This window comes from Sinorhizobium sojae CCBAU 05684, from assembly GCF_002288525.1.
Lineage (GTDB): Bacteria > Pseudomonadota > Alphaproteobacteria > Rhizobiales > Rhizobiaceae > Sinorhizobium > Sinorhizobium sojae.
The window spans coordinates 1607248-1664136 of sequence record NZ_CP023068.1 but is presented as its reverse complement, the minus strand read 5'-3'; the positions used below and the strand labels follow the sequence as shown (position 1 = coordinate 1664136).

At 62.2% G+C, this 56889-nt stretch carries 50 protein-coding genes and 2 pseudogenes (2 of these 52 cut by a window edge); 24 read left to right on the top strand and 28 right to left on the bottom strand.

Going from position 1 to position 56889, the window contains the following annotated elements; all coding sequences use genetic code 11:
* On the top strand, positions 1-454 hold the 3' portion of the coding sequence (locus SJ05684_RS25450) for a FadR/GntR family transcriptional regulator (RefSeq protein WP_034856735.1). 269 nt of this gene lie to the left of the window's left edge; the window shows 454 of its 723 coding nt (coding positions 270-723); its start codon lies beyond the left edge, outside the window; the stop codon is at positions 452-454.
* A gap of 46 nt (positions 455-500) precedes the next feature.
* On the opposite strand, the gene SJ05684_RS25445 is transcribed toward SJ05684_RS25450, so the two are convergent.
* The gene (locus SJ05684_RS25445) at positions 501-1457 is read right to left on the bottom strand and encodes a dihydrodipicolinate synthase family protein (protein ID WP_034856733.1); all 957 of its coding nucleotides are present in this window, start codon (positions 1455-1457) and stop codon (positions 501-503) included.
* Between the two features lie 152 nt (positions 1458-1609).
* Here SJ05684_RS25445 and SJ05684_RS25440 point away from each other — a divergent pair, with 152 nt between their 5' ends.
* Entirely contained in the window at positions 1610-2497 is an 888-nt protein-coding gene (locus SJ05684_RS25440; protein ID WP_034856731.1) for an SMP-30/gluconolactonase/LRE family protein, read from the top strand.
* Positions 2498-2553: 56 nt separating this feature from the next.
* Here SJ05684_RS25440 and SJ05684_RS25435 read toward each other — a convergent pair whose 3' ends face one another.
* From SJ05684_RS25435 to SJ05684_RS25420, 4 genes are all read right to left on the bottom strand, one after another.
* Positions 2554-3354: a class I SAM-dependent methyltransferase gene (locus SJ05684_RS25435; RefSeq protein WP_034856729.1), complete on the bottom strand. Its 801-nt coding sequence runs from the start codon at positions 3352-3354 to the stop codon at positions 2554-2556.
* Positions 3355-3481: 127 nt separating this feature from the next.
* The gene (locus SJ05684_RS25430) at positions 3482-4339 is read right to left on the bottom strand and encodes a sigma-70 family RNA polymerase sigma factor (RefSeq protein ID WP_034856727.1); all 858 of its coding nucleotides are present in this window, start codon (positions 4337-4339) and stop codon (positions 3482-3484) included.
* On the bottom strand, positions 4339-4812 hold the full coding sequence (locus SJ05684_RS25425) for a carboxymuconolactone decarboxylase family protein (RefSeq protein ID WP_034856725.1): 474 nt from the start codon (positions 4810-4812) through the stop codon (positions 4339-4341). The genes SJ05684_RS25430 and SJ05684_RS25425 overlap by 1 nt, the downstream gene beginning before the upstream one ends.
* A 288-nt stretch (positions 4813-5100) precedes the next feature.
* Positions 5101-5808 (bottom strand): glutathione S-transferase family protein, encoded by a 708-nt coding sequence (locus SJ05684_RS25420; protein WP_034856723.1) that lies wholly within the window; start codon positions 5806-5808, stop codon positions 5101-5103.
* 128 nt (positions 5809-5936) lie between these two features.
* Here SJ05684_RS25420 and SJ05684_RS25415 point away from each other — a divergent pair, with 128 nt between their 5' ends.
* A complete protein-coding gene (locus SJ05684_RS25415; RefSeq protein WP_034856721.1) occupies positions 5937-6815 on the top strand; it encodes a LysR family transcriptional regulator in 879 nt (292 codons plus the stop codon).
* A 110-nt stretch (positions 6816-6925) separates the two neighbouring features.
* On the opposite strand, the gene SJ05684_RS25410 is transcribed toward SJ05684_RS25415, so the two are convergent.
* The 6 genes from SJ05684_RS25410 to SJ05684_RS25385 all read right to left on the bottom strand — a co-directional run bounded on the left by SJ05684_RS25410 (position 6926) and on the right by SJ05684_RS25385 (position 13315).
* The gene (locus SJ05684_RS25410; RefSeq protein WP_034856719.1) at positions 6926-8002 is read right to left on the bottom strand and encodes an ABC transporter ATP-binding protein; all 1077 of its coding nucleotides are present in this window, start codon (positions 8000-8002) and stop codon (positions 6926-6928) included.
* A gap of 74 nt (positions 8003-8076) precedes the next feature.
* On the bottom strand, positions 8077-9150 hold the full coding sequence (locus SJ05684_RS25405; protein ID WP_034856717.1) for a Gfo/Idh/MocA family protein: 1074 nt from the start codon (positions 9148-9150) through the stop codon (positions 8077-8079).
* A 1-nt stretch (position 9151) separates the two neighbouring features.
* Positions 9152-10168, bottom strand: coding sequence for a Gfo/Idh/MocA family protein (locus tag SJ05684_RS25400; protein ID WP_034856715.1), 1017 nt, complete (start codon positions 10166-10168; stop codon positions 9152-9154).
* An 18-nt stretch (positions 10169-10186) separates the two neighbouring features.
* A complete protein-coding gene (locus tag SJ05684_RS25395; protein WP_034856713.1) occupies positions 10187-11074 on the bottom strand; it encodes a carbohydrate ABC transporter permease in 888 nt (295 codons plus the stop codon).
* Entirely contained in the window at positions 11067-12023 is a 957-nt protein-coding gene (locus SJ05684_RS25390; protein ID WP_095694383.1) for a carbohydrate ABC transporter permease, read from the bottom strand. Before SJ05684_RS25390 ends, SJ05684_RS25395 begins: the two co-directional genes overlap by 8 nt.
* Positions 12024-12028: 5 nt before the next feature.
* Positions 12029-13315 (bottom strand): ABC transporter substrate-binding protein, encoded by a 1287-nt coding sequence (locus SJ05684_RS25385; protein WP_034856710.1) that lies wholly within the window; start codon positions 13313-13315, stop codon positions 12029-12031.
* Between the two features lie 206 nt (positions 13316-13521).
* On the opposite strand from SJ05684_RS25385, the gene SJ05684_RS25380 reads away from it, so the two are divergent.
* From SJ05684_RS25380 to SJ05684_RS25350, 7 genes are all read left to right on the top strand, one after another.
* The gene (locus SJ05684_RS25380) at positions 13522-14202 is read left to right on the top strand and encodes a TetR/AcrR family transcriptional regulator (protein ID WP_034856708.1); all 681 of its coding nucleotides are present in this window, start codon (positions 13522-13524) and stop codon (positions 14200-14202) included.
* Positions 14203-14325: 123 nt separating this feature from the next.
* Complete coding sequence (locus SJ05684_RS25375) at positions 14326-15474, top strand: Gfo/Idh/MocA family protein (RefSeq protein ID WP_034856706.1); 1149 nt, start codon at positions 14326-14328, stop codon at positions 15472-15474.
* Positions 15475-15478: 4 nt separating this feature from the next.
* Positions 15479-16642, top strand: a complete 1164-nt coding sequence (locus SJ05684_RS25370; RefSeq protein ID WP_034856704.1) for a dihydrodipicolinate synthase family protein — start codon at positions 15479-15481, stop codon at positions 16640-16642.
* A 9-nt stretch (positions 16643-16651) separates the two neighbouring features.
* On the top strand, positions 16652-18073 hold the full coding sequence (locus tag SJ05684_RS25365; protein ID WP_034856702.1) for an enolase C-terminal domain-like protein: 1422 nt from the start codon (positions 16652-16654) through the stop codon (positions 18071-18073).
* A gap of 18 nt (positions 18074-18091) precedes the next feature.
* Entirely contained in the window at positions 18092-18916 is an 825-nt protein-coding gene (locus SJ05684_RS25360; RefSeq protein ID WP_034856701.1) for a sugar phosphate isomerase/epimerase family protein, read from the top strand.
* 78 nt (positions 18917-18994) lie between these two features.
* On the top strand, positions 18995-20299 hold the full coding sequence (locus SJ05684_RS25355; protein ID WP_034856699.1) for a Gfo/Idh/MocA family protein: 1305 nt from the start codon (positions 18995-18997) through the stop codon (positions 20297-20299).
* 566 nt (positions 20300-20865) lie between these two features.
* Positions 20866-21648 carry an intradiol ring-cleavage dioxygenase gene (locus SJ05684_RS25350; RefSeq protein ID WP_085939110.1) on the top strand — a complete coding sequence of 261 codons (783 nt, stop codon included), beginning with the start codon at positions 20866-20868 and terminating at the stop codon, positions 21646-21648.
* Positions 21649-21701: 53 nt separating this feature from the next.
* On the opposite strand, the pseudogene SJ05684_RS25345 reads toward SJ05684_RS25350, so the two are convergent.
* From SJ05684_RS25345 to SJ05684_RS25330, 4 genes and pseudogenes are all read right to left on the bottom strand, one after another.
* A pseudogene (locus SJ05684_RS25345) lies at positions 21702-22017 on the bottom strand (cellulose synthase); the annotation flags it as partial.
* Between the two features lie 27 nt (positions 22018-22044).
* Positions 22045-22434 carry a TadE family protein gene (locus SJ05684_RS25340; RefSeq protein ID WP_244426666.1) on the bottom strand — a complete coding sequence of 130 codons (390 nt, stop codon included), beginning with the start codon at positions 22432-22434 and terminating at the stop codon, positions 22045-22047.
* A gap of 56 nt (positions 22435-22490) precedes the next feature.
* Positions 22491-23087, bottom strand: coding sequence for a TadE/TadG family type IV pilus assembly protein (locus SJ05684_RS25335; protein ID WP_050980086.1), 597 nt, complete (start codon positions 23085-23087; stop codon positions 22491-22493).
* Positions 23084-25030: a pilus assembly protein TadG-related protein gene (locus SJ05684_RS25330; protein ID WP_244426665.1), complete on the bottom strand. Its 1947-nt coding sequence runs from the start codon at positions 25028-25030 to the stop codon at positions 23084-23086. Before SJ05684_RS25330 ends, SJ05684_RS25335 begins: the two co-directional genes overlap by 4 nt.
* Before the next feature lie 335 nt (positions 25031-25365).
* On the opposite strand from SJ05684_RS25330, the gene SJ05684_RS25325 reads away from it, so the two are divergent.
* Positions 25366-26823 carry a TrkH family potassium uptake protein gene (locus SJ05684_RS25325; protein ID WP_034856693.1) on the top strand — a complete coding sequence of 486 codons (1458 nt, stop codon included), beginning with the start codon at positions 25366-25368 and terminating at the stop codon, positions 26821-26823.
* Between the two features lie 173 nt (positions 26824-26996).
* Here the strand turns inward: SJ05684_RS25325 and SJ05684_RS25315 are convergent, their stop codons facing one another.
* Positions 26997-27956, bottom strand: a complete 960-nt coding sequence (locus SJ05684_RS25315; protein WP_244426664.1) for an NAD-dependent epimerase/dehydratase family protein — start codon at positions 27954-27956, stop codon at positions 26997-26999.
* A 442-nt stretch (positions 27957-28398) separates the two neighbouring features.
* Here SJ05684_RS25315 and SJ05684_RS25310 point away from each other — a divergent pair, with 442 nt between their 5' ends.
* The gene (locus SJ05684_RS25310) at positions 28399-29550 is read left to right on the top strand and encodes an AraC family transcriptional regulator (protein WP_034856689.1); all 1152 of its coding nucleotides are present in this window, start codon (positions 28399-28401) and stop codon (positions 29548-29550) included.
* Between the two features lie 272 nt (positions 29551-29822).
* Here SJ05684_RS25310 and SJ05684_RS25305 read toward each other — a convergent pair whose 3' ends face one another.
* The 6 genes from SJ05684_RS25305 to SJ05684_RS25280 are packed head-to-tail and all read right to left on the bottom strand — an operon-like array spanning position 29823 to position 36550.
* Positions 29823-30161, bottom strand: a complete 339-nt coding sequence (locus SJ05684_RS25305) for a slr1659 superfamily regulator (RefSeq protein WP_034856687.1) — start codon at positions 30159-30161, stop codon at positions 29823-29825.
* A 14-nt stretch (positions 30162-30175) separates the two neighbouring features.
* Positions 30176-30733 (bottom strand): slr1658 superfamily regulator, encoded by a 558-nt coding sequence (locus tag SJ05684_RS25300; protein WP_034856685.1) that lies wholly within the window; start codon positions 30731-30733, stop codon positions 30176-30178.
* A 3-nt stretch (positions 30734-30736) separates the two neighbouring features.
* Entirely contained in the window at positions 30737-33097 is a 2361-nt protein-coding gene (locus SJ05684_RS25295) for a SpoIIE family protein phosphatase (protein ID WP_034856683.1), read from the bottom strand.
* A complete protein-coding gene (locus tag SJ05684_RS25290) occupies positions 33094-34272 on the bottom strand; it encodes a class I SAM-dependent methyltransferase (protein WP_034856675.1) in 1179 nt (392 codons plus the stop codon). The genes SJ05684_RS25295 and SJ05684_RS25290 overlap by 4 nt, the downstream gene beginning before the upstream one ends.
* Positions 34269-34778 carry a hypothetical protein gene (locus tag SJ05684_RS25285; RefSeq protein WP_034856673.1) on the bottom strand — a complete coding sequence of 170 codons (510 nt, stop codon included), beginning with the start codon at positions 34776-34778 and terminating at the stop codon, positions 34269-34271. The genes SJ05684_RS25290 and SJ05684_RS25285 overlap by 4 nt, the downstream gene beginning before the upstream one ends.
* 50 nt (positions 34779-34828) lie before the next feature.
* Positions 34829-36550: a putative bifunctional diguanylate cyclase/phosphodiesterase gene (locus SJ05684_RS25280; protein WP_050980084.1), complete on the bottom strand. Its 1722-nt coding sequence runs from the start codon at positions 36548-36550 to the stop codon at positions 34829-34831.
* Positions 36551-37269: 719 nt separating this feature from the next.
* Between SJ05684_RS25280 and SJ05684_RS25275 the strand changes: the two genes are divergently transcribed.
* Positions 37270-38502 carry an HlyD family secretion protein gene (locus tag SJ05684_RS25275; RefSeq protein ID WP_034856671.1) on the top strand — a complete coding sequence of 411 codons (1233 nt, stop codon included), beginning with the start codon at positions 37270-37272 and terminating at the stop codon, positions 38500-38502.
* Positions 38484-40478 carry a glycosyltransferase gene (locus SJ05684_RS25270; protein WP_034856669.1) on the top strand — a complete coding sequence of 665 codons (1995 nt, stop codon included), beginning with the start codon at positions 38484-38486 and terminating at the stop codon, positions 40476-40478. Before SJ05684_RS25275 ends, SJ05684_RS25270 begins: the two co-directional genes overlap by 19 nt.
* A gap of 178 nt (positions 40479-40656) precedes the next feature.
* Here SJ05684_RS25270 and SJ05684_RS25265 read toward each other — a convergent pair whose 3' ends face one another.
* Positions 40657-42669 carry a HAMP domain-containing methyl-accepting chemotaxis protein gene (locus tag SJ05684_RS25265; protein ID WP_095694382.1) on the bottom strand — a complete coding sequence of 671 codons (2013 nt, stop codon included), beginning with the start codon at positions 42667-42669 and terminating at the stop codon, positions 40657-40659.
* A 575-nt stretch (positions 42670-43244) separates the two neighbouring features.
* On the opposite strand from SJ05684_RS25265, the gene SJ05684_RS25260 reads away from it, so the two are divergent.
* A complete protein-coding gene (locus SJ05684_RS25260) occupies positions 43245-44516 on the top strand; it encodes an MFS transporter (protein ID WP_034857849.1) in 1272 nt (423 codons plus the stop codon).
* Positions 44517-44676: 160 nt separating this feature from the next.
* On the opposite strand, the gene SJ05684_RS25255 is transcribed toward SJ05684_RS25260, so the two are convergent.
* The 3 genes from SJ05684_RS25255 to SJ05684_RS25245 all read right to left on the bottom strand — a co-directional run bounded on the left by SJ05684_RS25255 (position 44677) and on the right by SJ05684_RS25245 (position 47504).
* On the bottom strand, positions 44677-44877 hold the full coding sequence (locus SJ05684_RS25255) for a hypothetical protein (protein ID WP_034857851.1): 201 nt from the start codon (positions 44875-44877) through the stop codon (positions 44677-44679).
* A 204-nt stretch (positions 44878-45081) separates the two neighbouring features.
* Positions 45082-46383: an amidohydrolase family protein gene (locus SJ05684_RS25250; RefSeq protein WP_034857853.1), complete on the bottom strand. Its 1302-nt coding sequence runs from the start codon at positions 46381-46383 to the stop codon at positions 45082-45084.
* Positions 46384-46472: 89 nt separating this feature from the next.
* Positions 46473-47504 carry a LacI family DNA-binding transcriptional regulator gene (locus SJ05684_RS25245; protein ID WP_034857856.1) on the bottom strand — a complete coding sequence of 344 codons (1032 nt, stop codon included), beginning with the start codon at positions 47502-47504 and terminating at the stop codon, positions 46473-46475.
* A 157-nt stretch (positions 47505-47661) separates the two neighbouring features.
* On the opposite strand from SJ05684_RS25245, the gene SJ05684_RS25240 reads away from it, so the two are divergent.
* The 5 genes from SJ05684_RS25240 (at position 47662) to purU (ending at position 52438) form a co-directional block, all read left to right on the top strand.
* On the top strand, positions 47662-48750 hold the full coding sequence (locus tag SJ05684_RS25240) for a fatty acid desaturase family protein (protein WP_034857858.1): 1089 nt from the start codon (positions 47662-47664) through the stop codon (positions 48748-48750).
* 44 nt (positions 48751-48794) lie between these two features.
* A complete protein-coding gene (locus SJ05684_RS25235) occupies positions 48795-49112 on the top strand; it encodes a MocE family 2Fe-2S type ferredoxin (protein ID WP_034857860.1) in 318 nt (105 codons plus the stop codon).
* 39 nt (positions 49113-49151) lie between these two features.
* The gene (locus tag SJ05684_RS25230; protein ID WP_095694381.1) at positions 49152-50375 is read left to right on the top strand and encodes an NAD(P)/FAD-dependent oxidoreductase; all 1224 of its coding nucleotides are present in this window, start codon (positions 49152-49154) and stop codon (positions 50373-50375) included.
* A gap of 158 nt (positions 50376-50533) precedes the next feature.
* Positions 50534-51325, top strand: a complete 792-nt coding sequence (locus SJ05684_RS25225) for a 3-methyl-2-oxobutanoate hydroxymethyltransferase (RefSeq protein ID WP_034857873.1) — start codon at positions 50534-50536, stop codon at positions 51323-51325.
* Between the two features lie 228 nt (positions 51326-51553).
* Positions 51554-52438, top strand: a complete 885-nt coding sequence (gene purU / locus SJ05684_RS25220; RefSeq protein WP_034857875.1) for a formyltetrahydrofolate deformylase — start codon at positions 51554-51556, stop codon at positions 52436-52438.
* Between the two features lie 312 nt (positions 52439-52750).
* Here the strand turns inward: purU and SJ05684_RS30690 are convergent.
* Positions 52751-52870, bottom strand: a pseudogene (locus tag SJ05684_RS30690) (AEC family transporter); the annotation flags it as partial.
* Between the two features lie 29 nt (positions 52871-52899).
* Positions 52900-53574, bottom strand: coding sequence for a GntR family transcriptional regulator (locus SJ05684_RS25210; RefSeq protein WP_034857876.1), 675 nt, complete (start codon positions 53572-53574; stop codon positions 52900-52902).
* Positions 53575-53930: 356 nt separating this feature from the next.
* Between SJ05684_RS25210 and SJ05684_RS25205 the strand changes: the two genes are divergently transcribed.
* The 4 genes in view from SJ05684_RS25205 to SJ05684_RS25190 are tightly spaced (at most 19 nt apart) and all read left to right on the top strand, a layout consistent with a single transcriptional unit that may run on beyond the window.
* A complete protein-coding gene (locus SJ05684_RS25205; RefSeq protein ID WP_083846240.1) occupies positions 53931-55142 on the top strand; it encodes an NRAMP family divalent metal transporter in 1212 nt (403 codons plus the stop codon).
* 11 nt (positions 55143-55153) lie between these two features.
* On the top strand, positions 55154-55918 hold the full coding sequence (locus SJ05684_RS25200; RefSeq protein WP_034857883.1) for a LamB/YcsF family protein: 765 nt from the start codon (positions 55154-55156) through the stop codon (positions 55916-55918).
* A gap of 19 nt (positions 55919-55937) precedes the next feature.
* Positions 55938-56744, top strand: coding sequence for a putative hydro-lyase (locus SJ05684_RS25195; RefSeq protein ID WP_034857885.1), 807 nt, complete (start codon positions 55938-55940; stop codon positions 56742-56744).
* A gap of 7 nt (positions 56745-56751) precedes the next feature.
* Positions 56752-56889 carry the start of a 5-oxoprolinase subunit B/C family protein gene (locus SJ05684_RS25190; RefSeq protein ID WP_034857886.1) on the top strand. It continues 1464 nt past the right edge of the window, so only the first 138 of its 1602 coding nucleotides appear in the window; it begins with the start codon at positions 56752-56754; its stop codon lies beyond the right edge, outside the window.

Below are 56889 nucleotides of genomic sequence, written 5' to 3'. Positions count from 1 at the left end.
TGCCGTTTCGGCGGAGATCGCAAGCTACCTCAGAGCCTTCGAGCCACGGCTCGCGCTCGAGACCGAAAGCGCCGGGCTTGCCGCAATGCGGCGCACCAGGGCCCAACTCAATCAGATCGGCCATGCGCTGTCGGCGCTTGAAAGCGCCTTTTCCCGCGGCGAGACGGGCTGGGAGGAGGATTTCGCCTTCCATCTCGCCGTGGCCGAAGCCGCGGGAAACGAGCTCTTTCCGCGCCTGCTTGAGGAATTGCAGGACATCCTCGCCGGTTCGATGCGCATGGCGCTGAGCCTTACGCAACAGGGCTCGGATGAACGGCGCCGCCGTGTGCTTGAGGAACACCGCAAGATCTTCGCGGCAATCTCGAGCCAGAACGCCGATCTCGCGCGGCTCTACATGCGCCATCATTTGACAGAGTCGCGCGCCCGGATCACGGGAACCCACGGCGATCTCTAGGTCGTATGGCCACGTCTTGGTCGCGGGGGGTGAGCCTAGGGTCATTTCAGCCATTCACCGCGAGCGCTCCGGCTGTGCCGGTCGCCGCTTCGCTCCTCGCCTTCAGGGCCCGCGCTGCTTTGGCGATGGCGTCGAGCCGTTCGGGGCCGTCAAGGTTGGAAAGGAATTCGCCGATCGGTCCCGTTTCGCAGATTCCGGCAAGCCGGACCGCTTCATGCAGAACGCGGATCGGCGAATGCTTGTCGCGCAGGTCTTCGAGCGGCAGGAAAAGCTCGCGAATGCCCCTCGCATCGGCAAATCGGTTTTCGCGGCAGGCCGCAAGGATCGCCGTCGAAAGGTGCGGAGCGATGCAGACCGAACCGGATGTGAAGCCTGCAAGACCCAACTCCAGATGGTCGATTGCCGGGCGTTCGCCGATGCCGCTGACGATGTGCTCGCCGGAGCCGACGGCATCGAGGATGGCCGCAAGGTAGGGATCGTTCTTCGGATCCCGACGTACGACGGCGTATTTCACGGCGGCGATCGCACCGTCGCGGAAGAGGCGCGCAATATCGGCGGCGTCGAGAAAGCCGTCATTCTTGACATAGGCGATCAGCGGCCGCGCGCTGATATCGGCAAGTCGCGCGATGCCCGAGGCAAGCCCCGCGGGAGTAGCCGGAAAAGCGAGCGGCAGCAGCATTGCGGTGGGGAAGGCCCGATTGCGCAGCATCGCGGCCTGTTCAGCCGCCTTGCCGAAATCGGCGCCGATCGAGGGAACCATCCAGCCATCGACCGGTGCGATCGCCTCGAGCATGTCCAGCAGGTGACCGAAGGCGGCGACGCCGAAATTATAGAGATTGGCGTTGCCGCCATAGAGATAGGTGGTGACGCCTCCGGAGCGCAGCCAATCCACTTGCCTTCGGTTCTCCGCCTCGCTCGGCTCGCCGTGCTGGTTCCGCGCCAGCGGCGGCACGGAGAGGACGGAAGCGCTGAGGTCGGAGACATCTACCGGGCTCGTCTTCATGGAAATCTCCTTTGCAAGTTTCTTGTATTGTTAGTTTACAAGTTGAGCTAGAGCAAGTGCGATGTTAGGAGAGAAAGTGGGCCGAAATCGACCGACAATCGCTTAATCTCATCGGCTTTGCTGCAGAGAATCCCCTCATATCCGGAGAGAACATGTCTAATGATCTAACATTTGAATGCGTTCTGGACCTGCGCTGTGCGGTGGCCGAAAGTCCGGTCTACGACGATCGCCGCAACTGCCTCTTCTTCGTCGATATCGGCCGAAGCGCGGTCCACCGTGCGGATCTTTCCGGCGGCAATCACGTTGCATGGACCTGCGAGAACGGCGCCTGCAGCCTTGGACTGGCGCAATCCGGCTGTCTCATTGTCGCCGGACGCGATCGCGTCGTTTTGTTCGATCCGGACAGCGGCGCTATCGTCCGCCAGATCGCCGCGATCGAACCGGAAAGGCCGGACACTCGGCTGAATGACGGCAAGGTCGGGCCGGATGGCGCCTTCTGGGTCGGGACCATGCATGACGTCACCGCTGAACGGCGGCCGGTCGCATCGCTCTATCGTGTTTTGCCGAGCGGCGCAGTCGAGCGAAAGGTACAGGAGATCATCTGTTCCAACGGCCTTGCCTGGAGCGCTGACGGCTCCGTCCTGTTCCATTCCGATTCCCGCGCCCCTTGGATCGACCGCTGGCGGTTCGAACCCGAGACGGGCGCGATGTCGGGCCGCCGGCGGATCGCCGTTCCTGACGAGACAACCGGACGGCCGGACGGGGCGGCGATCGATGTCGAGGGCAACTACTGGAGCGCCGGGGTTTCTGCGGGTGTGCTCAACTGCTTCACCGCCGAAGGCCGATTGGTGAAGGCGCAGCCGGTTCCGGTATCGGCGCCAACAATGCCCTGCTTTGCAGGGCCGGAGCTCAAGATTCTCTTCGTCACATCGCTACGTCCGGCCGGCATCCGAGAAGAGAGCCGGGCCGGCGGCATTTTCGCCGCGCGCAGTCCTGTCGCCGGCGTCCCCATCCGGCGCTTCGACGATCGCCGGCTCTGAGCGTCGATGGCTGCGCGTAGGCTCACGGAAGGGACCGAGAGCGAACTGCCTGCCGATCAGGGAACTGCACCTCGGCAGGCCCAGGCGATATTCGCAAATGACCTCGGTCCGTCGGCTCGGCCGGCTTGGTAGGCGTCGCGTACGGCGGCATCGACGCGCGCCCGCTCCGAGGCGTCAAGATTGATCACATATTTGCCGAGCGGCCCTTCGCCCGCGGCAACCGGCGCCCAGTAGTCGTCGAAACTTTGGTAGTCCATGCGGATCATCAGCTGAGTTTCCTCAACGCCCGAAAGGCCCTGCTCGACGAAGGTCCGCTTCATTTCGCCCGGCTGCATCATCGGCTGCCAACAATAGCGCTCCCGCAGCTGGCGCCCGCCTTCGCTGAGTGCCGCTACTGTATCGACCATCATGCGCATGCCGGGCATGCCGCCGAAGTGATCCCATACGGCTGCCGCGACCACGCCGCCCGGCCGGGCGACCCGGCACATTTCGGCGACAGCCCGGCCGGCCTCCGGCACGAAATGGAGCACAAGCAGCGCCAGGGCGCGGTCGAACGTGCCATCATCGAAGGGCAAGGCACAGGCATCCGCCTGCCGGATTTTTATGCGCCGGTCGCTGTTGCGCCGCGCTGCCGCCTCGACGAAGACGGGCGAATAATCGACGGCGGCGATCTCGGCGAGGTCCGCAGTCTCGGCGAGCGCGAAGGTCAGGCTGCCGGTGCCGCAGCCCACATCAAGGACCTTTTCGCCGTCGGCAAGTCCTGCGAAATCGATGAACAGCGGCGCGAGCCTGCTGCTCCATCGGCCCATGAGCTGCTCATAGCCGGCCGCGTCGTGGACATTGAAACTTGAGGTCATCGTAGCCTCCATGCGCTCGCGCGTATGCTAGTCCTGTAAGTGCCGTCTGCCAATAACTCTGGCTGCCAAGGAGCGGGCAAAGCATTTACTTGCCATGGGATGACTTTGCCCTCGGACGGCAGGTAAGCTAGTGCAGGTGCCGCAGCTTGTCCGGATTTCGCACGATATAGACCGCGGTGACCTTGCCGTCCTCGATTTCGAGTGCGGTCGTCTGGAATTCACCGTCGGCTTCCAGTGTGATGAAGCCGGGCAGGCCGTTGATGAAGCCGGTCCGAACGAGTTTCGAGCCATGCACCTTGAACAGCGTGGCGAGATGCGTCTGCACTTTCATCACTTCATCGAAGCCGATCAGCGGTCGCAATGCAGCTGAGCGCTTGCCGCCGCCGTCGGCATGGACACTGACGTCGGCCGCCAGCATCGCGCCGAGGGCTTTCATGTCGCCGCTGCGCGAGGCGGCGAAGAAGGCCGCGGCGAGCTCGAGTCCGCGCTCCTTCTCGACACGGAAGCGCGGCCGCGCCTCGCGGACGTGGGTGCGCGCGCGGGTCGCCAACTGGCGGCAGGCAGCTGGGTCGCGCCGGATGGTTGCGGCGACCTCATCGAAGCCCAGTCCGAATACGTCATGCAGCAGGAAGGCTGCACGTTCGAGTGGCGAGAGGCGTTCAAGCGCAAGCATCAGCGGCAAGGTGACGTCGTCCTCCTCCTGCTCCTCAACGATCGGATCGGGAAGCCAGGGGCCGATATAGGTCTCGCGCTGGCGGCGCGCTGATTTGAGCTGATCGAGGCAAAGCCGGGTGACAGTGCGACGCAGGAAGGCCTCGGGCTCGCGCACGGCGGTGCGGTCGGCCCCCATCCAGCGGATGAAGGCCTCCTGCACCATGTCCTCGGCGTCGGCCACGGAACCCAGCATGCGATAGGCAACGCGGATCAGCTTTGGACGCAGCGGGTCGAAACTCGCCGCTGCGTCGTTGTTCGCCGCGCCTGCCATTAGGCGACCGCCTTGGCGGCGGTCTTTGCTGCCAGAGCCGAATCGACCCACAGACCGAATCCGATCGCAATGCGGTTCCAGCCATTGATGACATTGATCATGAGCGTGAGCTTCACCTGCTCCTCTTCGCTGAACTGATCCTTTAAGGTCTGATAGGCACTCTCATGCGCATGTCCTTCCGAAAGGCGCGTCAGCGCTTCCGTCCAGGCGAGCGCGGCGCGTTCGCGATCGGTATAGCAGGGCGCCTCGCGCCAGGCCGAAAGCAGGTAGATTCGCTGTTCGGTCTCACCTTTAGCACGCGCCTCGACAGTATGCATGTTTATGCAATTGGCGCAGCCGTTGATCTGCGACGCGCGGATCTTGACGAGTTCGATGAGGGACGGTTCTAGGCTTGAAGCGACGGCGACCGAGGTGCCGGCCCAGCTCTTCATGAGGGAAGGTGCAGCGGTAAATGGATCGAGTTTGGCGGTCATGATTTGCTTTCCTCTTGTTGGTTACGCCATCATGACGAGACAGGACCTGCCGTTGTGACATCCGCACGGATTTTTTCCGTCATCGCGGCCGGGCTTATCCTATCTGCGCTGCTCGATCCAATTCGCGCAGGCTATTTTCGGGATAATCTACGCTGTGAGGCACCGGTAACCCGGCGCCTGCACAGCTGGCGTGGTTCGATGACTTGCAGCGTCCTTGTACGTCCGTAAGGACGCGCGGACGCCACAAGTCATTAAAGGGCTTGTGGCGCGGTGGCACCGGCCGATGGATCAGGCGGCCTGCCTGTGCAGGCTTAGAGCCTCCTCGAGCGTGACCTCGCCCATGAAGCCGCCGCTGGATTCAGCCGCTTCGCCGCGCTCGATGGCATGGGCGAAGCGTACCCCCGGATCGTTCTCCAGCTTTTCGTAGAGCCGCTGGACCGAGGGATAGTCTCTGCGGTCGAGAACGTCGTGATAGTTCGTCCATCGTGCAATACCAATGAAGTAGGCATCGGCCAGGCTGCGCTGGTCGCCCAGCAGCCAGTCCTTTCCTTCAATCATTCTCTCGAGATGGGCGTGGACCTTGGCGAGGCTGGAGGCGCCGTAAGCACGCAGCGCATCCTTCGCGGCCCCCGGCATATCGTGTTCCAGCGCGTACCACAAAGGCGCAAAGCCACTGAACAGGCTGGTATTGAGGTATGCCAGGATCTGATTGAGACGATCGAACTCGGCGGTGCCTTGCGGGAAGCCCAGCCGCTTACCGATGCCGCGTGCCCCGAGATGATTGAGGATGGCCATGCTCTCGGTGATGACCGTGCCATCGTCGGTCATCAGCGACGGCGTCTCCGCGACCGGGTTGACGCGCCGATAAGCCTCGCTCGTGACATCGCCCGGCATGTCGATGCGCGACAGGCGGTACGGTTCGCCGAGCCATTCCAGAGCCACGATCGAGCCGAACGAGCAGCCCGAGGGGACACCGTAGAAGAGGGTGGGTTCCATTTTAGTCTCCATGCTTTAGGTCGGGCATCGCTTAGGCCCTTGACGGCTCGAACCATAGCTTATGTAGACTTTGCAGCTGTAGTGGGTAAGATCGCACCTTAAAGTCTACCAATATGGACGTTGGAGCTATGTTGAACCTCAATGACCTTCAATTATTCGTACGTGCGGTGGACAGCGGCGGTTTTACCGCGGCCGCCCGCATGATCGGCGCACCAAAATCGACCATCAGCAAGCGAGTGGCCGAACTGGAGGTCGAGCTCGGCGCTCGGCTCATTCACCGAACATCCCGCAGCTTCACCCTGACGGAGGTGGGGCGGGAGTTCTATGAACATGCGCGGGCCGCTCTCATCGAGGCTGAAGCAGCCGAAGAGGTCGTGCGGCGGCGGTTGGCAGAGCCGGCCGGCAGGGTCAGGATTACGACTTCGGTGCCGGTTGCGCAGTTCCAGCTTGCCGAACGGCTCGCGGCGCTGACGAGGGAATATCCCAGGATACATCTGGACATTCACGTCACCGATCGTTTCGTCGATCTCATCCACGAAGGCTTCGACATCGCGATCCGGAGCCACATGGCGCCCCTGCCCGACTCCGGGCTGATGCAAAGACGCATGTCGGTCGAGCGGATCATTCTCGTCGCATCGCGCGACTACGTGTCAGAGCACGGCACGCCACAGTCTCCGCTGGAGCTTGCGGACCACACCGGCGTCAATGCGGGGCCGAGCTCAAACGTTTGGCGCCTTCGCAGCGAGACGGGAGAAGAGGCGCGGGTTTCTCCGCGCGCCTGCCTCAGCGCCGATGAGGCGGGGGTATTGCTGCGGGCCGCAAGAGCGGGCCTCGGAATAGTCCGTCTGCCGGAGACGATCGCGAGTCCAGATCTTGACCGGGGCGAACTGGTCCATCTGCTACCGGACTGGACGGAAGGAACGATCACCACGACGATCCTGACGCCGCACCGGCGCGGGCAATTGCCCGCAGTCCGCGCGGTCGTCGACTTTTTGACGAAAACCTGACCTGTCCATGGGCAGGAGCGCGCCGTTGAAGTTGATCGAGGAAGCGAAACGTCGCCAACCAAGGTTCCGCGGCGAATAGCAAAGCGTCGTTGTAGGCAGCCCAGCTGCCTCTACATCGCTTTGCCGTCCCCGCCGAACACGTGGCAGCGGCCAGGATCGAAATAGACCGGGAGATTGGTGCCGCGCTCCACTTTCTGTTGGCCGTCGAGTGCGACCGTGATCTGCTGGTTGTCCGGTGTGATGCCGTAGAGCATCGTCTCGCCGCCGAGATTTTCCACGAGCTCGATGTTGATCGTGGCAAGCTCGAGGCCGCTGTCGCGCGCGGAGAGATGCTCCGGCCGGATGCCGAAGCTGACCTCTTCGCCGGGCATCGCATTCAACCGGCGGGGCAGGCGGATGGTGCCGCCGCAGACCTCGATTGCCGTTTCCGCTTCGGCAACAGCGGCGATGCGTGCCTTGAGGAAGTTCATCTTCGGGCTGCCGATGAACCCGGCGACGAAGCGATTGACAGGATTGTTGTAGAGGTCGAGCGGTGCGCCGACCTGTTCGATGCGGCCGGAATTCAGGACCACGATCTTGTCTGCCATGGTCATGGCTTCCACCTGGTCGTGGGTCACGTAGATCATGGTGTTGCCGAGATCACGGTGAAGGCGCGAGATCTCGACCCGCATCTGAACGCGCAGTTCCGCGTCGAGGTTGGACAGCGGTTCGTCGAAGAGGAAGATGCGCGGCTCGCGCACGATCGCGCGGCCGATCGCAACGCGCTGGCGCTGGCCGCCGGAAAGCGCCTTTGGTTTGCGCTCGAGTAGCTTCTCGATCTGCAGGATCTCGGCGGCGCGGCGCACCTTCGGTTCGATCTCCGCTCTCTTGTAACCGGCGGTTTCGAGACCGAAGGCGAGGTTTTTGTAGACCGACATATGCGGGTAGAGCGCATAGGATTGGAACACCATGGCGATTCCGCGCTTGGCCGGCGCCACCTCGTTCATCCGGTCGTTGTCGAGGAGCAGCGTTCCGCCGGAAATCTCCTCAAGCCCGGCAATCATGCGCAAGAGGGTCGACTTGCCGCAGCCGGACGGTCCGACGAAGACGGCGAATTCGCCGGGGTCGATCGTCAGGTCGATGCCGTGGATCACGTCAAGGGCGCCGTAGCGCTTTTCGACCTTTTGAAGAACGACGCTGGTTGCCATTTGCAAATCCTCCCTGCGGCTTCGCCGCCTACATCATTGCGGGATGGGGCGGAAACCGCCTCTTCTATCCCGCTCTATCTCGTCCTCGCGCGCCAGGTGGCATATTTGGGGCTCTCCGGTCCGACCGGCAGGGCTATCTCCTCTCCGCTGTCAGAGGACTGATAAATGGCGGTGACAAGCTCGATCGCCCGCCTTGCGTCTTTGGTCGTGACCGGGAGCGGCCCCTTGCCGCACAGGAAATCATGGAAGTGCGCCATCTGGGTGGTAAACCGCGGGGCGACCGGCTGCCAATCGCCGATCACCTCGTCGATCCTTGCCTGAACGGCATCGTTTGCGGCGATGATCTTCCAGGGGTCCTTGCCAGGGGTGTAAGCGCCATGGCTGCTTTCGAAGGTGACGTTCTCGAAGTGCAGTCGCAGCCGGCTGATCTGCTCCTGCGAACCGAGCGTGCAGGAAAGCGACACCAAGGCGCCGTTCTGCATAAGAAGGCTCGCCGATGCGCAATCCTCGACCTCGATGTCGTTGACCCGCGTCGCCACCCGCCCAAAGACCTTTGCGACGGGGCCCATGAGGTTCAGCATCATGTCGTGCAGGTGCAGCGCATGCGTCACCAGCACCCCGCCAAGCTCCGTCTCCCATTTGCCGCGCCAGGGGACCGAGTAATATTCGCCGGTGCGCAGCCAGAAGGTCTCGACCGACCCGACATAGGGCTTGCCCGCTATGCCGGCCTCGACGATCCGTTTCGCCTTCTCGATGCCGTCGCCATAGCGATACTGAAAGATCGGCATCAGTGCGCCGCGCGCATGCTTTTCCGCCTCGATGATCCGGTCGACGCCTTTCAGCGATCCGGTCAGCGGCTTCTCACAGACCACATGTTTGCCGGCGGCGAGCGCATCGAGGACCTGTTCCAGGTGAAGGCCGGGCGGGGTGCAGATATCGATGATGTCGATGCTCTCGTCGGCCAGCAGCTCCTTGAACGAGGTTGTGCGCTGCTCGATGCCGAACTCGTCACCAATGGTCTGCAGCCGCTCCTCGTTCAGGTCGCATATGGCCTTGACGCGGAATCTGTCCGGGTGGGGTACGTAGCCCTCGACGATATGCGATCGTCCGATGCCGCAGCCTATGACGGCGACTGTTTTCACGCTCATGTCAGCTCTTTTCCTCGGTTCGCTCTGCGATCGCCTGCGCTTGAAGGGCCAGCTCCATGGCCTTGAAGCAGCGGTCCTGCGGCATTGCGGTTTCGGTTCTGTCTCGAATATCGGCAATGAGCTGCCGGCCGAAGGGCAGCTCGATGTCGGCGCAGTCGATATGCTCGACGCCCTTTCGGTTGGCGAGAAGCAGGTGGTTACCGCCCGCACGCCCGGCAAGATCGACAGTCTTGCGAACCTCGATAGTGCCGGTGGTGCCGACGATGAAAAGCCGGCCGTCGCCCCAGGTCGGCATGCCGTCAGGGGTCAGCCAGTTCACATGGATCATGCCGGTGGCGCGCCCCGTCGAGAGGTGGACATTGCCCGTGTCCTGCAGCTCCGGCGCGTCGGGAACGCTGCGATTGCCGACGCTTGCCGACAGGATGGTCGCGTCACTGGCCTGCGTGAAGAAGAGGAACTGCTCGCACTGGTGCGAGGCGATGTCGGCGAGGATGCCGCCATAGTCGGACCGGCGGAAGAACCAGTCTGGTCGGGTCTCCTTGCGCAGCCGGTGCGGCCCGAGGCCGACGAGATGCACGACCTCCCCGATCGCGCCGGCGGCAACGAGCTCTCCCGCTTTCACCGTTGCCGGGCTCTCGAAATGCTCGGAATAGAGGATCGAGAAGATCCGGCCCGTCTCGGCCTGCGCCCGGCGAACCTTGGCGAGCTGGTCGATGCTCGTCATTCCGGGCTTGTCGACGAGCACGTCCTTGCCGTGACGCATGGCGCTGATCGCGAGCTCCGCCCGCTGCGATGAAACTGCGGCAGACGTGATGAGGCCGATGCTTTCATCCTCGAGGATCTGCTCGAGCGTGGCGATGCGGGGCGCGTCGCCATAGGCGGCAGTGAACTCCGCCGCCAGTGCATCGTCCCTCTCATGGAAGCCGACGAGCTTGGCGCCGGCACGAAGCAGGCAATTCACCTGCCCGTAGATATGGTTATGGTTGAGGCCGACGGCGGCGAAGCGCAATTCGGTCATGGGGGTCCCTCTCCGTCGCTAGCGCTTCATGCCGGTGGTGGCGATGCCTTCGATAAGAAGGCGCTGGAAGAACAGGAAGAAGAAGAACACCGGCACGAGCGACAGCGTCGACATGGCGAAGAGGCCGCCCCAGTCGGAGGTGCTGCTCGAGTCCACGAAGGTCCGGAGGCCGAGTTGGATCGTGTAGGTGTTCATGTCGTTCAGGTAGATCAGCGGTCCGAAGAAATCGTCCCAGGTCCAGATGAAGGAGAAGATCGCGGCCGTCGCCAGGACCGGCAGTGACAGCGGCAGCATGATCTTCCAGTAGATTCTCCAGGGGCCGCAGCCGTCCATCATCGCTGCCTCGTCGAGCTCGCGCGGAATGCCGCGGAAGAACTGCACCATCAGGAAGATGAAGAAGGCGTCGCTTGCGAGAAACTTCGGTACTACCAGCGGCAGGATCGTGTTGACCCAGCCGAGGTCGAGGAAGAGCACATATTGCGGGATGAGCGTCACGTGATAGGGGATCATCAACGTCCCCAACATGATCGCGAACCAGAAATTGCGTCCGGCAAAGCGCAGCCGGGCAAACGCATAGGCCGCAAGCGAACAGGCGATCACGTTGCCGATCACCGTTAGGACGGCGATGACGAGCGAATTCCAGAAGAAGCGCCCGAAACTGACGTCGAGCCCGAACCAGCCGCGTATATAGGAGGAAATATCCACCGCGGACGGCCAGAGCGAAGTGGATGAAAAGATCTCGTCTTCCGGCCTGACCGAAGCCGAGACCATCCACAGCAGCGGATAGAGCATGGCGATCGACGCGGCGATGAGAGCCGTATGGACGAGCAGCGAAGCGAGAGGTCCGCGGCGGCCGATCGTTGCCGGAGGCGGTGCCGTTCCCGTGCTCATGGTCGCATCAGTCATCGTAGTGCACCCAGTAACGTGAGGTCAGGAACGAGAAGGCCGTGAACAGGCCAATGATCAGCACGAGGATCCAGGCGAGCGCCGAAGCGTAACCCATACGGAAATTGCCGAAGGCTTCCTGGTAGAGATAGAGCGTGTAGAAGAGCGTCGAATTGATCGGGCCGCCGGTGCCGCCGGAGATGATGAACGCCGGTGTGAAGGCTTTGAAGGCCTCGATCGTCTGCACCACCGCGTTGAAGAAGATGACGGGGGTGAGCAGGGGCAGAGTGATCTTGTAGAACTGCCGGAACTTCGATGCCCCATCGAGGCTGGCGGCTTCGTACATATCCGTCGGGATCTGGCGAAGGCCCGCAAGAAAGATGATCATCGGCGAGCCGAACTGCCAGACGCTCAAGACCACGAGCGTCCAGAGCGAATAGTCCGGATGGGATATCCAGCTTGGACCCTCGATGCCGAATTGCGCGAGCAGGCTGTTTATCAGCCCGTCGCCGGCAAAGAGTTGACGCCAGAGGACGGCGATGGCGACGCTGCCGCCGAGCAGCGACGGCAGATAGAAGATCGCGCGATAGACCGTAAGCCCCTTGATACCGCGATTGAGAAGAATGGCCACCAGGAGCGCGAAGGCGAGTTTGAAGGGCACCGAAAGGACGACATAGAGAAAGGTGACCTTGATTGCCGCGGCGAATTTCGGGTCGGCCGTGGCGATGCGGACGTAATTGGCCGTCCCGACCCACTCCGAAGAGCGGATCAGGTCGAAATTCGTGAAGGAGAGATAGAAGGATGCGACGGCAGGCCCAAGCGTCAGCCCGAAGAAGCCGACGAGCCATGGCAACAGGAACATGTAGCCGGCGCCATGTTTCGTCCAGATGCTGGCCAAGCGGCCCTGAGCGGTCGGGCGCGCATTGGCGCCCGCACCGACGGCTACGGTGGAATCCTGCACGGCGGCCATGTCCTTCAGCCTCGCGACAGGATCTGAGAGACCTCGTTCACCAGCGTCTCGCCGCCCTGCTTCGCATCGAGCTGGCCGAAGCCCACCTGCTCGGCAACGGTACGCAGCGCGAATTCCGCTTCGCCGGCGCCGGAGGGCGGCGGCGGCGGCAGGGCGCCGGCAAGCGCGCCAAGTCCGGACACATAGTCGAGCATGGCGCGGCCGAGTTCGTCGAGTGTCGGCGCCAGTTGCTCCCGCACGGCTGCGGACTCCGGTACGCCCCGCTCGACGCCAAGGATCTCGGCGGCCTTGGGATCTTTGACGAAGAAGTTGACGTATTTCGCTCCGAGCTCCGGATCCTGGGTCTGCGCCGAAACCGAGAAGAACATCGACGGCTTGCGATAATGTCCGCCCTTGGCATCCTTGCCGATCAGCGGAAAGTTGTTGAGCGCCAGCTTGTCCTTGTTGACGCCCTGGTAGGCGACGAACTGGTTGGAATGGGCATAGGAGGCTGCCGCCTTGCCGAGCGACAACGGACTCGTCTCGACGGTGTACTGGTCGAGGGCCTGAATGTCGGGCGGCACGCAGGCCTCAGCCTCGCGCATGGCAGTCCACATGGCGAACCACTCGGCGGCATCGTTGGCGTCATAGGCGATCTTGCCGTCCGCGGTGAAGAGCGCTTTGCCGCGCTGGCGCAGCCAGTTCTCGAAGAGCGGCTCGACACCGCTGCCGTCGGCGATGCCGTAGAAGCCCTTGCGCTTGCCGGCTTTGGTGATCTCGGCGCCGATGCGCGCCATGTCGTCCCAGGTGGTGTTGGGCGTCGGCAGATCGACGCCGGCCTCCTCGAAGGCGACGGCATTGACCATCATCGCCGCCGAGTTCGCGCCGAGGCTGATGCCGTAGAGTTTGCCGTCTACGCTTCCACCCTCGATCTGCACCTTGTCGAAATCCTCGACGTTCAGCGTCGAGCCGAGATAATCGTCGAGTGGAGCGAGTGCACCGCGCCGCGCATATTCGACGATGTAGCGATAGTCCATCTGGATGACGTCCGGCGCGTTGCGCCCGGCGACCTGGGTCGCAAGGCGCGGCCAGTAGTCACTCCAGCCCAGGAACTCTCCGTTGATCGAGACTCCCTGATTTTCGGACTGAAAGAGCTGATTGACCTTGTTTGTGCGGTCGGCGCGGGCCTGCGAGCCCCACCAGAGCACCCGCAGGCGGCCTTCTTGCGAAAGCGCGCTCGAAGCGAGCATGGAATAGGAAAGAAGTGCCGCCCCTCCCGCGAGCAAGTTCCGTCTCGTCATGCGCATTGTCATTGTTCCTCCTCCCTCGGGAGCGCCTCCACAACGTTCCGCTCGTGGTTTCGTTACATCGTCCTCTTGCATTAAATAACTAATTGGTTACAAATTATGAGCAGACAGCGACGCTGTCAAGCAGTTGTGCGGCGAAGTGTCGTTATCTTGTAAGAAAAAATTACAACATCGCATCGGGTGCCTCCGGGTGGGGATGCGGGAGGCGTGTGATGGACAAGGTGCAGTCGAGCGGCCGGGGCAAAAAAGGCAGTAGCGGCGGAGCGGCGGAGCGCTCGGCGCAGCGCGATCCCGAGCGGACGCGCGCCTCCATTCTTGCGGCGGCAACCAAGGAGTTTGCGGAAAACGGCATCGGCGGCGCGCGTGTCGATGCCATCGCCGAGCGGGCGGGCACGAACAAGCGAATGCTCTATCATTACTTCGGCGACAAGGAGCAGCTCTATCTCGCCGTGCTCGAGGAGGCCTATATCGGCATCCGCACGGCAGAAAAATCATTGCATTTCAGCGACGTGGATCCAGAGCAGGGCGTCGCGGAGCTCGCTATGTTCACCTGGCGCTACTTCCTCGACCATCCGGAATTCCTGAGCCTGCTCGGCACGGAGAACCTGCATCGCGCCCGTTGGCTCCGGCAGTCGACGCGGCTCAAGGAGCTGCATTCGAATTTCATCGACAAGCTCGCCGAGTTGCTCGACCGCGGCAAGGCGAAGGGGCTTTTCCGCACGGACATCGACCCGCTGAATGTCTATCTGACGATTGCTGCGCTCGGCTATTTTTACCTCTCGAACCAGTATACGCTCGCTACGATTTTCGGCCGAGACCTCGCGGACGGGGCCAGTCTCGAGGCCTGGAAGCGGCATATCGTGCACGTGACGCTGTCATCGATCCGCCGCTGAATTGCTGACATGTCGTTTTTTATGTTGACAAGTACGCTGTCCCTCTGCCACAAAGTAACCGTTTAGTTACTGGCTCGGGAGGGCTGGTCCACTTCCGAAAAGGTCTGGCAGGGAGGAGATCGCATGCCGCGTTTGGGGATTATTCTGCACGGCGTTACTGGCCGCATGGGCTATAACCAGCATCTGGTGCGCTCCATTCTGGCGATCCGCGATCGGGGCGGCGTCACGCTTGCTTCCGGGGAACGGTTGGAGATCGATCCGATCATCGTCGGCCGCAACCCTGACAAGATCGGACAGTTGGCGAAGCGGCACAACATTCAACGGTGGTCGAGCGATCTCGACGCGGTGCTTGCCGATCCGGAGAACCAGATATTCTTCGATGCCGGCACGACGCTGATGCGCGCCGAGCTGATCGGCCGGGCGCTAGACGCCGGCAAGCATGTCTATTGCGAGAAGCCGATCTCGGATGATCTCAAAACGGCGGTGAAGCTTGCGCGCAAGGCCCGCGCTTCGGGTCTGAAGCACGGGGTGGTGCAGGACAAGCTGTTCCTGCCCGGACTGCGCAAGCTGGCCCTTCTCAGGGATTCGGGGTTCTTCGGCAAGATCCTCTCGGTGCGGGGCGAATTCGGCTACTGGGTGTTCGAGGGCGATTGGGGCGTGCCCGCACAGCGCCCCTCCTGGAACTACCGCAAAAAGGACGGCGGCGGCATCATCCTCGACATGCTCTGCCACTGGCGCTACGTGCTCGACAACCTCTTCGGCGAGGTGAAGTCCGTCTCCTGCCTTGGTGCGACCCATATCCCGACCCGAATCGACGAGCAGGGCGGCGCCTATGATTGCGATACCGACGACGCCGCCTATGCGACGTTCGAGCTCGAGGGCGGCGTGATCGCCCAGATCAATTCCTCCTGGGCGGTTCGCGTGCGTCGCGACGATCTCGTCACCTTCCAGGTCGACGGCACGCACGGTTCGGCGGTCGCAGGCCTCACCAAATGCTGGACCCAGCACCGCGTCAATACGCCGAAGCCGGTCTGGAACCCGGATCAGCCGCAGACGATCGATTTCTACAAGACCTGGGACGAAGTGCCGGACACGCAAGACTTCGACAACGGCTTCAAGTCGCAATGGGAGATGTTCCTGCGCCATGTGGCCGAGGATGGCCCATGGCCCTATGGGCTGGAAGCGGGCGCCAAGGGTGTGCAGCTTGCCGAGCTGGGGCTGAAATCCTGGTCCGAGCGCCGCTGGCTCGACGTTCCGGAACTGGAGTTCTGAAGCGATGGCGCGCCTCGATCTCCCACTTGAAGACAGGCTCGTCTCCTACGAACTCAGCGGCCGGCCGGTTCCGTTCCAGAAGCGCGACGCAGCGGCCTTCCCGCGGGTTGCCTTCGCCGCGGCGCATGTGGTCGCCGATCCTCTGGCCGACAACGACCCTTGGCTGATGCCGGCAATCGATTGGGAGCGCACGCTCGCCTTTCGCCATCGTCTCTGGGATCTCGGGCTCGGAGTCGCAGAAGCCATGGACACGGCCCAGCGCGGCATGGGCCTTGGCTGGCCGGAGGCGCGCGAGCTCATCCGCCGGGCGCTTGCCGAAGCGCGCGGCCGGCCGGGCGCGCTGATTGCCTGCGGTGCGGGCACGGACCATCTGGCACCCGGCCCGGATGTCACCATCGACGACGTCATCAAGGCCTATGAAAGCCAGATCGAGGCCATCGAGGCGGAGGGCGGCCGCATCATCCTGATGGCGAGCCGGGCGCTGACTGCCGCGGCAAGGAGCCCGGACGACTATGTCCGCGTATACGACCGCATCCTCTCGCAGGTGAAGGAGCCGGTGATCATCCATTGGCTCGGCGAAATGTTCGATCCGGCGCTCGAAGGCTATTGGGGTGGCGCCGATCATATGGAGGCGATGAGAACCTGTCTTCAAGTGATCGAGGCCCATGCCGTGAAGGTCGACGGCATCAAGATCTCGCTTCTCTCGAAGGAGAAGGAAATCGTCATGCGGCGGCAGTTGCCGCAGGGCGTGCGCATGTATACCGGCGACGATTTCAACTATGCGGAGCTTATCGCCGGCGACGAGCAGGGGCATTCGGACGCGTTGCTCGGCATCTTCGACGCGATCGCGCCGGTCGCTTCCGCATCGTTGCAGGCGCTCGGCGAAGGGCGGAACGGCGCGTTCTTCAAACTGCTCGAGCCGACGGTGCCGTTGTCGCGACATATCTTCAAGGCGCCGACACGCTTCTACAAGACGGGCGTCGTCTTCCTCGCCTATCTCAACGGCCTGCAGGACCACTTCGTGATGATCGGCGGCCAGCAGAGCGCCCGCTCGCTCGCGCATCTTTCCGAACTCTTCCGGCTCGCGGACAAGGCGGGCGTGCTTGCGGATCCGGAGCTTGCGATTTCGCGCATGCGGCGCGTGCTCGCCGTCCATGGCGTCGAGTAAGGCGCGGTCATGGGCGACGCTCCTCGCATCAGCCTCATCGAGGCGGCGCTTTTCGAGCGCCCGGTCGATTTCCGTTTTCCGTTCCGCTTCGGGTCGGCGCGTGTCGAGTGCGCGCCCCAGGCCTTCGTGCGGGTGCGGATCGCCGATGAGCAGGGCCGCTCCGCCGCAGGCTGGGCGGCCGAGATGATGATGCCGAAATGGTTCGACAAGAATCCGGCCCTTTCGCCGGACGACAATGTCGACCAGCTTCGCGCCTCGCTGCGGCTTGCGGTCGAAGGGCTCAAATCCTTGCCGGCAAACACCGCTTTCGGCCTACATGCGACAGCCGAGGCGGACCACCATTGGGCGGCGGCAAGGCATGGCCTCCCCCCCCTTGTCGCTTCCTATGGACTGGCGCTCGTCGATCGCGCCGTCATTGACGCGCTTTGCCGGCTGAAGGGGGTGAGCGCGGCGAAAGCAGTTGCTGCCAACCTCCTTGGGATCACCGCTGCCACCGCGCCCGACCTCGCGGGCTTCGATCTTGTGCGCTTCCTCTCGCAGCTCGCGCCTGTGCCGACGCTTTCCGTACGCCATACGATCGGCCTTGCCGACGTGCTGCGGGCGGCCGAGCTCGATCAAGAGCAGCGGCGCGATGACGGCCTGCCGCAGGCGCTGGACGAGGTGATTGCCGCCTATGGACACCGCCACTTCAAGATCAAAGTTTCGGGCAGTCCGGATGCGGATGTGGAACGGCTGGCTTCCATCGCCTGGCTGCTCGGCGCCCGGCTTGACGCCTATCAGGCCACGCTCGATGGAAACGAGCAGTTCGAGAGTGCAGACGCGGTTGCGGATTTTCTCGACCGGGTCGACAGGGATCCGCGCCTGAAGAGGCTGCGTGGTTCCATCCAGTTCTTCGAACAGCCGATCGCACGCAATGCCGCGCTCTCAACCTCGGTTGCGGCGCTCGCCGAGCGCATCCCGCTCGAGATCGACGAGTCCGACGGGGACGTGGGCGCATTTCCGCGCGCCCGTGAGCTCGGTTATGCCGGCATTTCTTCGAAATCCTGCAAAGGTTTCTACCGTTCGCTGATCAATCGTGCCCGCATCGAGAAGTGGAATGCGGAGGAAGGCACCGCCCGCTACTTCATGTCCGCCGAGGACCTGACGACGCAAGCCGGGACCGGCCTGCAGCAGGACCTCGTGCTCGCGGCCCTCGTCGGCGCCGGCCATGTCGAGCGCAACGGCCATCATTATGTGGATGGCATGGCGGGCGCGCCTTTGGATGAGCAGGCCGCCTATCTCGCTGCGCATGGCGATCTTTACGAAAACGCGCGCGGCCGCGCCCGGCTTGCGATCCGGGCGGGCGAGGTCCGCTTCGTCAGCGCCCTTGGCGCGATCGGCCTTGGTTCCTTCGTCGAGCCGGACTGGTCGGCAATGGTTAGAAGCTCATGAGAAGGGGGAGGAGAGGAAATGCACGTCGAGGGCCTTTCCATCAATCTGGCGACCGTGCGCGCGCAATGCGGCTTCGCCGAAGCCGTCGAAATATGCCTGAAGCATGGGATCACGGCGATCGCGCCCTGGCGCGACCAAGTGGCCGCAACCGGCCTCGAGGAAGCCGCGCGCATCGTGAGTGCCAACGGCCTCAAGCTCACGGGCCTCTGCCGCGGGGGCTTCTTCCCAGCAGTCGAGGCGGCGGGCAGGGAAAAGGCGCTCGACGACAACAGGCGTGCCATCGACGAGGCGGCGACGCTCGGCGCGGATTGCCTCGTGCTCGTCGTCGGCGGCTTGCCCGGTGCATCGAAGGACATTGATGGCGCCCGCCGGATGGTCGAGGAGGGGATCGCCGCCCTCTTGCCACATGCGCGCGCAGCGGGCGTGCCCCTGGCGATCGAGCCGCTGCATCCGATGTATGCCGCCGACAGGGCCTGCGTGAACACGCTTCGCCAGGCGCTCGACATGTGCGAGGCGCTCGGCCCCGGTGTCGGCGTGGCGATCGATGTCTATCACGTCTGGTGGGATCCCGATCTCGCCAATCAGATCGCCCGGGCCGGCGCGATGAAGGCGATCTTCGCGCACCACATCTGCGACTGGCTGGCGCCGACGAGGGACATGCTGACGGATCGCGGCATGATGGGCGACGGCGTCATCGATCTCAAGGGCATCCGGCACCGGATCGAGGCGGCAGGCTTCCATGGGGCGCAAGAGGTGGAGATCTTCTCGGCCGAGAACTGGTGGAAGCGTCCGGCCGACGAGGTGATCACCACATGCGTCGAACGCTATCGAAGCTGCTGTTGAAATTTCGCGCGCCCGCGTCGGTTACGCATTGCATCACCCAGTCGCGGCTCTACTTCGGACAGAATTGCGTGAGGAAAGATGGACAACAAACGTCGTTTTGCACTGGTCGGAACCGGCAATCGTGGCACCACGATGTGGGGAAGGGAGCTTCTCGCCGGATGGCGCGGTTTCGTCGACCTCGTCGCCATAGCCGATACCAATCCCCTGCGCGCTGAGCGCGCGCGCACCATGATCGCGAGCAACGCGCCGATCTATGGCGATGTCGACGCGATGCTTGCCGAGGCGCAGCCGGACCTGGTGATCGTCTGCACCCCGGATGACACCCATGACGAGATCGTCGTCAAGGCGCTCGAATCCGGCGCCGACGTCATCACCGAGAAACCGATGGCCACGACGGTGGACAAGATCCGCCGCATTCTCGACGCCGAGAAACGCACCGGCCGGCGCGTCGACGTCTCCTTCAACTACCGCTTCGCGCCGACCGCGGCGCGCATCAAGCAACTGCTCGACGCCGGCGAGATCGGCCGCGTCACCTCCGTCGATTTTCACTGGTATCTCGACACGGAGCATGGTGCCGATTATTTCCGCCGTTGGCATGCCTACGCAGAGCGTTCCGGCAGTCTCTTCGTGCACAAGGCAACGCACCATTTCGATCTCCTGAACTGGTATCTCGACAGCGAGCCTGACACGGTCTCCGCCTTCGCCGACCTGCAGATGTACGGGCGCAAGGGGCCGTTCCGTGGCCCCCGCTGCAAGCTCTGTCCGCACAAGCAAGACTGTGATTTTTTCCTCGACCTCGCCGCCGATCCCTTCCTCGACGCGCTCTACGAGCAGCCTTCCGCGATCGACGGCTATTTCCGCGACGGCTGCGTCTTCCGCGAAAATATCGACATCCCCGACACGATGGTCGCCAATCTTCGCTATCGCAACGACGTCCACGTCTCCTATTCGCTCAACACCTTCCAGCCGATCGAAGGACACCATATCGCCTTCAACGGCACCAAGGGCCGGATCGAACTGCGCCAGTACGAAGACCAGCCCTGGGAGACGCCGCCCGAAGACGTCATCCTGCTGATACGCAATTTCGCGAAGGGCGGTCCGGCGTTCGAGCGCATCACGGTGCCGCACTCGCCCGGCGGCCATTACGGCGGCGACGACCGGTTGCGGAACATGATCTTAAAGCCCGGCATGACCGACCCGCTCGGCCAGAGGGCGGGAGCGCGGGCCGGAGCGCTCTCCGTTCTATGCGGCATCGCGGCGCTTGAGAGCGCCCGCAGCGGCAAGCTCGTGCGGCTTCCCGAACTGATGCCGGAGCTTTTCGAGGGGGAGGTGCGGCCGTTCGCTCACACCGAAGCGCCAGCCACCATTGGCGGGCGCCGCTGACATTTGCATGCCGGTGGTCCGGCGGTTTCCTGTCAAGTGATGCAAGTGGGTATTTGCCGGTGAGGAACTTCCCTGGCGACCGTCGAAACACGTCGGCCAATCGTGTCGCCGTCGATGCGCTTGATAGCTGTTTGCTGATCGCAAAAGCGGACGAGCAGGGGGCGCGGTATTGCGAGAGAAGGTACGGCTTGCAAGGAGGTCGAAGTGTTCCCCAACCACCGTATCGGCCCGAACAACGAAACCGGCTTTCGGAAATGAGCAGATTCAAAGAGTGACAGCGACCTTCGCGCGCCACGCGGCGCTGTAAAATTCGATTGTTTAACGGTAGGGAGTCCCTGCCGATAAGCCGAGCTTGATGCGCACGATTTTCGCGGTTGAAGCACTTGCTCGATGCGAGCGCTTTCTCCTGAAAAAAGGTCGGCGGTCACGACGCCATCTCAATTTCTGCGACTGTTTCGCTTATGCTTGTGCCAATGCGCTTGGCGTAGCCTTGCTCTACAACTGGGAACGATTTCGCCCATACGGGCCTCGCATAGCCGAAAGTCGGGCGACAACGGAGAGATCCGATGCAGATGAAACGTAGAACCATCGTCGTTGGCGGCGGGGCACTCCTTGCCGGGGCTGCGACCGCCTTTGTCGCCCGCGGTCGCGGCGGCGAACCGATATCGCGGCGAAGCTTCGACTGGAAGGCGTCCGACTTTCGCGCAGGCGGTTCGGCGGCGGTGCCGGCCGATCTGCCGGAGCCGATCTTTCGGGCCAAACCGCAATGCGTCGTGACGTCCGCTCAGACGCTCGGCCCCTGCCGCACAAGCGATGTGCCGGTCCGCAAGGACGTGACCGAGGGCGTCGCGGGGCTGCCGACCCGCATCAGTCTGCGCCTGGTTGAGGCGGAAAGCTGCGAGCCCATCCACGGCGCCGACGTCGAGATCTGGCACACGAGTGCCGATGGCGTCTACTCCGGAGAGGCGGCGTCGATATGCAATCGGGAGGATGCGGACGCCAGAAGCGCGAGCTTCCTCAGGGGACGCCAGATCAGCGACGAGAACGGCGTCGTCAGCTTCCTGACAGTCTATCCCGGCTGGTATCCCGGTCGCGCCGTCCACGTTCACCTGCGCATACTGGTGGAGGATCGGGAACTGCTCGTCAGCCAGCTTCTCTTCGACGATGCGCTGAGCGATCTCGTTTATGAGGGACATCCGGATTATGCCGGCCGACCGCAACGCAGCACAATGAACGGGGGGGATAGCGTCTTCTCCTCTGGCGAGGCGGCGCAGTTCATATTCGACTTCGAAAAGCTTGATCCAGGCGTGCTGCAGGCGAGCTATACGATCGGGCTCGTGCGGTCTTAGGGCACACACACACGTGTTGGCGAGCCTTCGCAAGCTGCCCCGGCTCTTGGCGCTCAGAACTTGCGCCGCCAGATTTCCTGCGCCGCGTAGACCTCGGCCAAGCCGCGCTGGGCGTCACGGTTGCCGGTCGCAGCGACTGCTTCAAAAATTTGCTTCGCTGCGGCGAAGCGCTTGAGCTTCATATAGGCATAGCCGCGCAGAACCATTAGGTCGGTCCGCTCGGAGGCGATCTCGCGCAGTTTGTCGAGGAACAGCAGTGTTTCCCGGTAGCGGCCGAGATGCCGCCGCGGCGACGGCAGCTCTGTTGGTGAGGCCGACGCGCAAACAGGCAAGGCTTTGACCATAGGCTGCGTCCTCGCGCAGGCGAGAAACCAGAATGTCCATGGCGCAAAGAGTTCAGTGATTGGTGTAGCAGGCCTCGACCTTCAGATCGGTGCCGCCAGCCAACGACGTCAGGAGAGCCGGCAGTACCGTTGCGAATTGATGGGTGATCTCGACGCGGGAGAAGCCGGCGGCCAGCCCATGGCAAGCGGCGTCATGGTCGAGCTGGAGCGACGCGGGATCGATCGTCACGAACCAGCCCGCCGCGGTCTCCTTGGCGAAGGCTTTCACCTCTGGGGCGCTGTAGACGCCGTCCGCTTCGCATTCCAATTGTGGAACGCCCATGCAGCGCGCCGTTGCGATCGCCACGTCATGCAGTGCGTGCGTGGTCCAGAACAATCGGCAGAACTCTATCGTTCCGAACAGCATCAGCAGAAACACCGGCAAGACCAGGGCAAATTCCACCGCACCGGCGCCGGACCGCGCTCGCCATAGCTTCCGGAATTCTCGTAGGAAATATGTCATTTTGCCCGTATGACCGCGCTGGCGTCGATGGAATCGCCCTTGACGATGCCAAGGCTGGAGAACAGCGGTGTGTAAGCCTGCTTCACCGTAACAACGACGAACTTGCCGGCCTTTCCGCCACTCGGGCAAGCGGAGGCGCATGTCCGCGCCGAGCCCCATACGAGCGATGCCGCCGAACCGCTTGGGCAATAGCAGGCGTCGCCGCGGCCAGGCATTCCACGGATTGAGATCTTTGTGCCGTTGTAATCTGCACTGGCGCCGTTGTTGACCACAATGGAAGCGTGTTTGTTGCCGCCCGCGTCCTCGCTTGCAATCATCACGGCCAGCTTTTCCGCGAGATCGCTGCTGTTCTTGGCATCAACCATGTCAGCCTGGACCAGGGCGTAGCTCGCGCTGTTCGAGACCGCGGCCTCCAATCGAAAGCGGGAAAAGACCAGCATGGCCAGATCGAGACCGCCCGCCAGGATGACGGCGAAAATCGGCGTGACCAGAGCGAACTCGATCGCCGCGTTGCCCCTTCGGCCCGAATGATGGGTGCGCAGGCGGCCAAATGTGCTGCGGATTCTTGTTTTGCCGGAGCGGATAAAATTCATTGTATCAACTTCACCTTGCCCTGGGCCGTCGACAGCGCGCATTCCGACATGGCTTGCGAACCGCCGGAGAGCGAAATGCTCGCGCCAATCAGTTGCAGGCAATTTCCCGCATCCTCGATCCGGCCGCCGCCTCCGAAGTCGATGAGTCCGTGCGGGAAGTAAAACGCCCCGGAAATCTTCCCGCGGCCGCCAGAGGTGATTTCCGCCCCCGATGTGTTTTTGGAGGATTGCGGACCGATGACGGCCAGGTTCGCATAGGATCCGCTCTGCGGCGCGGCGATGGTGATCGCGTTGCCGCCGGTCAGGCAGAACGCCTTTTCGCGGCATTCCCAGTCCGATGGCGTTTCCTCCCCCGAGATGACGATCGTGACATTCTGTCCGGAAACGGCAACGGTATCGCTGCAACTGGCCCCGCCGGTATTGACGGAGAAATATCCGTCCACGGTGTAGATGCCGTCACCCAGCCTCGCGCCGCCGGCGAGATTGACGTTTCCCGCGATGTCGTGCTGTGCCGCTGCAGGGATGGTGAGGCAGCTGCCGCCGCCGCCGCCGTTCAAGTCGCCATTTACGCGGAAGACTCCCGGGCCGGAGTTCGCATCCGCCATGTAGGTCGTCGAACCGCCGCCGACGCCGATCGCATTGTCGCCGCTGGATCTCCCGATGATGTAGCTGTTGGAGTTGCCGGCGCCGAGCTTCAGGGTAGCGCCATCGCCCGTAAAGAAACCTGCATCCAGCACGAAGGTGCTGGGTCCGCCGATGGTAAGCTTTCCGCCGCTGCACAGGCTGTAGCGGGCACCTCCGCAGGAGCTGGCATCGTCTTCGCCGACCATGCCGATGTGGAACGTACCGGCTCCGAATGTCAGGTCAGTGCCGATGATTCCCTTCTCGACGCTGAAGACACCGTCTCCAAACTCGAGCTTCGTGCCGAAATCATTCTGGATCTTCCCCGAAAAGGTATAGACGGTGTTCTTGCTCCCGGCGGTATTGAACTTCACCTGGACGTTGCCATGGACCAGCAGTGAGCCGATGCTGATCTCGGAGCCCGCGCAGATAATATCCCATTTAACCGTCCAATACTCATTGAAGCTCGCCGGATCGTAACTGCAGCCCACGGATTCGATTGCGGCAGCAGTCGCTTTCGGGGATGTATCGCCGCCAAACTCTATATCGTGCCCCTTTTTCACCGAGACCATGTGCGGCCATGCGGCCTTGCGAATGACCGCGAAGCGTTCGACAAGTTCGGCCACCCCGGAATGGCCGTCGAGAGGATCGCTGGTGTAGGCTTGCGTTACCGGCGCGTCGCTGCCGTCGGCCTGGACGATGTTGCTTGACCACGGGCAGGACTCTGAGGAACCGGAATAATAGGTCGCGCTCTTGGCGGTGATCTTGGTGCCGCAAGGCGCGACAAGGTCGCTGTTCGATGCCACATAGCACTGGCTCGCACCGACCTGCACGCCGCCCGAGAGGGTCACACCCGATCCGGATTTGTCCAAAGCAATGATGCAACCGTTTTCAGTCGAACCTATCGAAGCATAGGCTTGCGCTGCAATATCGAGCTTGGGGTCGACGCCGAGAACCGGCGCCAAAAAAAGCGTGTTCGTAGTGGTGACCGTGACATGTATGGCCTGAGCGCCCGCGTCCTTTGGAGATGTCGTTATCGAGACGGAAACGTCGTCGGCATCGACTCCGTTGAGCGCAGACACCTGAAGGGCCGCTTTACGCACTCGCGTTTCCGACTTCGTTTCGCTGTGGGCAAGGGCGCCTGCGTAAGATGCAAGATCGGCCGTACGCTGGTTTCGGTCCCGTATGAGCAGCCCGTAGCCGTATTCGACGGAAAGGGCGGTGAAGCCGATCACGATCGGGAGGCATATGGCCGCCATGATTCCGATAGCGCCGCGCCGGTCGTGGCGCAGCAATCTTACGGAGCGCAATGGAACTCTCATATCCGGTTTCCCCATGTCGACTGGGCTCTCGCAATGTCGATATCGGTCAATCAGAGGCGAGCCATTTGATGTACGTGCCCATCGGATCGCCTGCGCCAGGCAATCCGCAATGAGAATTAACAAAGCATTGCCTTTTTCGAAGGTGGGGCTCTTCGCTGCGGTTGGCGGATAGGGCTGCGCAAAAGAGATAAGATGCTGCCCAAAACGTGGTCAGTCGCGGCTTCCCAGCCACACCGGAGCTATAAGTTTCCGTTTACCCCAAGTTGTCGGGCTGGCGAAACGTCGGCGCCTGTAGTACTCGCGTTCTGGCCGAATCCAACGGGCAGGAATCGAGAATGACCGCCGACCGCCTCCGCTTTGTCCTCTTCCTCAACGGTGTGTTCATCCTCGCTATGGCCTTTGCGATGCTTGTACCGGCTATCGTCGATTTCGGCGCCGGCAACAGCCGTGACGGGATGACCTTTGCGAGCGGCGCCGTCGTCAGTGCGGGTATCGGTCTGCTGCTCGTGGCGGCTTTCAACCAGGGGGACGTCGACCCGAAGGACAGCCGCACGGGGCTCCTGGTCACGGTCAGTGCCTGGCTCTCGGCGTGTCTGATCGGCGCTATTCCGCTCTACAACTCGCATCTCGGCATCAGTTGGACGGATGCGGTCTTCGAAGCGGCATCCGCCCTTACGACGACCGGCTCCACTGTTCTCTTCGGGCTCGATCAGATGCCGCCCGGCCTGTTGCTGTGGCGCTCGCTGCTGCAATGGCTCGGCGGCATCGGCATCATCGTCATGGCGCTGAGCGTGCTTCCGGCTCTCCGGGTCGGCGGTATGCAGCTCTTCCGGGCCGAATCCTCAGATGTCTCAGAGAAACCCTTTCCGAAGGTGAGGCAGATCGCCCGCAATATCCTGATTGTCTATCTGTCGCTCACCCTGCTCTGTGCGATCGCTTTCGACGTCGCCGGCATGACGACCTTCGACGCGGTTAATCATGCGCTGACGACGATTGCGACCGGCGGCATGTCGACCAAGGACGCGTCGATCGGCTATTACGGCTCACTGCCGATCGAACTCGTGGCGATCATCTTTATGATGATGGGGGCTCTGCCGCTTGCATTCTATGCAGTGTTCCTCGTGAACCGCGGCAAGCGCAGTACGATCGAGGGCCAGATCAAGGCGTTTCTCCTCATCGTTACGGCGATGACGCTTGCCTGCACCGCCTGGAACATTGCCCAGGGTATGTCGCCGCCGACCGCCTTGCGGCTGTCCGCCTTCAACGTTACGTCCGTCATCACGAGCACAGGCTACGTCACGGCCGACTTTTCCAACTGGGGAAGTTTTGCGATGGGGCTATTCTTCCTGCTCTATTTCATCGGCGGTTGTGCAGGCTCGACGGCAGGCGGCATCAAGATTTTCCGGTGGCAGATCCTGTTTGCCGGATCGGGAAGAGTGTTAAGGCAGATGCTCTTTCCAAACTCACTGGTGCCCGTGCGATTCCAGGGAAGATCCGTCGATGACGTTGCGATCGGCAACGTCCGCAACTTCTTTTTCCTCTACCTCGTAACGACGCTGATCCTCTCGCTCCTGGTCATGGCGACTGGCCTCGATTTTCTCTCTTCCCTTTCGTCGGTGGCGCAGGGCATGGGAAATACCGGACCCGGCCTCGGTCCCCTTGTCGGGCCCGCTACCAACTTCGCGGCCATACCCGACGCGGCCAAGTGGCTGATCGCGATCTCGATGATCGTCGGTCGATTGGAACTCGTGACGTTCCTCGTCGTGCTTCAGCCGTGGTTCTGGCGGCGCTGACCGCGCCTGGCTTCAAACAAAAGGTGGAGCTGCGCACCGATGCCGGGCTCGTCTGCGGAGCCTTTCCTAGCATCGAGATGCGCAACTCCTTCCGGCGACGGTCACGCGGTACTCCGACCGCGCCGGACTTTGCCTCGGGTCCTGCCGAAGGGCGCGGACCGAGGCGATCGTGATCAGGCGGGTTCAGGAACCACGCGCTTCGATCCGGCGAGAAGGCGATCGAAATAGCCGATCGTCTGCAACAGTCCGCCCGAAAGGTCCATTTTCGGCCGCCAGCCGAACTCCTGCATGGCAAGCGAGATGTCCGGGCGCTGTTGGCGAGGCGTGTCGGTCGCCTGCGGACGCAGGATGAGGTTCGATCGTGCGCCGGTGAGCTCGATCACCTGCTCTGCCACGTCGCCGATCGAAAACTCCATCGGATTGCAGAGATCGATCGGGACCGGCAGCGACGCCGGCGATGCCATGATGCGGGCGAAGCCATCGATCAGGTCATCGGCGAAAGAGAAGGAGCGGGTCTTGGAGGCGTCCCCATAGATCGTGATGTCCTTCCCTCTCAGGGCCTTGAGTACGAAGTTCGACACGATGCGGCTTTCGTCCGCGCGCATCCGGGGCCCGTAAGCGTTGAAGATGCGGACAAGGCGAACGTCTACCTCGTAGAGCCTGTGAAAATCGGAGAACAGTGCTTCCGCGCAGCGTTTACCCTCTTCGTATGAGGAGTGTCGCCCGAGGAAAGCGGCGTCGCTCCAATCACCTTCCGTACGAGCATGGAGTTGCGAATCGTCGTGAGTGTCGGCGGCCGAAACCTGGAGGATGCGCGCGCCCCGGCGAGCCGCCAGTTCCAGCAGGTTCAGAGAGCCTGTCACATAGGTTTGCATCGCCCGGATCGGGTCGGCCTGATAGTGTGGCGGCGAGGCCGGGCGAGCGAGATGATAGATTTCGTCGACGTCGACGTCGACGTCGATCGGTTCGGCGATGTCCTGGGCTATGACGTCGAAACCGTCGAAGCCCAGGAGCGGTGAAATATTGCGCTCCAGCCCCGTCGAGAAATCGTCGACGCAATAAACCTGATGGCCGGCCTTGAGGAGGCGCTCACAAAGATGCGAGCCAAGAAACCCGGCGCCACCGGCGACCATAATGCTTTTGTTATCGCGCGAAGAAGATCTTTTGCGGCCGGAAGACGGTTTAAAATAACGCGCATGAAACTTCCGCAGATAGCTCACGACTACCTCCATCGTACGAGATACACGATTGTCGTTTGAAATCGATGACACTTAACGGCGGCCGAATGTGGCGGCAGGATCGTCGGTGTTTCTTGGTCATTTCGCCGAAATAAATCTGGCGGCATCGACGTCTATTTAGATACAAACATAAGTCGCAAATGTCATTATCGTTACATCCAGAAAGTTATCTCCCCGTCCATTTCTACCGAAAAAGAGGTATAACTAAGCAGGTGGTGTGAATCGGTCGGCCTTCGCCAGTGGACCATGAATGCGGAGCCCCCTCGGCGGGGTGCCGGGAAGCGGTCCCCTCTGTGATCCGTCGGCTCGCCAAAAATCCATGCACTGGAGGCATTCGATGACGAGTGAGTCCGGATCAGGAGACGACCCCACAGATGCCCCGCCCTGGCCAGGGGCCGAGGAGAGGCGGCGCTGGCCCCGAGAGCCAGCGGCCGGGACGGAAGGCCGCCCGAGCGGTCCGCCAGCACTTGTACCCTTGCGATTCTCAACAGGTGAGCTGCCGGCTGCGGCGCAGTTCCCCGCATGGCGTGCACACATGGCGCCGCTGCTTGACCTTCGCTTGCCCGATGGCATATCCCCGGATCAAGGCTTTCATGCCGAACAGACTGGATGGCGCCTTGACAATTTGCTGATCGTACAACAACGCACCCCGGCGCACAGCTATGCCCGTTCCCGCGCCATGCTGCGTTCGAGCCCGATCGACCACTGGAATCTGGGCATCTTGCGCAGTGGTCGGGCCTGGACCGAGGTCGACCGACGCGTCACCCAGACCGGTCCGGGCGATCTCTTTCTGCGCTCCCTCGGCTATCCCTATCGTGGACGAACGACAGAGGCCGCGGGCGTGTTTCTTTTCATACCCTATGAGTTGCTGGCCGATGATGCCGGCATTCTCGAAGCCGCCAACAATTCGGTGCTTTCGGGCAGCCTCGCCGACCTGCTGCTGAACTACATCGACGGCACAGTGGCGAGCCTCGGCGTTTTAAGGGCCGAAGAACTTCCGAGGATCGTGCAGGCGATATGCGACATGGTGGTCTCATGCGTTGCCGCGTCGGTGACGCCGAACGCCGCCGGAGCCGAGTCGAACAAGGGAATGATGGAGCGCGCGCATCGATACATTCATCTTCATCTCAACTCAGCCGAACTCACACCTGACGCCATCTGTCGGGCGATCGGCGTTTCGCGGACGCGGCTCTACCAATTGTTCGAGCAGAGTGGCGGCGTGCTGAACTATATTCGCAAGCGTCGGCTCCAGCACGCCTACGCGGCCCTCAGCGACCCTACGGACAGCCGGTCGATTGCTGAGATTGCGGAAGCCTCCGGCTTCGATGTGGCCGCCAACTTCACGCGTGCCTTCAGTCACGAATTCGGGGCGAGCCCGCGCGAAATCCGAAAGGCAGCCGGATCCAGTCAACCGGTCGTGGCCGTCCCGCCTTCCCGGCGGCTTCACGGTGCGACGATCGGTGACTGGCTCGAGCCGCCTGGCAAGTAGGAAGCGCGGTGCCGGATTTCGAACGCCAATTTTCACAGGCTCGACCAGCCGCTCGCCGACGTCCGGTCCGCCACTGCGCAAATGAAAAACCGGGAGCTGTTTCGCACCGATATACGGGATTTCGTTCGTTCTGAGGTGAAGGCGTTCGTCTTCAGCCGAACCGCGGCCCCCTCCCTCTATCGACCGGCCTGGCTTGTCTTCTTGCCCGCTGCGTGCCGGAAACCTGTCCTTTGTAGCGCCGGCGCCGGCACCAGGACCGCGCGGCGATGCCCTCAACTGAGCCTCAGATCGACACCGGGGTGCAGCTTCTTCAGGTTCGGCAGCGATTTCGTCTGCCAAGGATACTCCGAGCTCCCGCGAACGGCAAATTGCACGTTCGGTCGCTTGCGGGCCTCGATGGTGAGCTTTGCGAGCAGATTGATGCCAGAGGAATTGAGGAACTGCAATCCTGTGAGATCGACGGTGAGTCTATCCGGCTCGGTTTCAAGGATGCCCAGCACGAGGGAAAAGATCGGCGCATAGGCCTCTGTGCTGGGCAGGCGCATTGTCCCGTCGAAGTAGACGTCCTTGCCTTCCGACCAAACGCGATATTCTTCTTCTTTGATTTCCATGTTTTCACCGCCCATCAATTCGAAATGTCCGGAACTGCAATGGACGCGTAGGTCTCCAGCGGGATTCTGCGGTCCTCATCACTGGATCCGAAAACCCAAGCAAAGTGAGCACCATAATCACTCATGAGCGTCAAAAGTCCAAGCCCCGAACCGCCGGCACCCGTAGCAGCGTTCGTTTCGATCCTCTCGATCAGAAGGTCGCCGGGATCACCGGCCGTGATTTCGGACAGGAGATGCTGAAATCGCTCCGCAGTCTCCTTGTCGACCAAATTGGTGACCTTCGTGCGAAAGGCACTTTCGGTGACGGATGCCTCCACGATGATCTCGCCCGATGCGCGGAACTTCACGGCGTTCTCGATCAGTTCGTTGGTGAGGTAGCCGACATTGTGCCGCACGTCCTTGTAGAGCTTGCGCGACGCGCTGTAGCGCAGCGCCACGAACTCTGCGACAAAATCCGAGGTCATGGCGCAATGCTTCCAGCTCAAGTCGAGCGGTCCCTCGAACAGGCGAAGCGTGGTCACATCATCGCCATTGCCGATCGCCAGGTCTGCCACTCCGTATAGGGTCGTCATCGCTCACCTGTGCCTCATCACTACCAATGTTATGTCGTCATGGATCTTCTGCGCGCCTATGTGGGCCATCAGATCCTCGATGATACCGGTTTTGACCTCCTCGGCGTTTCGGCCATAGCGGCGGCTGGCGCTTTCGCAGAGCCGCTCTATGCCGAAGAGTTCGCCGTTCCGGCCTTCCGCCTCGGTCACGCCGTCCGTGTGGAGGATGATCATGTCACCGCAATCGAAGGGAATTTCCCGCGTTGCCACGAAAGGCGATATATCCGGCTCCAAGCCAATCGGCAGGCCGAGATCGATCGTGTCGATGCGTTCGACCTTCCCGAGATCGCGGATTACGATCAACTCCTCGTGCTGACCGGACAGCGTCAGTCGCCCGTGTTCGTAGTCGAGGAATGCGAGGGAGAGATGCTTGTTGGTACTGGTCCTCGTGATGTTCTTGTAAATGGCGCGGTTCACCCGATTGAGGAACTGCGAAGGATCCATCTCACCGGCTTCCTGAAGCGCCCGGGCAACGGACTGGACCATCAGCATCAGCACGCCGCTTTCCAGCCCGTGCCCCGTAACGTCTCCGATCCCGATCTTCAGTCGCGAGCCGTCTTTCAAGACGTCGTAGTAATCGCCGCCGACCTCGTCGGCCGGTCGCATATAGGCTGCGATCTCCAGGTCTTTGATCTCTTCAAGCTCGCCCGCTCTCGGCAGCACCATCATCTGAATGCGGCGGGCAACCGCCAGTTCAGCGCCGAGGCGCAGGTTCTCGCTACGCAATTGTTCGTTGAGCGCGGAGATCTGCAGATTCGCTTCTTCGATCTCCCTCGTGCGATCCTCGACGAGCTGTTCGAGATTCTCGGTGTGGTAACTGATCTGTTCGGCCATGCGATTGAAGGCGGCGCCGGCTTCGCCGACCTCGTCGCGTGTCGGTATTGCCACCCGGACGGAATAGTCTTTGGCCTGAATGCGTTTGGCAGCCTCGGCGAGCGCGCTGATGCCACTCGTGATGCGCTTGGAAATGGCGAACACGGCTCCGATGACAAACAGCAGCGACACGAGCAGCGCCAGGATCTGATAGATCAGGATGCGATTCGTCGCTTGGGAAATGCCCGCCTGGGCGGCAAAGAGCGAAGCATAAATCTCTCGCTCCGGAACGACGATGCCGAGTTGCATCGTCTCGCGGCGAACCGGGCCGGAGACCCAGAGATTGGTCGGCCGGAGCTGCTTCAGGAGGATCAGGTAAGGCACCTTCTCGCCGTTCTCGTTGAGATAGACGTGCTGCAGCAGGCCGTCTCGATCGAGCGGCAGATTCGCAATGGCAGACTGGGTGCTCCTGCGCAAGGACCGGTCCAGACCGGTGACGCCCTGGCTGCCCGTCTCGTTCGCCGTCCGCAGGCCCATGACCTTCTCCCCGGCCGGGTTGATCGCGACGACGTTGCCATCCGACATGGCCAGGAAGCCGAAGCCGCTATCGGCGACCCGAACGTTTTCGACGATCTCGGCCAATTGGTCGAGGGTGATATCCGCGCCGGCGACGCCCGCGACCCGCTGGCGATCCCGCGACCATAGCGGCTCGAAGAAGCTGACGATGAGCCTGCCGGTGATCGCGTCCGTGTAGGGTGCCGTCTGGGTGATGTCTTCCTTTACCGGACGCGATTGCGGATCCTGTGCCCAACGTTCCCAGGACTCGTAGAGCCCTGGAAAGAAAAAGGTCCAGAAGTTCTCGCTGTTGTGCCCCGGATAGAGCTCGTCGAATGTCTGCGCCTGGTTCGTATAGGGCGCCGTCCTGAAGATCGGCCGCTCCTTGGGGCCGATATAGTACATCTGCAGCTTCGGCTGGCCGTTCGCCAGAAGGCTCGGCGCTACGAGGTCGAGCACCGCGCTGTTTTCGATCTCCTCCTGGACTTCCGGAAGCGGATTGTGGTTGGCGTCGAGAAGATAGCCCCAGACGCTGACGACCGACAGCGGACCCGGCAGGTTCTGCGCCCATCCGCCCTTCTCGTTATAGAAGACATTCACGGTGCCGGGCACACCGCGGGCCATTGCCTCACCGATCTGGGATTTCCGTACGGGACGGTCGATCTGTGCCTGAAGAACGCCCGCTAGCGTACCCACATCGGAGTGGACCTTGCTTAGAAGCAGGTTCACGCGAGCCGCCGTCGATTCGGCGTAGGAGCGGATATAGTCCTGGTTCGCCTGCTCAAGGCCCTGGCCGACCTCGGTTGCCGCATCGCGCGAAAGCCTCTGCACGTTCCAGAGCGCAAGACCGCCGGTAACGAGCAGGTCGAAGAGCACCGCCCCGCCGACGACCAGGACAAATTTGGCGCGGAATGAACGCAAGCCGATGCGCGAGGTCTTTTGCTCGTGCACCTTCATAGCGGTTTGCGTCCGGATGCCGCCCAGATCGGCCAGCCGGCGTAGCCTTTAGGGTGCAGGGCGGCGAAGATGTGATCCTGGAATCCCTGGCGGAAGCGCCGGATGAATTCAGGCGAATCGCCGCGTTTGACCGCCATCTCGCCGGCATAGACGTTCTCCCAGGCGGTGATGATATCGGCGAAGTCCTGCGGGTCCCCATCGAGGTTGCTGACCATGAAGGATTCGACGCGAATGTCTTCAAAGCCGGCATCGGCGAGATAGCGGCGGCTCTTCGGCCCCATTTCCACATCCATCTCGAAATGGCTGAAGAGCTTGGCGACTTCTTCATAGGTCCATTGGATGCTCTGCGATCGGGGCTCGCCGAGACAGTGCGAATTCTTCTCGTTGGTGATGTAGACGCGGCCGCCCGGTTTGCAGATCCGGTAAAGCTCCTTCAGCAGGACGTCCGGCTGGTTGAAGATCTGCAGCGAATGGCGGCAGGTCACGAGATCGAACTGGTCGGACTCCAGCAGCATTTCGGACGCGTCGCCATAGGTGTATTCGATATCCGTAATGCCGAACTGCCCCGCGACATTGCGTGCATAGGCGAGGCTCGCCCTCGAATGGTCCAGCGCCACGATCCGCGCCGGGCGGAATTCCTTGCGAACGAGGGCGGCGAAGTCGCCGATGCCGCAGCAGATGTCAGCCATCGCAATGCCGGCGCGCATGCCATGGCGGGGAAGAATCGTGCGCTCGTGCCGCCAGGTCATCTTCGTCTGCGTGCGCAAGATCGGAATGAAGCTCGTATCCTCGACGAAGTCCTGGCCGGGATAGAACTTCGAGTCGTAGACCTCGACGCTGATCTGCGGCTCAATCTTGCCAAGATGCCGGAACATGCGCTCGGTCCATCCGACGACGCTCGACGTAACGACGACGAAGCGGAGGTCCGTCCGCTCTCGGCACGCATCGAGCACGACGCGCGCAAAGGCGTGGAAGGCGGTGTTGTTCATCTGCGCGAGGCGCTTGACGTTGATGTAAACTACGCCGCGCGCGCCATCGACTGCGTGTCTGAGTGCCGTGATGGTTGCCGCAATCTCATCGACGGTACGCGGCCGGATCACCCCGGCAAGGGAAAACTCCTGGCTGTTGGCGTCGAACTCCGCCTGATAGGGGGTGGAAAGGGCTGCGGTACTCAACTGACTATTCCTTCAAGTGGCAGGTCGACGACAAGCGTGATCGATGGGGAAGCCTTTTCCTCAAGGTTGATCTCGGCCTCGAAGTTAATGGCGAGATCGAGAAGAATGACCTCGCGGCTCGGTGCGAGATCGTTTGAAATGGCGTCGAGATAGCGGTCGTAGGCATCCTGCTTGCGAGTCTTGGACACCGCTTCGCGATAGAACTGTCGCTGGCTGGGCGGACAGGGAAAAGTGAGCTTCACCCGCTCCTTCGGACCTCGGCGATAGACCGTGCAGCCGATCCGGCCCTCGGGCGTGCCGCCGCGGAACGTGACTTCCAGAAGCTCGTTGAGGGCTGAGGAGAAGAAGTTCGAGTGTCGAACGGGGTCCGTTCGGTTATGGCTGATCATCCGTCCCATGAAAGACGACAGGTGATCACAATGATGCCAATCGGAGAGGAAGGTTCCCATCTCCATTTCGAGCTCGATGAGAGGTTCGAAACTCGCTTTCGTTTGGGCTGCATTCATTCCGCTTCCTCCTTCGTACCCCTCACTCCCTTTTCCGGCTCCCTCCGCCTTCATTGCGTCCCCGGCCGCAAGGCCTGGTTCAGGTCTGAGTCACGACCCGGGAAATCAGTAATCTGTGTCGACGAGTTGCGAAGGAAGTCTCCGATCGCCTCCGCGGGCAGGGGAAAACTAAGGAAATATCCCTGCAGCCGGTCGCATCCTTCCTTGCAAAGCCAGTTCACCTGTCCTTCCGTCTCCACGCCCTCGGCGGTGACATGCATGCCAAGCCCATGGGCCAGCGCGATGATCGAGCGTACGATCGTCTGGCCCTTCCTGTCGTGCTCGAGATCCTTGATGAAATATTGGTCGATCTTGATCGTATCGAAGGGGAAATTCTTCAGATAACTGAGTGAGGAGTAATAGGTGCCGAAATCGTCGAGCGAGATCTGGACGCCGAGCACATTCAGCGTGTTGAGCGTATCGAGATTGTTCGTCGTTCGCTCAAGGAGCACGGACTCGGTGATTTCCAGTTCCAGGCGTTCGGCGCGGATTCCGACCAGGTCGAGGACGCGGGCTACGCGATCGGTAAGGCCGGCATGCAGGAACTCCGCCGGAGACAGATTGACCGCGATGGTGAAGTGGGAAGGCCATGTCATCGCGGCTCGGCAGGCCTGCTCCAGGAGCCACTGGCCGATCTCGCTCATGAGACCGTCGGCCTCCGCCATGGGGATGAAGACGCTCGGCGGGATGATGCCGATCAACGGGTGCCGCCAACGCAGCAACGCCTCGAAGCCCACGACCGCGCGGGACGGGCTGACCAGCGGCTGGTATTCGATGAAGAACTGATCCTCCTTAAGGGCGGTACGTAGACTGCGGCGGAGCATTTCCCGTTGCTCGAGCACGATGAGCATGGAGCGTGTGAACGTCCTCGCACGATTGCGGCCATCCTTCTTGGCCGCATAGAGCGCGATGTCGGCCGCTTTCATCAGTTGCTCGATCTCGTTGCCGTCTGCCGGTGCTATCGCTACTCCGATGCTTGCGCCGACGAAGACGTTGATGCCGTCCACCGTGAATGGCGGTCGGAAGGCCTCGATGATCGCCTCTGCGAGTTGCTCGGCCTCCCTGGGCTGATCCGCCCGCCATTGGATCACGGCGAACTCGTCGCCGGCGAGTCGGTAGGCGAATTCGCGGTCTTTTAGCGCGCTCCTGATACGGTCGGCGGCCATCTTGAGAACGGCGTCGCCGGCGCCGTGGCCGAGCGTGTCGTTGATCGGCTTGAAGTCGTCGAGGTCGATCTGCATGAGCGCCAGGCCCCCGCCGCTCGGCACGGGCAGGGTACTGCGCAATTGGTCGCTGAACTGCCGCCGATTGGGCAAGCCGGTCAGGACATCGTGGGTCGCCTGGTGCAGGAGCAGCGCGCGATCGCTCTCTCCTTGTGTCGACGTATCGCGGCAGACGGCGCTGCCTTGCGCTTCGAGGACGCCGAGGCCGCTGCCTGTGCGAAAGACGACGAGGGTGAGGCGTGTGTTCCGGGTCGTATCCGCTATCTCGATGTTTCGGGGCAGGCCGTTGGCGATAACGAAGTCGATGGCCGCTTTCGGGCCTGGAGCCAGCAGTTCCGGATAGACATGCCACAGGGAAGCCTCGATCAAGTCCTCCACCGCATGTCTCTCGAGATGCCTGGCGGAGGCACCAATGAAGTGAAAGCCCTCGTCATAGAAAGAAACGACCTCGTCGGTGTCGGCGAGGAAGTGACGGTCGATAGCGGGCATGCTCGCATCAACGTCCGGCATTATTTTCTCCAATCTCCCTCGCCTGCCGTTTGATATCGCCCCTTCTACAGCGCCGCGCGTCTCTTCAGACGCGCAAAGGTCGCTGTAGCTCTTTAAATCTGCGCATCGAGCTTTCCGAAAATCGGTTCCGATCTTCGGGCCGATGCGCTAGCCAGCGTGCGACCGCACGACCTTGACCCAACTCAATGTTGTTTTCCGGCGTAGCCTTACCCCTCAAAAATTATCGCGTAAGGTGTCTCGGTCAATGCCGTTCGAGCAGTAGAGGTATCGAATTTCGAAACACTTGGCCACACCTGTGTCTTTGAGGGGCAGGGGGTGATTTTATATCTGTGGCTCGAAAGCCCGCAGTTTTGAGGGTTGTCCGGCACCGAATACCGATGAATTCTGTTACGGAGTGGCGTGGGCAAGTCGAGGAGGCGAGCCTGCGCACTGATCACGATGAATCCGGGGTGACGCGACCCGGGATCATCGTGATCGCTCGCTGCAGTGGTACGCGGCAGACCGGATGCCCTATAGTAAACTATTGAAGTACCGAGGGAATTTGCCGCAACTTGCATCCGGTCAAAGAATCTTGCAGCCGTCGGGTCGCTGGATGCAGGCGGAAGTCCGCAAGGTTTCATTCGGCTCCCGCGGGCAGGACGGCCGGGACCGTTATCTGGAGCGAGAGGGCTGGCCTCGCCGTTGAGCTTGCCACAGTTTGGAGTGCGGACAGAGGCTCGATGATCCTGAACCATCGCATTGCGCGAATCACGGTCGGCATTCTGCTCCTTGTGCTTGCGGCTCTCGTGCTGCTGCCGGGCTTGACCGGCTTTACAAGCCTGGATGGTACCGTCAATGCACGCCTCGCAGTCATCAATGCGCCGATCGACGGCGAGATTGCCGGCCCGCCTGCCCGAATCGGGACGCCGGTGAAAGGGGGCGAACCGATCGCAGCCATTCGCAATGCTCGCGTCAGCCGATCGGTTCTCGCCTCCTTGCGCGCAGAGCATGGGACCGCGCTGAGGCGCATATCGGCGCTCGAGCGCGAGCGCGCCGCACTGGTACGGCTGCGCAATCAGCTCGGAGAGCGGCTCGAAGTCTTCAAGAGCGCGACGATCGCCAGTCTGGAGAGGGAACTCGAGATCCTCCGCAAGCGGGTCGAGGTGGCTGAGGCACAGGATACGGTCGCTCAGGTCGAGCTGGACCGGCGCCAACAGCTGGAATCGAGAGGCATATTCACACGCAAGATGGTGGAAGCGGCTCAAGCCGCCGGTGCCGCCGCAGGCGGTGAGGTGGAGATCAACAATCTCACCGCGGAATTGCTCGAGCAGCGCCTTGACGCCGTGCGCCAGGGCATATTCGTGCTCGGCGACGGGCAGAACGACGTGCCCTATTCCCGGCAACGCCAGGACGAGGTGATCGTTCGCATCAACGACCTCACTACGCGGATCGCGGAAAACAGAACGCGGGCGAGCCAGATCGAGGTGCAGATCGGCGAGGAGGACAGGCGTGTGCGAAGCCTGGAAGCGGCGACGGTGACCTCGCCTTTCGATGGGGTCGTGTGGAGCAGGAACATCGTCAGCGGTTCGAACGTCGTATTGAACAACGAGATGATGCGGATTCTCGACTGCCGCGACCTGTTCGTCGATATTCTCGTGCCCGAAGTCGACTATGACGAGATCTATCCGGGGCGGCAGGCGGAGGTTCGCCTCTTCGGGCGAAGCGAAGTATTCAAGGGGCAGGTGCAATCAGTCAAGGGCAGTTCCGCCGTCGTCGAAATGGATCTGGTTGCTGCCAACATACCGGAAACCGACGAGCGCAATGCCCGGATTCGGATTTTGCTCGCCCAAACGGCTCTCAATGTGGACTTCGGCAATTTCTGCCAGGTCGGACGCACGGCACAGGTGCGCGTTTCGAAGCGCACGGTCCGGTTCTCGCAATGGGTTGAAAGCCTGTGGTTCAGTCTCTTCTAGCGCTGGTGCCGACCCTCGCGGTCGTCGCCCTCTTCCTGATCGGCCCGTCCAACTGGTCCCGTCACGGAAGCTGGGCGCGCACGATCACCTGCTCATTTGTCGGCCTCGTCGCCTTGCGCTACATGGCCTGGCGTCTCACCGAGACCGTACTTCCCTATCCCTACGACGGTGCGAATTTCTATTGGGTCTGGTTCGTCTTCATCATCGAAGCGCTCGCCTTCACGGAGGTCGTGCTCTTCCTGATCCTGATGAGCCGCTACGTCGACCGCAGCGCCGAGGCGGACCGGCTTGGGCGGTTGTTCTTTCAGCGCCAACAGAGCGAACTGCCCGCGGTCGACGTTTTCATCCCGAGCTACAACGAGCCGCTCGACGTTCTCGAAAGAACGATCGTCGGCGCGCTGGCGCTCGACTATCCGAAAGACAAGCTGAAGGTCTATGTGCTGGACGACGGGCGTCGAGACTGGCTCAGGGCCTTCTGCGAGCGCCGCGGCGCAATCCATGTGACGCGAGGCGACAATGCACATGCCAAGGCCGGCAACATGAACAACGGCCTGAGGGTGAGTTCCGGCGACTTCGTCGCCATCTTCGACGCGGACTTCGTTCCCTACCGGAATTTCCTGAGGCGAACCCTACCTTTCTTTTCGGATGAGACGATCGGCATCGTGCAGACGCCGCAGCACTTCTTCAATGTCGATCCCGTGCAATCCAATCTCGGACTTGAGAACATCTGGCCGGACGAGCAGCGGCTGTTCTTCGACGAGATCGCACCGAGCCGCGACGGCTGGGACGTGAGCTTCTGCTGCGGCTCCTGCTCTATCGCTCGACGCGAGGCCGTGGACGCGATCGGCGGCTTTCCGACCGAATCGATCACAGAGGACCTGCTCACCACGCTGTCGATGCTGAACAAGGGCTACAAGACCCGCTACCTGAACGAGCGCCTGTCGATGGGCCTCGCCGCCGAGAACCTGACAGGCTATTTCGTCCAGCGGGAACGCTGGTGCCAGGGGGGCATCCAGACACTCTACCTGCATAACGGGCCCTTGCGCGGACCCGGACTTTCCCTTTTTCAAAGGATCATGTTCCTGCCGCTTTCCTGGCTGGTGCAGTATCTGGTCCGCTTTGTCGTCCTCCTCGTGCCTGTCGTCTATCTCTGGTTCGGTGCGCTGCCGCTCTATTTCACTGGCGTCGAAGACTATGTGTCCCACCAGGTGCCGCTGCTCGCGGCCTACTTCCTGCTGATGCTGTGGATCACGCCGACCCGCTATCTGCCGGTGGTCTCCAGCGCCGTCGGGACGTTCGCGGCCTTCCGCATGCTGCCGACGGTGATCTCGAGCCTGGTCCGGCCATTCGGCAAGCCCTTCAAGGTCACGCCGAAGGGCAGCGGCAATGACGAAAACGTCTTCGACGCGTACACCTTCACCTGGATCGCCGGCTTCATCATCATCACCGCGGTCGGCCTCGTGATCAACATCGTTCCGGAAACGGCGCACATCGAAGGCTCCTTTTCAGTGGTCGCGGCGCTCTGGGCCGGGATCAACATCGTCGTGCTCGTCATCGCTTCGCTGATCTGCTTCGAGAAACCGCGGCGGCTCTTTCAGGCGTTCAAGCTGGACGAGCCCGTCAGCCTCGATGGCTTGCGGGGGCGCCTCGTCAGCCTTTCCCTCGAAAAAGCGGTGGTCGCAGTTCCGGCCGAGACGCGCTTCCAATCCACGCAGGTGCGGCTTGAGATCGACGGTTTTGCGCCGATCACGTCCGAACTCAGGCAGGTGACGCAGCGGCGCGGCGATATAAGCCGCTCCGGCGACAAGCGGCGCTACTACCTCCATCTCCACTTCGAGCTTGAAGGCGCGGAACGGGACAAGATGATCGTCAAGCTCTATACGGGGCGCTATTCCCAGGAGATCCCCGACATCGACAAGGTTGCAGTCTCGGTAAACCTGCTGCTACGCGCCTTCGGGCGCACGCGCACGGCCTGATAGGCGTCAAATCTGTTGTAAAAGCGGGCGATAGAAATTGCCGTCTTTTCGACGGGCAATGCTCAGTCCCTCCTGCTCTGAGCAACTTGACAGAAATCGAGAGATTGGCCCCGGAACCGTCCGGGGCCAATCGTCGTGTTTCACGCTGCCTTCGCTTCAAAAGGCGAACCAGTCCTTATCAGAACTCCTCCCATTCCGAGGCGACCGCTGCGGCGGCTGCGCCGCGGCCGCCGAAGGCGCCGGCGAGCTTGCGGGAAAGTGCGCGGGCGGGCGAGGCGACCGGACGGCTGTCCGGAGCGGCCGCCCGCGGCGCGGCGCCGGCTTCGATCCTGAAGCGGGCGATCAGTCGGGCGAGGTTGGCCGCCTCGTCGGCGAGGCGATTGGTCGCCGCCGTCGATTCCTCCACCATCGCCGCATTCTGCTGCGTCGTCTGGTCCATCTGGTTGACCGCGGTCGAGACCTCCGAAAGCCCCGTCGACTGCTCCTTCGCGGCGGTGGCGATCGAATGCACATGCTCGTTGATCTTGACCACATGGCCCTGGATCAGGGCGAGCGCCTCGCCGGTCGCCGTCACCAGCTTCACCCCGGAATGGACCTCGTCGCCCGAGCGCGAGATCAACGCCTTGATGTCCTTGGCGGCATTGGCCGAGCGCTGGGCCAGTTCGCGCACCTCCTGGGCGACGACGGCAAAGCCCTTGCCGGCGTCCCCGGCGCGCGCCGCCTCGACCCCGGCATTGAGCGCCAGGAGGTTGGTCTGGAAGGCGATCTCGTCGATGACGTTGATGATCTGGCCGATCTCGCCGGAGGCCTGCTCGATGCGGCCCATGGCCGAGACCGCATCCTTGACGACGGCGCTCGACTGCTCGGTCGAACGGCGCGCCTCGTCGACCATGTGGCTGGCTTCCGTCGCCCGCTCGGTCGAGCTCTTCACCGCCGCGGTGATCTCCTCGAGCGCCGAGGAGGTCTCCTCCAGCGAGGCGGCCTGCTGCTCGGTGCGCTTGGAGAGGTCGCCGGAGGCCACGCGCATCTCGCCGGCCCCGCCATTGATCGTGTCGATCGCCGCGCGCACCTCGCCAAGCACGTTGCGCAGGTTCGCCATCGTCTGGTTGACGTTCGACTGAAGTTCGCCGAAGGCGCCCTGGAACTCGCCGCGCATGGTTTCGGTGAGGTCGCCCTCCGCCAGCGCCGAGATCACCCGCCGGGTTTCCGCGACGCCGCGGTCGACGGAGGTCACCAGTTCGTTCACCTGGGCGGCGAAGCGGTTGAGGTCGGCATTATCGTAATCCTTGGTGATGCGCCGGGTGAAGTCGCCGGCGACGGCGGCCTGGACGACCTGGCCGATGCTCGACTGCAGGTCGGCGCTCTTTGCCTGAAGAGCCGCTTCCTGGGTGTTGAGTTCGCGCACCCTGATGCCGTTCTGCTTGAACACCTCGACGGCGCGGGCCATCTCGCCGATCTCGTTCTTGAGGTCGGTGAACGGGATTGCGACCGAGAGGTCGCCATCGGCGAGCGTGCGCATGACGTCGGTGGTGCGGTTGATCGGTCGCGAGATGCCGACGATCGCAAAGGCCATGGAGCCAAGACCGGCAACGACCGCAAGGCCGAGCAGCGCGAAGGTCGTGAAGCGGGCAGCGCTGTAATCGGCCGTACTGTTCTCGTAGCTCTGCTTCGCGCGCGAAAGCGTAATGCCTCGGAACTCGTCAGCGAGTTTGTCGAGTGCATTGAATGCCTCGCGCATTTTTTCATTCAGCAATTCGGTCGCTTCGGCCTTCTTGCCGGATCGGGAGAGGGAAAGCAGGGTATCGTGAAGCTTCAGATATTCGTCGAGCTTCTGCTCGAAACGCTCATAGCTCTGCTTTTCTTCCGGCGAATTCGGATAGGTTTCGTAGCGCTGCATGCGCTCTTGCAGCTTGGCCAGGTCCTCGGTGAGCAACTCTTCAGCCCGCTTCATCTGGGCGTCCGTTTGAGCAAGCACATGACGGTTCTCGCCAATTCGCACATTCGCGATCGAGGTGTTGATCTTGTTGGATGCGTCGACGCTGGGAACGAAATTGGTGGCAAGGTTTTCCACGTCATTGAAGACGCCGCTCATCGACGACAATGCGAACAAACCTTGTCCGGCGAGAAGTAACATCAAAAACGATATTGCAGCGACCAAAGCTGCCTTGAGCGAGATGGAGGGAAGTTTCATTCCGTTACTCCTGTTGAGTTCAGGAAGTCGTCATGGCTTCTGTCTGGAGAAATTTCGGGGAAGCCGCCGATCAAGTCATTCGCCCGACGGAGGTCGTGTGCGTTCGCCATGGAAGCATCGCCGACGAAGGGCTGCAACCGGCGGTCGCATGCCGTTGACCTGCACGTATATCTGGGATGCAATGGTTACTAAATTGCTCTTTTTTGTTGCAGCATTCGCCTATTTCTCTGAGGGCGGATAGCGGGTTCGCATTCTGGATAGAAGTCGGTTTAGTGGCTGCGGCGTAGGTGCCTGCCTAATGAGCAGTCCTGCCAATGGGTGCTAATTTTTAACCAGATTGGGCCGTCCCGTCTCCTGGCGACGTTGAATTCGCTTGCGTTTCCCTCTTCGTGCCTTTGGCATGCTCCTTGCTTCTAGCTTGGCGAGATCGGGCAGAAACCGCCGGTGGCGCCCAATGGGGGGCGCTGCAAGCAGAGTTGCTGGGGAGGTCAGGCGCCGATGAGCGCAGACCCTGTCCGATGCATTTCCAGTCATCAACGAGTGAATGGCGCAATTGCCATGCGCCGGGAGAAGCTATGTCCGCTCTGCACCAGACACATAAGATCTCTCAGAACGAGCAGGCCCGTGCCCTGTGGATATCCACGGTGGCTTTCACCATCTGTTTTGCCGTCTGGACGATCTTTTCAATTATCGGCGTGCGCATCAAGGACGAGCTTGGCCTCAGCGAGGCGCAGTTCGGACTGTTGATCGGGATGCCGATCCTTACCGGCTCCTTGGTACGGGTCGTCCTCGGCATCTGGACCAGTCGCTTCGGCGGCCGGCTGGTCTATTCCGTCACAATGGTTGCGGCGGCGTTGGCCACCTTTCTGCTCGCCCATGCCACGACCTATCCGCAGATGCTTCTTGCCGGCCTCGGCGTCGGGCTGGCTGGCGGTTCGTTTGCGGTCGGCGTTGCCTATGTTTCACCCTTCTTTCCGCCAGAAAGGCAGGGTACGGCGCTCGGCATCTTCGGAGCCGGCAATGTCGGCGCGGCAGTAACCAAGTTCCTGGCGCCGCTCCTCCTCGTCCCTTTTGGCTGGGAAGTGGTGGCCGGGGTCTGGGCTGCCGTGCTGCTGCTGACTGCCATTGTCTTCTGGTTCACGACGCAGGACGATCCGCAATTCCGCGCCCGCCGCACTCAGCGCGCTCCGCGCAAGAGTTTGGCGGCGGAATTCGAACCGCTCAAGAACATGCAGGTCTGGCGCTTTGCGCTCTACTACTTCTTTGCCTTCGGCGGCTTCGTCGCCCTTGCGCTGTGGCTGCCGCGTTATCTTGTCGGCGTTTACGATTTTCGCATCGAGACGGCAGGCATGATTGCGGCCGCCTATTCGATCCCAGGCAGTATTTTCCGCGCCTATGGCGGCGCACTTTCCGACAAGATCGGTGCGCGCAGGATCATGTATGCGGTGTTTGTCGTATCCGCCGTGGCGACGCTCATCCTCTCCGTCCCGGCAGGCTATAGCCGCGGTGCCGTCCCGATCGACGTCACGCCGGCTCTCTTCGTCGTCACCATTTTCGTTCTCGGCTTCGTCATGAGCCTCGGAAAGGCTGCCGTCTACAAGCACATCCCGGCCTATTATCCCAAGCATGTGGGCGCGGTCGGCGGCGTTGTCGGCATGATGGGAGGCCTCGGTGGCTTCGTCCTTCCGATCGCCTTCGGCTTCCTCAAGGACATCACCGGCCTCTGGTCGAGCTGCTTCATGCTGCTCTTCGCCATCGTCGCAATCTCGCTTCTCTGGATGAACTCTTCGATCCGGCAGTTCAAGCGGCGCGCGGAGGCGACGCCGGCCGGTGCCTTCGCTCGATAGGCTGTTCCGAACACGCTCAAGGCGGCCGCTCCGGCGGCCGCCTTGTGGGTCACGCAACTTTCCTCGCTTCCCCGCAGGGACACGCCAAAGAGCCCTGCCCACTGCCCGGCCCCTTCGGGGAGCCGGGCTTTTTCATCCCCGACTTCACGCGCGCCGCCCGTCAGACGGTCCGGACCATCTCCCAGATCTTTTCGGGATCCCTGATGCCGGCCTGGTATAGTTCGATGATCTTTCTGGCGAGCTGGTCGGCTTCCTCGCTGCCGATCGACAGGTTGCGCTCCCTCAAAGCCCTATCGAGCACCTCCTCGAGGATGATCAGTTCGTCCGGGTGGATGGGATAGTCGCGAAAACTGTTGAACACGGCCGATCTCCTCTCCCTGCGGAGCGAACTCGGGAGCAACTTGGCGCGATACACCGATTTTTGCGCGTCCGACAGGGCGCGCGGCGCTACGGCCCCCGGCTCACCCCAGGCGAATCCGCCAGCGGTATCTCTTGGATACATGCGCGAATACTAACATGACGAGCGCCGTCCAACCCATCTTTTTCGCCGGCGGCACGATGCCTGCTATACTCCATCCGTCGGTAAAACCGGCGCATAGTAGGAGCCATCCACGACCTGAGGCCGCCCGTCGATCCTCAACTCGGTGACGCGCGCCGGCGTGCCGGCGATGACTTTGCCGCGGCGGATCACGGCGAGGCGGTTGGGCTTCAGGCGCAGTGCTTCCAATGGGTCGCGCGCCTGCAAGATGATGAGGTCGGCATTGCATCCCCTGTCAAGGCCGTAGCCCTCGATCTCCATCGTCTTTGCAGAGTTCACGGTCAGTGCGTCGAAGATCTTCTTCCGGTCCTCGATGCCGGCCATCTGGGCCAAGTGGATCGCCATATGGCCGACCTCCAGCATGTCGCCGGAGCCCATCGAGTACCAGGGGTCCATCACGCAATCATGGCCGAAGGAGACGTTGAGGCCCGCCTCCATCAATTCGCGCACGCGCGTCAAGCCGCGCCGCTTCGGATAGGTGTCGTGACGGCCCTGCAGCATGATGTTGATCAGCGGATTGGGAATGACGTTGATTTCCGCCTCCGCCATCAGCGGAATAAGCTTGGAGACATAGTAATTGTCCATCGAGTGCATGGAAGTCAGATGCGACCCGGCAATGCGGCCTTGAAGGCCGAAGCGGATCGTCTCTTTTGCCAGCGTCTCGATGTGGCGCGACATGGGGTCATCCGTCTCGTCGCAATGCATGTCGACCGGCAGCCCGCGTTCGGCGGCAATGCGGCAGAGCGCTTCGACCGAGGAGGCGCCGTCGCTCATCGTGCGCTCGAAATGCGGAATGCCACCGACCACATCGACGCCCATGTCAAGCGCCCGGTTCAGGGCATCGACGGCGCCGGGCGAGCGGAAATAGCCATCCTGCGGAAAGGCGACGAGTTGCAGGTCGATATAGGGGGCAACCTTGTCGCGGACCTCGAGCAGCGCCTCGACCGTCACCAGGCGCGGGTCGCTCGTGTCGACGTGGCTGCGGATATGGAGAAGACCCTGCGTGACCGCGAGATCGCAATAGCGGAGCGCCCGTTCGACGAGCGCCTCGCGCGTGAGCGTCGGCCTGAGTTCCCCCCAAAGCGCGATGCCCTCGAGAAGCGTGCCGGAGCGGTTCAGCCGAGGTAGTCCCAGCGACAGCGTGGCGTCCATGTGAAAATGCGGGTCGACGAAGGGCGGCGAGACGAGCCGTCCGGTCGCGTCGATTTCCTCCGGCGCCGTCGCTTCTATCGCAGCGGCGACCTCGGCGATCTTGTCGCCTAGGATCCCGATGTCAACGCGGCTGCGACCATCGGGGAGATTCGCGTTTCGGATGATGAGGTCGAACATGGGGGCACCGATGCGAGAGGTGAAACAGGAAAGTTAGCACGGTTCGATATGAACGCGGCGAGCGGTGAACAGCGCGGCGCGCGGTTGCGTTAGACGCTCTCGGGCATATGGATGTCAAACGGCAGGATCGTTTGCCCCGGCACGCCGGCGTGACCCCGCTCGATTGCGCCGATCATCAGGTTGATCGTCTCCCTCGCGAGCGCCTGAACCGGCGTCGCGATCGCCATGATCACCACCTCGTCGGCAAGCGCTGCGCGCGACTCCGGCGTCAATTCGTTGACGACGACGTGCAGCTTGCCTTCGAGCTTCTCCTCGCGGATTGCCGAGATCGCCCCCTCCATGCCACCGCCGCAGACATAGAAGCCGAGCAGGTCCGGGTGGCGCTGCAGGAGGTCGAGCGTCGCCTCGTGGGTGATCTCGGCGGTTTCGAGATTGACCATCGCCTCCAGGACTTCGAATTCCGGCGCCTTCTCCCGGAAATAGGAGCGAAAGGCGATCTCGCGCAGCTCGTGGCCATGATAGCGATGGCTGCCGATGAAGGCCGCGACCTTGCCCGGTCGCTTCGCCGCCTTGGCGATCATCCAGGCGGCCGTCCGCCCGACCTTGTGATTGTTGAGACCGATATAGCCCTCGCGCACGCCGCTGGCGAAATCGGAGAGAAGCGCGAAACAGGGAATGCCGCGTTCCCGCAGTTCCTCGACTGCGGCGGTGACGGCTGGATAATCCGGAGCGACGAAAGCGATTGCCTGGTTGCGCGCGGCCATGGACTTGAGCTTTTCCGTAATGGCCGCCGGCGTGGAACTGGCCGCAAAATCGACCTGCGGAACAACGCGGACATGGGTGAGCGACAGCGCCGCATTCTCGATTTCCTTCGCAACCGCCTGATAGAAGGCTTGTTTTGGCTTTTGCAGGAGAAAGCCCAGCCGATATTGCGGCAGATCCTCGAAGATGCGTTGGCGAAGCAGGCCGACGGCGTGATAGCCGATCGCCTTTGCCGCATCATAGACACGGCGCGCCGTTTCCTCCCGCACCGGATGGCGACCATTGAGCACCCGGTCCACTGTCGCAACGCTCACGCCCGCGGCGCGCGCGAGATCGGCAATTGTCGGTCTGCCGGCCATAGCCTTCCTCCCTGACATTATTCCATCATGCATGATGTCTGAATTCTGATGCATTTTGAGAGAATATATCATGACTGCATTGAGGGCTGTCGAAAGTCAATCTATTCTTCATGCATCGAATAGGAGGCGCAGCCGAGAGCGCTTCGGGAGGCAGGGAATGACGATTCCGACGAAACGAGATTACAGCCTGCTTGGCCGCAATGCCCAGGCGGCGGTCGAGAGCGGCCTTGCCGCGGCCGAGTGGTACCACACTGAAATCCCCCGTAAACAGATGAAGGAGCTGATGAAGCGCGAGGACGGCCCTGCCATCCACGACACGATGATCTGGCTCGGCAGCATGGTTGTCCTAGGCGGCCTCGGCATCGCCTTCTGGGGCAGCTGGTGGGCGGTTCCGTTCTTCCTGGCCTATGGTGTGCTCTACGGCTCGGCTTCCGACAGCCGCTGGCATGAATGCGGCCACGGCACCGCCTTCAAGACGATGTGGATGAACAACGCCGTCTACCAGATCGCCTGTTTCATGATCATGCGCAATCCCGTGACCTGGCGCTGGAGCCACACCCGCCACCACACGGATACGGTCATCGTCGGCCGCGACCCGGAAATCGCCGTCATGCGGCCGCCGGATCTCGTCCGCCTGATCCTCAACTTCTTTGGCATTCTCGATGTCTGGCACGCGCTCGTCGATATGGTGCGCAACGCCTTCGGAGTGATCAGCGCCGAGGAAAAGACCTTCATTCCGGAGATGGAGCAGCCGAAGGCGATCCGCGTCGCACGGATCTGGCTTTTGATCTATCTCGCGACGATCGGGCTTGCGGTCTATCTCGGCTCGATCATGCCCTTGATGCTGATCGGCCTGCCGCGCCTCTACGGCGCCTGGCACCACGTGTTGACCGGGCTGCTGCAGCATGGCGGCCTTGCCGACAACGTCATCGACCACCGGCTGAACAGCCGCACCGTCTACATGAATCCGGTGAGCCGCTTCATCTACTGGAACATGAACTACCATGTCGAACACCACATGTTCCCGATGGTGCCCTATCATGCGCTGCCGAAGCTGCACGCGATGATAAAGCATGACCTGCCCGCGCCGAACCCGTCGATCCTTCACGGTTACCGGGAGATGATCCCGGCCTTCCTCCGGCAATTGCGCAACGAGGACTATTTCCTGAAGCGAGAGCTGCCGCCGACGGCGAAGCCCTATCGCGAAGAGTTCCACAGCGACCGGGCCGTACGGGCCGCCGAGTGAGGTGAGCCGGCAATCAGAACCACTACATTGGAATGGAGGAAGCCATGAGCTCTAACTGGGTCGAGGTCTGCGCGACCGACGATATCGATGAGGAAGATGTCATCCGTTTCGACCACGAGGGTCGCACCTTCGCCGTCTACCGCAGCCCGGAGGACGAGTATTTCGCGACGGACGGGCTCTGCACGCATGAGCAGATCCACCTCGCCGACGGGTTGGTGATGGACGACATCATCGAATGTCCCAAGCACAACGGCCGCTTCAACTACAAGACCGGCCAGGCCAAGGGCGCTCCCGTCTGCGTCAATCTCAAGACCTATCCGGTGAAGGTCGAGGACGGGTCCGTCTTCATTTCGATTTCCTGAGGAAGCCGCTTCCACCGGAGGCGAGGGGAGGAGAGCAGCATGCATATCGTGATCGTCGGCGCCGGCGAATGCGGCGCGAGGGCGGCCTTTGCCCTGAGGGAAAAGGGCTTCGAAGGCCAGGTCACGCTGGTCGGCGCCGAGCCGCATGCTCCCTATGAGCGGCCGCCGCTGTCCAAGGATGGGCTTGCCGGTGCCGAGCCGCCGAAATACGTGGCCGGGGTCGAGCGCTACGCGGAGGCGGGCATATCCGTGCTGACCAACGCCCCGGTCGCAAGCATCGACCGGGAGCGCAAGGTGGTTGTCCTCGCAGCCGGCGGGGCGATCCACTACGACCGGCTGCTGCTTGCAACAGGTGCGCGGCCGCGGGCATTTCCCGGCGTGCCGGACAACGCCCGGTGCATCAGGATGCTGAGGACCCACGCGGATGCCACGGCAATCCGCTCAGCACTTCTCCCCGGGCGCAAGCTCGTCATCATCGGCGGCGGCTTCATCGGTCTCGAGCTGGCGGCGACCGCGCGCAAGCTCGGCGCCGAAGTCGTGCTCCTCGAGGGGCTGCCGCGGTTGCTCTCCCGCGGCGTGCCGGGGGAGATTGCCGAAATCGTCGCCGACCGTCACGGGCGCGAAGGCGTGGAAATCCTCTGCGGCGTGCGGATCTCGGCAATAGAGGAAAATGATGGCGGCGCCGCCGTGCTGCTCGCCGAGGGCGGCCGCATCGCGGCCGATCTCGTCGTCGTCGGCATCGGCGCGGTTCCGAATACCGAGCTCGCGGCTGCCGCGGGCCTTACGCTCGACAACGGCATCGCCGTCGACGAGACCTTGCGCACCTCCGATCCCGACATTTTTGCCGCCGGTGATTGCTGCTCGTTCCCGCTCTCCCATTACGGTGGACGACGGGTGCGGCTCGAGGCCTGGCGTAACGCGCAGGACCAGGGAACGCTCGCCGCCGCCAATCTGCTCGGAGCCGCCGAGCCGATTGCGGCGGTGCCGTGGTTCTGGTCGGACCAGTATGAGTTGACGCTGCAGATCGCCGGGCTCGGCGACGGAGCGGGGACGACCGTACGGCGCGAGCTCGGCGAGAGCGCCCTCATCCTCTTCCATCTCGACCGCGACGGCCGGCTGATCGCCGCGAGCGGCATCGGTCCCGGCAATGCAGTCGCCCGCGACATACGCCTTGCGGAAATGCTGATTGCCGCCGGTGCAAAGCCGGATCCGGCAGCGCTCGCCTCGCCCGAGACCAAGCTCAAGAAGCTTTTGGCGGCTTGAGTCTGGTACCCCTCTCTGTCCGAGCGTTTTGGATTGACGGACAAGACCTCTCCTCACAAGGGGAGGGGAGTTGCAGCGACCTTTAAACGTCTGAAAAGACCCGCGGCGCTGTAATTCTCCCCATTCCCGCTCTCATTTCAGATTTCCAGGAGACACCGATGAAACACAGCCGCCCGACCGTAGCCGACCTGCTATCGATGAAGGGTGAGCGGCAGCTCACCATGCTGCGCGTCGTGACGCTTGAGGAGGCGGAGGCGGCCGAGAAGGCGGGGATCGACCTCGTCTCAGTCCCGCCGGCGCTGCTCGGACCGGAGTTCCGCGAGGTTGCCCCTTCCGTATTCGCCTTTCCCGGGCTCGAATATGGCGACTACGTCACCGCGGAGGAGTATCTGCGCGCCGCCTTCAAGGCGATGCGCGCCGGCGGCGATGCCGTCTATTGCGCGGCCGGCCTTTCGACCGTGCGGCGGCTTCGCGAGGAGGGCATTCCTGTCTGCGGCCATGTCGGGCTGATCCCCTCGAAAGCGACCTGGACCGGCGGCTTCCGCGCCGTCGGCAAGACGGCTACAAGCGCGCTCGGGATCTGGCGGCAGGTGAGGGCGCTGGAAGACGCCGGCGCCTTTGCGGCCGAGATCGAGGTCGTGCCCGGAGAGGTGGCGGCGGCGATTTCCAAGCGCACGTCGCTGCTGATGCTCTCGATGGGCGCGGGCACCGGCTGCGACGCGCAATATCTTTTCGCCGACGACGTGCTCGGGCAGAATCGCGGCCACTATCCGCGCCATGCCAAGGTCTACCGCAACTTTGCCGCCGAGTTCGACCGGCTGCAGCAGGAGCGGATCGCCGCCTTTCGCGAGTATGCCGAGGACGTGCGCTCCGGCGCCTATCCGGAAAAGGCGCATATGGTCGGCATCGCGCCCGAGGAACTGGAGGTCTTCCTTGCGAAGATCGAGTGATCGCTTGAACATGTCGCATTTGGCGCATCTGGTGAGATGCACGGCGCTTTGGGAGCGGACAGCTTCCTGCGGAAGGTGATAAAGCCTGAGCCCGTGAGTCTGGCAAGGCGCACAAAGGTCGCTGCAGCACTTTGAATCGCTGTATGTCTTAGTCCTTGAATCGGCGTCGAGCTAGTAAGACATGCAGCAGGCCCGCGGGTCGGAAAGAAGAGACGAGTAAGGACAGCCATGAACGCTTATGTACTGACGGTAACCTGCAAATCGACACGCGGCATCGTCGCCGCCATTTCCGGCTATCTGGCCGAGCAGGGCTGCAACATCATTGACAGCTCCCAGTTCGACGATCTCGAAACCGGACTTTTCTTCATGCGCGTCTCCTTCATTTCGGAGGAGGGGATTAACCGCGCGGCACTCGAGGAAGGGCTGAAGCCGGTCGCTGACAAGTTCGGCATGGAGACGGCGCTCCATGACCAGGAGGAGCGGATGAAGGTGCTCCTGATGGTCTCGCGCTTCGGCCATTGCCTGAACGACCTGCTCTATCGCTGGAAGATCGGCGCGCTGCCGATCGACATCGTCGGCGTCGTCTCCAACCACTTCGATTACCAGAAGGTAATCGTCAACCACGATATCCCCTTCTACTGCATCAAGGTGACGAAGGAGAACAAGCCGAAGGCCGAAGCGCAGTTGATGGAGATTGTCGAGCAGACCGGCGCCGAACTCGTCGTGCTCGCCCGCTACATGCAGGTGCTCTCCGACCAGCTCTGCAAGAAGATGTCGGGCAAGATCATCAACATCCACCACTCCTTCCTGCCGTCGTTCAAGGGCGCCAACCCCTACAAGCAGGCCTATGAGCGCGGCGTGAAGCTGATCGGCGCGACGGCGCACTACGTCACCGCCGACCTCGACGAGGGCCCGATCATCGAGCAGGACATCGCCCGCATCACCCATGCGCAGTCGGCCGAGGACTATGTCTCGATCGGCCGCGACGTGGAGAGCCAGGTGCTGGCGCGTGCGATCCACGCCCATATCCATCACCGCACCTTCATCAACGGCAACCGCGTCGTCGTCTTCCCGCCGAGCCCGGGAAGCTATGCGTCGGAACGGATGGGCTGAGACGCGCGGCATAACCCACCATCGCCGCCGCGTCCGATCCCCGGACAGCGGCGGCATCTGCAAGGCAACGTCCAAGTTGCGCAAGCAGGGAACGGACAGGGCTTTTCTCCGGATTTCCTCAATGGCCTTCACCGGAGGGAAATGCGGTGACTTGCCCGCCGTAGTCGCGAATGAGCCGAGTGTGCCGAAAGGCCGATCGAGCCCGTATTCGGCCAATCGACCGGCGGTCGGTCCTGCCGGCGAAGCAGCCAAATGGCAATAGGCCGCGATTCCGTCAGTGAAATGTCGGCTGCGCTACAGAAGCGCCATGAGCTAGAGCGGCAGCGTGACGCAACCGAGCAGGGTCGATTGCGCGATGAGCGTGGCCACCCTTTCGCGGTCTGCGCCGTAAACTGAGGCCAGCACATGCGCCGCCGAGGCGGTTGGTAGCGCGCAGCGCGCGCAGGCCTAGGTCCTGCTGTTCACTTCCCGGACGCGTCACCCGCGTCGATTCGCGAGAATGCGGCGAGAACAGTGCGCTCAGACTGCAGTAAATAGGCCTCGAGTGCTGCGGACGCCTCGGCCGTCATCCCCGCTTCCAGTTTTTCGAGAATCGCCGCATTCAAGTCGACATAGGGCGCGTGCAACAGCTCGGGATCGGCGAGCAGGCCGAAGCTGAGGCGCAGCTCTGCGGCGATCTGGGCATAGAAGGCATTCAGCCTCTGACTGTCCGCCAGTTCTACGATCGCCGCGTGAAAGACCATATTCTCGCTGCCGACCTCGCTCCATCGTCTTCCATCGCGTGCGATCCGGGCACGTTCAACCGCGTCGCGCATGCGCGCCACAGCAGGGTGGTTCGGATAGGCTTTGGCGAGGGCTTGGCATTCGACCATGCGGCGCACTCGGTAAATGTCGATGATCGACGCCATGCTAGGCGTTGCGACAAAAACACCACGATTGGGTTCGTGCCGAAGCAGGCCTTCCTTGGTCAACAGCCGGAAGGCCTCGCGCAGGGAGTTTCGCGACACATCCAGGTCGGCGCTGAGCGCCGCCTCCGACAGACGCTGGCCCGGCTTCAATTCGCCCGCAATTAGCTTGTCGCGAATTTGCTCCGCCAGCCGCGGTGCAAGCGTCGATGTGGTAACCTGCTCGATCATCGAAACCCCTTTATCCACGGGCACGGGTGAGACTTCTGCGCCCGCAGCAGGCAGACATAAACGTGCGCCCCCGAAGCGGTTCCCCTCGAAAGGAGACAAGTGCCCCAGATATGACCAAAGCCTAACTCGCTCAAGGGGGACATGAAAATTCATTCGCTCAACCACCATAACGGCATGACGAGATGATTTAATAAAGATCGTTGAACAATCTTGACAGAATTGTGAAACAAGGCCACGCTAGTGTCTGTCAGTAATTCTTGGTCACCCCGAGGAGGGGGTGCCTGAACATAGGGAGAGGGTTCATGGAACAGTCCGTGATTTCGTCCGTCGAAGTCCGGTCGGGCACGTCGTCCGGCATGTCGAGCAAGTCGCGTCGGGCAGCGCTCACAGCTGCGATCTTTCTGATGGCCACCTCGGCCATCGGTCCGGGATTCATCACCCAGACGGCGACATTCACCACTAAGCTCGGCGCTGCCTTCGCCTTCGCCATCCTTGCGTCGATACTGATCGACTTCGTCGTCCAGCTGAATATCTGGCGGATCGTGACGCTGACGAAGATGCGTGCATCCGACCTCGCCAATGCGGCTATCCCGGGATCCGGTTATCTCCTTGCCATTCTCGTCATCGTCGGCGGACTGTTCTTCAATATCGGCAACATCGGCGGCACCGGCCTAGGCCTCAATGCGATGATCGGCCTCGATCCCAAGGTCGGCGGTGCGATCAGCGCCATCCTGTCGATCGGCATCTTCCTGTCGAAGCGCGCCGGAATGGCGGTCGACCGCTTCATCATCCTTGCCGGCATCCTGATGATCGCATTGACCGTTTACGTTGCCTTCGTATCCGGTCCGCCCGTCGGCGAGGCGCTGTTCCAGACCTTCCTGCCGTCTACCATCGATTTCGCCACCATCACCACCATCGTCGGCGGTACCGTCGGCGGGTACATCACTTATTCCGGCGCCCATCGCCTGCTCGACAAGGGCACGGTCGGCATCGACAACCTCGGTGCGGTCAATCGCGCAGCCCTCACCGGCATCGCCGTGACCGGCGTGATGCGCTACGTGCTCTTCCTCGCGGTTCTCGGCGTTGTTGCGAGCGGCGTTGTCATCGACGTCTCGGGTAAGGGTGCGAATCCAGCCGCCCAGGCCTTCCAGGCGGCCGCCGGCGACGTCGGCCTGCGCATCTTCGGCGTCATCCTCTGGGCCGCCGCCATCACTTCAGTCATCGGCGCCGCCTACACTTCGGTTTCCTTTGTCACCATTTTCAAGGCGGACATTACCGAGCGCGCCCGCAACATCGCAACCGTGATCTTCATTGCCATCTCCCTGTTCTTCTACGTGGTCATCGCCACGCCCCCGGCCCAGATGCTGGTCTTTGTCGGCGGCCTGAACGGCCTCATCCTGCCGATCGGTCTGTCGATCTTCATCTATGCGGCCTGGGCCCGCTCCGACCTGATGGGCAGCTATCGTTATCCGCGCTGGCTGTTGGCTCTCGGCGTACTGGTCTGCGCCCTCACTTGGTACATGGGCTACAAGTCGATCGGCCCAATCTTCGCGCTTCTCGCTGCCTAAGGAGATCTGACATGATTGCCATCGATCTGAACAGCGATCTCGGTGAAAGCTATGGCGCTTGGAGCATGGGCGATGACGCGGCTATGCTTGCCATCGTGTCCAGCGCCAATGTCGCCTGCGGCTTCCATGCCGGCGATCCGCTCGGGATCCTGAACACCGTCAGGGCCGCCGCAGAAAAAGGTGTTTCGATCGGGGCTCATGTCTCGTATCCAGATCGCGTCGGCTTCGGCCGGCGTGACATGGACGTCGCCAGCAACGATCTGACCGCCGACGTGATCTACCAGATCGGCGCACTGAAGGGCATTGCAGCGGCGGCCGGCGTCACCGTCGGCTACGTCAAGCCACATGGCGCACTCTACAACCGCATTGCCCATGATCCGAAACAGGGCCAGGCGGTGATCGACGGCATCAAGGCGATCGATTCCTCGCTGGTGCTGATGGGTCTTGCCAATGCGCCGATCCTTAAGCTGGCGCGAGACTCCGGCCTCAGGACCGTTGCGGAAGCCTTTGCCGATCGAGCCTATGCGCCGGATGGCCAGCTCGTTTCGCGCCGAGAGCCCGGTGCCGTGTTGCACGACACTCGACTGATCGCCCACCGCATGCTGCAGCTTGCTCGTGAGGGAACGCTCGAGGCGATCGACGGCTCGACCATCAAGATCGACGCTCAGTCGATCTGCGTGCATGGCGACAGCCCCGGCGCTGTAGCCATCGCCAAGGCGATACGCCAAGCCTTCGAAGCCGACGGGATTACCGTCCGCTCTTTCCTGTCCGCATGAACTGCGAGGGAGATACCCAGTGATCGCCTTGGAACATATTCGCCACGTCAATGCCGAGCCACCCCGAAACGCCCGGGAACGCTATCGCGCAGGTAGCGTCGAGCCCACCTCGGGCATTGCGTCGGGTTTTACCCAGGCCAACATGATCGTGCTGCCGCGCGACTGGGCTTTCGATTTTCTTCTCTATGCACAGCGCAATCCAAAGGCCTGTCCGGTGCTCGATGTGTCCGACCCTGGCTCGCATTCGACACTGCTTGCGCCCGGCGCGGATCTCCGGACCGACCTGCCGCTCTATCGCATCTGGCGTAACGGAAAGCTTGCTGAAGAGACCGCGGATGCGACTGCCGCCTGGGCCGAGTATCCCGATCTTGTCAGCTTCCTGATCGGCTGTAGCTTCACCTTCGAAACGCCGATGATCGAAGCCGGCATCGAGATCCGCCACATGACCGATAAATCCAACGTACCGATGTACCTGACCAACAAAGCCTGCCGTCCGGCTGGCCGCCTTCATGGCAACATGGTGGTATCCATGCGCCCCATTCTGGCGTCCCGGGTGGCAGATGCCGCGACGATTTCGGGCCGCTTTCCGGCCGTACATGGCGCACCCGTGCATGTCGGGACGCCGGAAGAGATCGGCATCAAGGACCTGTCGAAGCCGGAATTCGGCGATCCGGTGCGCATCGAGCCCGGCGAGGTTCCCGTCTTCTGGGCCTGCGGCGTTACCCCGCAGGCGGCCGTGATGGCATCTAGTGTGCCCTTTGCCATCACCCATGCGCCGGGACATATGTTCATCACCGACATTCCCGATTTCGCCTATCACGCCTGAGGTCCTGATGCGTTTCTTGCCCGTGAGCCTGACAGCCCTGCTTGTCGAACTTGCAGATCTCGACGAGACGCTGGCGCTGTTTGCTTCGCTAGACGCCGATCCGGTGGAGGGCATCGAGGACATGGTGCCGGCCGCCCGTACGCTG

What these genes read in the sequence shown, in the direction of transcription:
- SJ05684_RS25445 (WP_034856733.1), bottom strand. Translation starts at nt 1,457, where the DNA reads ATGAAGACGAGCCCGGTAGATGTCTCCGACCTCAGCGCTTCCGTCCTC.
- SJ05684_RS25440 (WP_034856731.1), top strand. Translation starts at nt 1,610, where the DNA reads ATGTCTAATGATCTAACATTTGAATGCGTTCTGGACCTGCGCTGTGCG.
- SJ05684_RS25435 (WP_034856729.1), bottom strand. Translation starts at nt 3,354, where the DNA reads ATGACCTCAAGTTTCAATGTCCACGACGCGGCCGGCTATGAGCAGCTC.
- SJ05684_RS25430 (WP_034856727.1), bottom strand. Translation starts at nt 4,339, where the DNA reads ATGGCAGGCGCGGCGAACAACGACGCAGCGGCGAGTTTCGACCCGCTG.
- SJ05684_RS25425 (WP_034856725.1), bottom strand. Translation starts at nt 4,812, where the DNA reads ATGACCGCCAAACTCGATCCATTTACCGCTGCACCTTCCCTCATGAAG.
- SJ05684_RS25420 (WP_034856723.1), bottom strand. Translation starts at nt 5,808, where the DNA reads ATGGAACCCACCCTCTTCTACGGTGTCCCCTCGGGCTGCTCGTTCGGC.
- SJ05684_RS25415 (WP_034856721.1), top strand. Translation starts at nt 5,937, where the DNA reads ATGTTGAACCTCAATGACCTTCAATTATTCGTACGTGCGGTGGACAGC.
- SJ05684_RS25410 (WP_034856719.1), bottom strand. Translation starts at nt 8,002, where the DNA reads ATGGCAACCAGCGTCGTTCTTCAAAAGGTCGAAAAGCGCTACGGCGCC.
- SJ05684_RS25405 (WP_034856717.1), bottom strand. Translation starts at nt 9,150, where the DNA reads ATGAGCGTGAAAACAGTCGCCGTCATAGGCTGCGGCATCGGACGATCG.
- SJ05684_RS25400 (WP_034856715.1), bottom strand. Translation starts at nt 10,168, where the DNA reads ATGACCGAATTGCGCTTCGCCGCCGTCGGCCTCAACCATAACCATATC.
- SJ05684_RS25395 (WP_034856713.1), bottom strand. Translation starts at nt 11,074, where the DNA reads ATGACTGATGCGACCATGAGCACGGGAACGGCACCGCCTCCGGCAACG.
- SJ05684_RS25390 (WP_095694383.1), bottom strand. Translation starts at nt 12,023, where the DNA reads ATGGCCGCCGTGCAGGATTCCACCGTAGCCGTCGGTGCGGGCGCCAAT.
- SJ05684_RS25385 (WP_034856710.1), bottom strand. Translation starts at nt 13,315, where the DNA reads ATGACAATGCGCATGACGAGACGGAACTTGCTCGCGGGAGGGGCGGCA.
- SJ05684_RS25380 (WP_034856708.1), top strand. Translation starts at nt 13,522, where the DNA reads ATGGACAAGGTGCAGTCGAGCGGCCGGGGCAAAAAAGGCAGTAGCGGC.
- SJ05684_RS25375 (WP_034856706.1), top strand. Translation starts at nt 14,326, where the DNA reads ATGCCGCGTTTGGGGATTATTCTGCACGGCGTTACTGGCCGCATGGGC.
- SJ05684_RS25370 (WP_034856704.1), top strand. Translation starts at nt 15,479, where the DNA reads ATGGCGCGCCTCGATCTCCCACTTGAAGACAGGCTCGTCTCCTACGAA.
- SJ05684_RS25365 (WP_034856702.1), top strand. Translation starts at nt 16,652, where the DNA reads ATGGGCGACGCTCCTCGCATCAGCCTCATCGAGGCGGCGCTTTTCGAG.
- SJ05684_RS25360 (WP_034856701.1), top strand. Translation starts at nt 18,092, where the DNA reads ATGCACGTCGAGGGCCTTTCCATCAATCTGGCGACCGTGCGCGCGCAA.
- SJ05684_RS25355 (WP_034856699.1), top strand. Translation starts at nt 18,995, where the DNA reads ATGGACAACAAACGTCGTTTTGCACTGGTCGGAACCGGCAATCGTGGC.
- SJ05684_RS25350 (WP_085939110.1), top strand. Translation starts at nt 20,866, where the DNA reads ATGCAGATGAAACGTAGAACCATCGTCGTTGGCGGCGGGGCACTCCTT.
- SJ05684_RS25335 (WP_050980086.1), bottom strand. Translation starts at nt 23,087, where the DNA reads ATGAATTTTATCCGCTCCGGCAAAACAAGAATCCGCAGCACATTTGGC.
- SJ05684_RS25330 (WP_244426665.1), bottom strand. Translation starts at nt 25,030, where the DNA reads ATGAGAGTTCCATTGCGCTCCGTAAGATTGCTGCGCCACGACCGGCGC.
- SJ05684_RS25325 (WP_034856693.1), top strand. Translation starts at nt 25,366, where the DNA reads ATGACCGCCGACCGCCTCCGCTTTGTCCTCTTCCTCAACGGTGTGTTC.
- SJ05684_RS25315 (WP_244426664.1), bottom strand. Translation starts at nt 27,956, where the DNA reads ATGGTCGCCGGTGGCGCCGGGTTTCTTGGCTCGCATCTTTGTGAGCGC.
- SJ05684_RS25310 (WP_034856689.1), top strand. Translation starts at nt 28,399, where the DNA reads ATGACGAGTGAGTCCGGATCAGGAGACGACCCCACAGATGCCCCGCCC.
- SJ05684_RS25305 (WP_034856687.1), bottom strand. Translation starts at nt 30,161, where the DNA reads ATGGAAATCAAAGAAGAAGAATATCGCGTTTGGTCGGAAGGCAAGGAC.
- SJ05684_RS25300 (WP_034856685.1), bottom strand. Translation starts at nt 30,733, where the DNA reads ATGACGACCCTATACGGAGTGGCAGACCTGGCGATCGGCAATGGCGAT.
- SJ05684_RS25295 (WP_034856683.1), bottom strand. Translation starts at nt 33,097, where the DNA reads ATGAAGGTGCACGAGCAAAAGACCTCGCGCATCGGCTTGCGTTCATTC.
- SJ05684_RS25285 (WP_034856673.1), bottom strand. Translation starts at nt 34,778, where the DNA reads ATGAATGCAGCCCAAACGAAAGCGAGTTTCGAACCTCTCATCGAGCTC.
- SJ05684_RS25280 (WP_050980084.1), bottom strand. Translation starts at nt 36,550, where the DNA reads ATGCCGGACGTTGATGCGAGCATGCCCGCTATCGACCGTCACTTCCTC.
- SJ05684_RS25275 (WP_034856671.1), top strand. Translation starts at nt 37,270, where the DNA reads ATGATCCTGAACCATCGCATTGCGCGAATCACGGTCGGCATTCTGCTC.
- SJ05684_RS25265 (WP_095694382.1), bottom strand. Translation starts at nt 42,669, where the DNA reads ATGAAACTTCCCTCCATCTCGCTCAAGGCAGCTTTGGTCGCTGCAATA.
- SJ05684_RS25260 (WP_034857849.1), top strand. Translation starts at nt 43,245, where the DNA reads ATGTCCGCTCTGCACCAGACACATAAGATCTCTCAGAACGAGCAGGCC.
- SJ05684_RS25250 (WP_034857853.1), bottom strand. Translation starts at nt 46,383, where the DNA reads ATGTTCGACCTCATCATCCGAAACGCGAATCTCCCCGATGGTCGCAGC.
- SJ05684_RS25245 (WP_034857856.1), bottom strand. Translation starts at nt 47,504, where the DNA reads ATGGCCGGCAGACCGACAATTGCCGATCTCGCGCGCGCCGCGGGCGTG.
- SJ05684_RS25240 (WP_034857858.1), top strand. Translation starts at nt 47,662, where the DNA reads ATGACGATTCCGACGAAACGAGATTACAGCCTGCTTGGCCGCAATGCC.
- SJ05684_RS25235 (WP_034857860.1), top strand. Translation starts at nt 48,795, where the DNA reads ATGAGCTCTAACTGGGTCGAGGTCTGCGCGACCGACGATATCGATGAG.
- SJ05684_RS25230 (WP_095694381.1), top strand. Translation starts at nt 49,152, where the DNA reads ATGCATATCGTGATCGTCGGCGCCGGCGAATGCGGCGCGAGGGCGGCC.
- SJ05684_RS25225 (WP_034857873.1), top strand. Translation starts at nt 50,534, where the DNA reads ATGAAACACAGCCGCCCGACCGTAGCCGACCTGCTATCGATGAAGGGT.
- purU (WP_034857875.1), top strand. Translation starts at nt 51,554, where the DNA reads ATGAACGCTTATGTACTGACGGTAACCTGCAAATCGACACGCGGCATC.
- SJ05684_RS25210 (WP_034857876.1), bottom strand. Translation starts at nt 53,574, where the DNA reads ATGATCGAGCAGGTTACCACATCGACGCTTGCACCGCGGCTGGCGGAG.
- SJ05684_RS25205 (WP_083846240.1), top strand. Translation starts at nt 53,931, where the DNA reads ATGTCGAGCAAGTCGCGTCGGGCAGCGCTCACAGCTGCGATCTTTCTG.
- SJ05684_RS25200 (WP_034857883.1), top strand. Translation starts at nt 55,154, where the DNA reads ATGATTGCCATCGATCTGAACAGCGATCTCGGTGAAAGCTATGGCGCT.